The organism is Streptomyces sp. NPDC005706 (assembly GCF_040631045.1).
In the GTDB taxonomy this organism is placed as follows: Bacteria; Actinomycetota; Actinomycetes; order Streptomycetales; family Streptomycetaceae; genus Streptomyces.
Genome location: NZ_JBEXYS010000013.1, coordinates 1 through 56,567 on the forward strand (window position 1 = coordinate 1; position 56,567 = coordinate 56,567).

53 protein-coding genes and 1 tRNA gene (1 of these 54 running past the window's edge) are annotated in these 56,567 nt (G+C 71.8%); 39 read left to right on the plus strand and 15 right to left on the minus strand.

The genetic code is table 11. The annotated features are described in order from the left end of the window. Window positions 1-90 precede the first annotated feature (90 nt). Window positions 91-711 (minus strand): 5-formyltetrahydrofolate cyclo-ligase, encoded by a 621-nt coding sequence (locus ABZ478_RS21275; protein WP_359551695.1) that lies wholly within the window; start codon window positions 709-711, stop codon window positions 91-93. Between the two features lie 96 nt (window positions 712-807). Between ABZ478_RS21275 and galU the strand changes: the two genes are divergently transcribed. The 7 genes from galU to ABZ478_RS21310 all read left to right on the plus strand — a co-directional run bounded on the left by galU (window position 808) and on the right by ABZ478_RS21310 (window position 6,444). After that, complete coding sequence (gene galU, locus ABZ478_RS21280) at window positions 808-1,719, plus strand: UTP--glucose-1-phosphate uridylyltransferase GalU (protein ID WP_359551698.1); 912 nt, start codon at window positions 808-810, stop codon at window positions 1,717-1,719. Further along, window positions 1,716-3,038, plus strand: coding sequence for a gephyrin-like molybdotransferase Glp (glp, locus tag ABZ478_RS21285; protein ID WP_359551701.1), 1,323 nt, complete (start codon window positions 1,716-1,718; stop codon window positions 3,036-3,038). The genes galU and glp overlap by 4 nt, the downstream gene beginning before the upstream one ends. Before the next feature lie 113 nt (window positions 3,039-3,151). Next, the gene (gene moaC, locus ABZ478_RS21290) at window positions 3,152-3,664 is read left to right on the plus strand and encodes a cyclic pyranopterin monophosphate synthase MoaC (RefSeq protein WP_250399457.1); all 513 of its coding nucleotides are present in this window, start codon (window positions 3,152-3,154) and stop codon (window positions 3,662-3,664) included. Further along, complete coding sequence (locus ABZ478_RS21295; RefSeq protein WP_359551703.1) at window positions 3,661-4,176, plus strand: MogA/MoaB family molybdenum cofactor biosynthesis protein; 516 nt, start codon at window positions 3,661-3,663, stop codon at window positions 4,174-4,176. The genes moaC and ABZ478_RS21295 overlap by 4 nt, the downstream gene beginning before the upstream one ends. A 20-nt stretch (window positions 4,177-4,196) precedes the next feature. Continuing rightward, complete coding sequence (locus tag ABZ478_RS21300; RefSeq protein ID WP_359551706.1) at window positions 4,197-4,823, plus strand: GNAT family protein; 627 nt, start codon at window positions 4,197-4,199, stop codon at window positions 4,821-4,823. Between the two features lie 185 nt (window positions 4,824-5,008). Further along, window positions 5,009-6,277 carry a gephyrin-like molybdotransferase receptor GlpR gene (gene glpR, locus ABZ478_RS21305; protein ID WP_359551708.1) on the plus strand — a complete coding sequence of 423 codons (1,269 nt, stop codon included), beginning with the start codon at window positions 5,009-5,011 and terminating at the stop codon, window positions 6,275-6,277. Window positions 6,278-6,370: 93 nt separating this feature from the next. Then, a tRNA-Ala gene (locus ABZ478_RS21310) sits at window positions 6,371-6,444 on the plus strand. Between the two features lie 49 nt (window positions 6,445-6,493). Here ABZ478_RS21310 and ABZ478_RS21315 read toward each other — a convergent pair. Further along, window positions 6,494-6,970 carry a GNAT family N-acetyltransferase gene (locus ABZ478_RS21315; protein ID WP_359551710.1) on the minus strand — a complete coding sequence of 159 codons (477 nt, stop codon included), beginning with the start codon at window positions 6,968-6,970 and terminating at the stop codon, window positions 6,494-6,496. Between the two features lie 132 nt (window positions 6,971-7,102). Here ABZ478_RS21315 and ABZ478_RS21320 point away from each other — a divergent pair, with 132 nt between their 5' ends. Beyond that, entirely contained in the window at window positions 7,103-7,906 is an 804-nt protein-coding gene (locus tag ABZ478_RS21320) for an exodeoxyribonuclease III (protein ID WP_359551712.1), read from the plus strand. 18 nt (window positions 7,907-7,924) lie between these two features. Here ABZ478_RS21320 and ABZ478_RS21325 read toward each other — a convergent pair whose 3' ends face one another. Beyond that, window positions 7,925-8,545 (minus strand): MerR family transcriptional regulator, encoded by a 621-nt coding sequence (locus ABZ478_RS21325; protein WP_358929012.1) that lies wholly within the window; start codon window positions 8,543-8,545, stop codon window positions 7,925-7,927. Between the two features lie 189 nt (window positions 8,546-8,734). Between ABZ478_RS21325 and ABZ478_RS21330 the strand changes: the two genes are divergently transcribed. From ABZ478_RS21330 to ABZ478_RS21345, 4 genes are all read left to right on the plus strand, one after another. Beyond that, window positions 8,735-10,264: an NAD(P)/FAD-dependent oxidoreductase gene (locus ABZ478_RS21330; protein ID WP_359551715.1), complete on the plus strand. Its 1,530-nt coding sequence runs from the start codon at window positions 8,735-8,737 to the stop codon at window positions 10,262-10,264. Next, window positions 10,261-11,217 carry an alpha/beta hydrolase gene (locus ABZ478_RS21335; protein ID WP_359551717.1) on the plus strand — a complete coding sequence of 319 codons (957 nt, stop codon included), beginning with the start codon at window positions 10,261-10,263 and terminating at the stop codon, window positions 11,215-11,217. Before ABZ478_RS21330 ends, ABZ478_RS21335 begins: the two co-directional genes overlap by 4 nt. After that, window positions 11,214-12,098, plus strand: coding sequence for an SDR family oxidoreductase (locus ABZ478_RS21340; protein ID WP_359551719.1), 885 nt, complete (start codon window positions 11,214-11,216; stop codon window positions 12,096-12,098). Before ABZ478_RS21335 ends, ABZ478_RS21340 begins: the two co-directional genes overlap by 4 nt. 87 nt (window positions 12,099-12,185) lie before the next feature. Beyond that, window positions 12,186-12,440, plus strand: a complete 255-nt coding sequence (locus ABZ478_RS21345) for a hypothetical protein (protein WP_359551722.1) — start codon at window positions 12,186-12,188, stop codon at window positions 12,438-12,440. 246 nt (window positions 12,441-12,686) lie between these two features. Here ABZ478_RS21345 and ABZ478_RS21350 read toward each other — a convergent pair whose 3' ends face one another. Next, window positions 12,687-16,064, minus strand: coding sequence for a S41 family peptidase (locus tag ABZ478_RS21350; protein ID WP_359551724.1), 3,378 nt, complete (start codon window positions 16,062-16,064; stop codon window positions 12,687-12,689). Between the two features lie 231 nt (window positions 16,065-16,295). On the opposite strand from ABZ478_RS21350, the gene ABZ478_RS21355 reads away from it, so the two are divergent. From ABZ478_RS21355 to ABZ478_RS21385, 7 genes are all read left to right on the plus strand, one after another. Further along, a complete protein-coding gene (locus ABZ478_RS21355) occupies window positions 16,296-16,895 on the plus strand; it encodes a TetR/AcrR family transcriptional regulator (RefSeq protein WP_359551727.1) in 600 nt (199 codons plus the stop codon). Between the two features lie 123 nt (window positions 16,896-17,018). Next, window positions 17,019-19,232: an MMPL family transporter gene (locus ABZ478_RS21360; protein WP_359551729.1), complete on the plus strand. Its 2,214-nt coding sequence runs from the start codon at window positions 17,019-17,021 to the stop codon at window positions 19,230-19,232. A gap of 149 nt (window positions 19,233-19,381) precedes the next feature. Next, window positions 19,382-19,894, plus strand: coding sequence for a YbaK/EbsC family protein (locus ABZ478_RS21365; RefSeq protein ID WP_359551731.1), 513 nt, complete (start codon window positions 19,382-19,384; stop codon window positions 19,892-19,894). Then, window positions 19,891-20,736 carry a DMT family transporter gene (locus ABZ478_RS21370; protein ID WP_359551734.1) on the plus strand — a complete coding sequence of 282 codons (846 nt, stop codon included), beginning with the start codon at window positions 19,891-19,893 and terminating at the stop codon, window positions 20,734-20,736. The genes ABZ478_RS21365 and ABZ478_RS21370 overlap by 4 nt, the downstream gene beginning before the upstream one ends. Before the next feature lie 109 nt (window positions 20,737-20,845). Then, entirely contained in the window at window positions 20,846-21,748 is a 903-nt protein-coding gene (locus tag ABZ478_RS21375; RefSeq protein WP_359551736.1) for an NAD(P)-dependent oxidoreductase, read from the plus strand. 55 nt (window positions 21,749-21,803) lie between these two features. Continuing rightward, on the plus strand, window positions 21,804-22,229 hold the full coding sequence (locus ABZ478_RS21380; protein ID WP_359551739.1) for a PPOX class F420-dependent oxidoreductase: 426 nt from the start codon (window positions 21,804-21,806) through the stop codon (window positions 22,227-22,229). Window positions 22,230-22,292: 63 nt separating this feature from the next. After that, window positions 22,293-22,568 carry a DUF1876 domain-containing protein gene (locus ABZ478_RS21385; RefSeq protein ID WP_359551741.1) on the plus strand — a complete coding sequence of 92 codons (276 nt, stop codon included), beginning with the start codon at window positions 22,293-22,295 and terminating at the stop codon, window positions 22,566-22,568. Window positions 22,569-22,581: 13 nt separating this feature from the next. Here ABZ478_RS21385 and ABZ478_RS21390 read toward each other — a convergent pair whose 3' ends face one another. The 4 genes from ABZ478_RS21390 to ABZ478_RS21405 all read right to left on the minus strand — a co-directional run bounded on the left by ABZ478_RS21390 (window position 22,582) and on the right by ABZ478_RS21405 (window position 26,447). Beyond that, window positions 22,582-23,751 (minus strand): serine hydrolase domain-containing protein, encoded by a 1,170-nt coding sequence (locus tag ABZ478_RS21390; protein ID WP_359551744.1) that lies wholly within the window; start codon window positions 23,749-23,751, stop codon window positions 22,582-22,584. Between the two features lie 128 nt (window positions 23,752-23,879). Then, window positions 23,880-24,644, minus strand: a complete 765-nt coding sequence (locus ABZ478_RS21395; RefSeq protein ID WP_359551746.1) for an ABC transporter ATP-binding protein — start codon at window positions 24,642-24,644, stop codon at window positions 23,880-23,882. After that, entirely contained in the window at window positions 24,632-25,393 is a 762-nt protein-coding gene (gene cbiQ, locus ABZ478_RS21400; RefSeq protein ID WP_359551748.1) for a cobalt ECF transporter T component CbiQ, read from the minus strand. Before cbiQ ends, ABZ478_RS21395 begins: the two co-directional genes overlap by 13 nt. Window position 25,394: 1 nt before the next feature. Beyond that, a complete protein-coding gene (locus ABZ478_RS21405; RefSeq protein WP_359551751.1) occupies window positions 25,395-26,447 on the minus strand; it encodes an energy-coupling factor ABC transporter permease in 1,053 nt (350 codons plus the stop codon). A gap of 148 nt (window positions 26,448-26,595) precedes the next feature. Here ABZ478_RS21405 and ABZ478_RS21410 point away from each other — a divergent pair, with 148 nt between their 5' ends. Further along, on the plus strand, window positions 26,596-26,934 hold the full coding sequence (locus ABZ478_RS21410; RefSeq protein ID WP_359551753.1) for an SsgA family sporulation/cell division regulator: 339 nt from the start codon (window positions 26,596-26,598) through the stop codon (window positions 26,932-26,934). A 22-nt stretch (window positions 26,935-26,956) separates the two neighbouring features. On the opposite strand, the gene ABZ478_RS21415 is transcribed toward ABZ478_RS21410, so the two are convergent. The 4 genes from ABZ478_RS21415 to ABZ478_RS21430 all read right to left on the minus strand — a co-directional run bounded on the left by ABZ478_RS21415 (window position 26,957) and on the right by ABZ478_RS21430 (window position 31,336). After that, window positions 26,957-28,612, minus strand: a complete 1,656-nt coding sequence (locus ABZ478_RS21415; protein ID WP_359551755.1) for a penicillin-binding transpeptidase domain-containing protein — start codon at window positions 28,610-28,612, stop codon at window positions 26,957-26,959. A gap of 93 nt (window positions 28,613-28,705) precedes the next feature. Beyond that, complete coding sequence (locus ABZ478_RS21420) at window positions 28,706-30,337, minus strand: penicillin-binding transpeptidase domain-containing protein (protein WP_359551757.1); 1,632 nt, start codon at window positions 30,335-30,337, stop codon at window positions 28,706-28,708. Between the two features lie 162 nt (window positions 30,338-30,499). Continuing rightward, a complete protein-coding gene (gene cpt, locus ABZ478_RS21425) occupies window positions 30,500-31,033 on the minus strand; it encodes a chloramphenicol phosphotransferase CPT (RefSeq protein WP_359551759.1) in 534 nt (177 codons plus the stop codon). A gap of 60 nt (window positions 31,034-31,093) precedes the next feature. Further along, window positions 31,094-31,336 (minus strand): winged helix-turn-helix domain-containing protein, encoded by a 243-nt coding sequence (locus ABZ478_RS21430; RefSeq protein ID WP_359551760.1) that lies wholly within the window; start codon window positions 31,334-31,336, stop codon window positions 31,094-31,096. Between the two features lie 183 nt (window positions 31,337-31,519). Between ABZ478_RS21430 and ABZ478_RS21435 the strand changes: the two genes are divergently transcribed. The 3 genes from ABZ478_RS21435 to ABZ478_RS21445 all read left to right on the plus strand — a co-directional run bounded on the left by ABZ478_RS21435 (window position 31,520) and on the right by ABZ478_RS21445 (window position 33,495). Further along, complete coding sequence (locus tag ABZ478_RS21435; protein WP_359551763.1) at window positions 31,520-31,846, plus strand: hypothetical protein; 327 nt, start codon at window positions 31,520-31,522, stop codon at window positions 31,844-31,846. After that, entirely contained in the window at window positions 31,846-32,169 is a 324-nt protein-coding gene (locus tag ABZ478_RS21440; protein ID WP_359551765.1) for a hypothetical protein, read from the plus strand. The genes ABZ478_RS21435 and ABZ478_RS21440 overlap by 1 nt, the downstream gene beginning before the upstream one ends. Before the next feature lie 228 nt (window positions 32,170-32,397). After that, a complete protein-coding gene (locus ABZ478_RS21445; protein WP_359552043.1) occupies window positions 32,398-33,495 on the plus strand; it encodes a PP2C family protein-serine/threonine phosphatase in 1,098 nt (365 codons plus the stop codon). A 54-nt stretch (window positions 33,496-33,549) separates the two neighbouring features. Here the strand turns inward: ABZ478_RS21445 and ABZ478_RS21450 are convergent, their stop codons facing one another. Continuing rightward, window positions 33,550-35,298 (minus strand): phospholipid carrier-dependent glycosyltransferase, encoded by a 1,749-nt coding sequence (locus tag ABZ478_RS21450; RefSeq protein ID WP_359551768.1) that lies wholly within the window; start codon window positions 35,296-35,298, stop codon window positions 33,550-33,552. A 105-nt stretch (window positions 35,299-35,403) separates the two neighbouring features. On the opposite strand from ABZ478_RS21450, the gene rsmI reads away from it, so the two are divergent. From rsmI to ABZ478_RS21500, 10 genes are all read left to right on the plus strand, one after another. Continuing rightward, complete coding sequence (gene rsmI / locus ABZ478_RS21455) at window positions 35,404-36,255, plus strand: 16S rRNA (cytidine(1402)-2'-O)-methyltransferase (RefSeq protein WP_359551771.1); 852 nt, start codon at window positions 35,404-35,406, stop codon at window positions 36,253-36,255. 375 nt (window positions 36,256-36,630) lie between these two features. Continuing rightward, on the plus strand, window positions 36,631-37,029 hold the full coding sequence (locus ABZ478_RS21460; protein ID WP_359551773.1) for a hypothetical protein: 399 nt from the start codon (window positions 36,631-36,633) through the stop codon (window positions 37,027-37,029). Between the two features lie 48 nt (window positions 37,030-37,077). Then, window positions 37,078-37,959, plus strand: coding sequence for a TatD family hydrolase (locus ABZ478_RS21465; RefSeq protein ID WP_359551776.1), 882 nt, complete (start codon window positions 37,078-37,080; stop codon window positions 37,957-37,959). Between the two features lie 132 nt (window positions 37,960-38,091). Further along, window positions 38,092-39,462 (plus strand): ubiquitin-like domain-containing protein, encoded by a 1,371-nt coding sequence (locus ABZ478_RS21470; RefSeq protein ID WP_359551778.1) that lies wholly within the window; start codon window positions 38,092-38,094, stop codon window positions 39,460-39,462. Between the two features lie 49 nt (window positions 39,463-39,511). Next, window positions 39,512-40,417 carry a 16S rRNA (adenine(1518)-N(6)/adenine(1519)-N(6))-dimethyltransferase RsmA gene (rsmA, locus tag ABZ478_RS21475; protein ID WP_359551781.1) on the plus strand — a complete coding sequence of 302 codons (906 nt, stop codon included), beginning with the start codon at window positions 39,512-39,514 and terminating at the stop codon, window positions 40,415-40,417. Further along, window positions 40,414-41,307, plus strand: coding sequence for a 4-(cytidine 5'-diphospho)-2-C-methyl-D-erythritol kinase (locus ABZ478_RS21480; RefSeq protein WP_359551784.1), 894 nt, complete (start codon window positions 40,414-40,416; stop codon window positions 41,305-41,307). Before rsmA ends, ABZ478_RS21480 begins: the two co-directional genes overlap by 4 nt. Window positions 41,308-41,401: 94 nt before the next feature. Then, window positions 41,402-43,210 (plus strand): ABC-F family ATP-binding cassette domain-containing protein, encoded by a 1,809-nt coding sequence (locus ABZ478_RS21485; RefSeq protein WP_359551787.1) that lies wholly within the window; start codon window positions 41,402-41,404, stop codon window positions 43,208-43,210. Window positions 43,211-43,479: 269 nt separating this feature from the next. Then, on the plus strand, window positions 43,480-45,258 hold the full coding sequence (locus ABZ478_RS21490; protein ID WP_359551790.1) for a PQQ-binding-like beta-propeller repeat protein: 1,779 nt from the start codon (window positions 43,480-43,482) through the stop codon (window positions 45,256-45,258). 67 nt (window positions 45,259-45,325) lie between these two features. Then, window positions 45,326-47,233 carry a PQQ-binding-like beta-propeller repeat protein gene (locus ABZ478_RS21495; RefSeq protein ID WP_359551792.1) on the plus strand — a complete coding sequence of 636 codons (1,908 nt, stop codon included), beginning with the start codon at window positions 45,326-45,328 and terminating at the stop codon, window positions 47,231-47,233. 231 nt (window positions 47,234-47,464) lie between these two features. Further along, window positions 47,465-48,151, plus strand: a complete 687-nt coding sequence (locus ABZ478_RS21500) for a response regulator transcription factor (RefSeq protein ID WP_359551795.1) — start codon at window positions 47,465-47,467, stop codon at window positions 48,149-48,151. A gap of 88 nt (window positions 48,152-48,239) precedes the next feature. On the opposite strand, the gene ABZ478_RS21505 is transcribed toward ABZ478_RS21500, so the two are convergent. Next, window positions 48,240-48,593 carry a hypothetical protein gene (locus tag ABZ478_RS21505; protein WP_359551798.1) on the minus strand — a complete coding sequence of 118 codons (354 nt, stop codon included), beginning with the start codon at window positions 48,591-48,593 and terminating at the stop codon, window positions 48,240-48,242. 21 nt (window positions 48,594-48,614) lie between these two features. Then, a complete protein-coding gene (locus tag ABZ478_RS21510; protein WP_359551801.1) occupies window positions 48,615-50,306 on the minus strand; it encodes a sodium:solute symporter family protein in 1,692 nt (563 codons plus the stop codon). A 179-nt stretch (window positions 50,307-50,485) separates the two neighbouring features. Between ABZ478_RS21510 and galT the strand changes: the two genes are divergently transcribed. The 6 genes from galT to ABZ478_RS21540 all read left to right on the plus strand — a co-directional run. Beyond that, window positions 50,486-51,547, plus strand: coding sequence for a galactose-1-phosphate uridylyltransferase (galT, locus tag ABZ478_RS21515; protein ID WP_359552044.1), 1,062 nt, complete (start codon window positions 50,486-50,488; stop codon window positions 51,545-51,547). Beyond that, on the plus strand, window positions 51,544-52,506 hold the full coding sequence (gene galE / locus ABZ478_RS21520; protein ID WP_359551802.1) for a UDP-glucose 4-epimerase GalE: 963 nt from the start codon (window positions 51,544-51,546) through the stop codon (window positions 52,504-52,506). The genes galT and galE overlap by 4 nt, the downstream gene beginning before the upstream one ends. Continuing rightward, window positions 52,506-53,660 carry a galactokinase gene (galK, locus tag ABZ478_RS21525; RefSeq protein WP_359551805.1) on the plus strand — a complete coding sequence of 385 codons (1,155 nt, stop codon included), beginning with the start codon at window positions 52,506-52,508 and terminating at the stop codon, window positions 53,658-53,660. The genes galE and galK overlap by 1 nt, the downstream gene beginning before the upstream one ends. Before the next feature lie 70 nt (window positions 53,661-53,730). After that, a complete protein-coding gene (locus ABZ478_RS21530; RefSeq protein ID WP_359551807.1) occupies window positions 53,731-54,411 on the plus strand; it encodes an adenosylcobinamide amidohydrolase in 681 nt (226 codons plus the stop codon). A 192-nt stretch (window positions 54,412-54,603) separates the two neighbouring features. Beyond that, the gene (locus tag ABZ478_RS21535; protein ID WP_359551810.1) at window positions 54,604-55,053 is read left to right on the plus strand and encodes a hypothetical protein; all 450 of its coding nucleotides are present in this window, start codon (window positions 54,604-54,606) and stop codon (window positions 55,051-55,053) included. A 5-nt stretch (window positions 55,054-55,058) separates the two neighbouring features. Continuing rightward, a protein-coding gene (locus tag ABZ478_RS21540; protein WP_359551813.1) for a hypothetical protein crosses the window boundary here: on the plus strand, window positions 55,059-56,567 show its 5' portion. 663 nt of this gene lie beyond the right edge of the window; only the first 1,509 of its 2,172 coding nucleotides appear in the window; the start codon lies at window positions 55,059-55,061; its stop codon lies beyond the right edge, outside the window.

Genomic DNA, 56,567 nt, shown 5'->3' on the forward strand with positions numbered 1-56,567 from the left:
CCGCTCTCCCGATGTGTGCGCCGCTCCCCCACACCCGCCGGACGGCCCCCCCCGCGCGGGGGGAGGGCCGTCCGGCGTATGCGGGCCCGCTCAGGCGCCCGTGAAGCGGCGCACGCCCGACGGCGTCACCACCGCGTGCACCGGCCGGTCGTGGGCCTGCGCCGGGACCCGGTCGACGACCTCCGTGTCGTACAGCAGCACCACCAGCGCGGGCCCCGCACCCGCGCGCTCCAGACGCGCGAGCACCCGGTCGTACGACCCGCCGCCGCGCCCCAGGCGCATCCCGCGCGCGTCCACCGCGAGCCCGGGCAGCAGCACGGCGTCCGCGCCGGTCACGGCGGCCGGGCCGAGACGCTCGCCGGAGGGCTCGAACAGGGCCATTTTTCCGCCATGTTGAATTCGCGCGAGGGAGTCCGGACCGGTGTACTCCCCCCAGTCCAGATCGTTGTCGGGCAGGAGGGCGGGGAGCAGGACGCGCACGCCTCGCGCGCGCAGGGCGTCCAGCAGGGCGAGCGTGCCGGGCTCCGTGCCGACGGAGACATAGGCCGCCACCGTGCGCGCACCCGCCAGTTCGGGCAGCTCCAGCGCGCGCCCGGCCAGCGCTTCGCCCGCCGCCCGGACGACATCCTCCGTCAACCTGTTCCTCACCGCGAGGAACTCCCGCCGCAATGTCCGCTTGTCAGGCTCGGCCGTGCGTCCGTCGTGTACCACTGGTCGTTCCGCACCCCTTTCTCAATGTGCTCATATGAGTGCCAATTGAACCGGAGCCACGGATTCCTTACAAAGGCACCGGATAAGGTTGCGGACATGACTCAGTCGCACCCCAGGATCAGCAAGGCTGTCATTCCCGCAGCAGGCCTCGGCACCCGGTTCCTGCCGGCCACCAAGGCCACTCCCAAGGAGATGCTGCCGGTCGTGGACAAGCCGGCGATCCAGTACGTGGTCGAGGAGGCCGTGTCGGCGGGGCTCGACGACGTCCTCATGATCACCGGACGCAACAAGCGTCCCCTCGAGGACCACTTCGACCGCAACTACGAGCTCGAATCGGCGCTCGGGAAGAAAGGCGACGCCGAGCGGCTCGCGAAGGTGCAGGAGTCCAGCGACCTGGCCACCATGCACTACGTGCGCCAGGGCGACCCCAGGGGCCTCGGCCACGCCGTTCTGTGCGCGGCCCCGCACGTCGGCCAGGAGCCCTTCGCCGTGCTCCTCGGCGACGACCTGATCGACCCCCGCGACCCGCTGCTCCAGCGCATGATCGAGATCCAGGAGCAGCACGGCGGCAGCGTGATCGCGCTCATGGAGGTCGCGCCCGAGCAGATCCACCTCTACGGCTGCGCGGCCGTGGAGGGCACCCCCGACAGTGACGTGGTCAAGGTGACCGGGCTGGTCGAGAAGCCGGACCCGGCCGACGCCCCCTCCCACTACGCGGTCATCGGCCGTTACGTCCTCGACCCGCACGTCTTCGACATACTCCGCAAGACCGAGCCCGGCCGCGGCGGCGAGATCCAGCTCACCGACGCCCTCCAGCAGCTCACCGAGGACGAGAAGGTCGGCGGCCCGGTGCACGGCGTCGTCTTCAAGGGCCGCCGCTACGACACCGGCGACCGTGGCGACTACCTGCGTGCCATTGTCAGACTGGCGTGCGAACGTGAGGATCTGGGCCCGGACTTCCGGACCTGGCTCCGCAGTTACGTAGCCGAGGAGATGCAGCAACGTTGAGCAGCGCCGCGACCCGCCCCGCCGGCCCGGACGACCTGTGGTCGGTGGACGACCACCTGGAGGACGTCCTCGGCAGCGTCCGCCCCCTCGAACCCATCGAGCTGCAACTGCTCGACGCCCAGGGCTGCGTCCTGGTCGAGGACATCACGGTGCCGGTCTCCCTGCCGCCGTTCGACAACAGCTCCATGGACGGGTACGCGGTACGGGTCGCGGATGTCGCGGGCGCCACCGAGGAGTTCCCGGCCGTCCTCGAGGTCGTCGGGGACGTCGCCGCGGGTCCGGGCCAGCCGGTGCGGGTCGGGCCCGGCCAGGCCGTCCGCATCATGACCGGGGCGCCGCTGCCGCCCGGCGCCGAGGCCGTCGTGCCCGTCGAGTGGACCGACGGCGGGCTCGGTGAGGGGCCCGTCACCGGGATGCGGGCGCGGAGTCTGGCACCGGAGGGCGGCGAGGGGCAGGTGCGCGTGCACCGCCCCGCCGAGGCACGCGCGCACGTGCGGGCCAAGGGAAGCGACGTGAAGGCCGGCGACCTGGCCCTGGAGGCAGGGACGGTCCTCGGCCCGCCGCAGCTCGCGCTGCTCGCCGCGGTCGGCCGGGGCACGGTACGGGTGCGCCCGCGCCCGCGCGTGGTCGTGCTGTCCACGGGCAGCGAACTCGTCCAGCCCGGCGAGGCGCTGGCGAACGGCCAGATCTACGACTCCAACAGCTTCGCCCTCACCGCGGCCGCCCGGGACGCGGGCGCCATCGCCTACCGGGTGGGCGCCGTCGCCGACGACGCCGACACCCTCCGGTCCACCATCGAGGACCAGCTCGTCCGCGCCGACCTGGTGGTCACCACGGGCGGGGTGAGCGTCGGCGCGTACGACGTCGTCAAGGAGGCGCTGTCCTACGCCGGGGACGCGGACGAGCCGGGCAGCGGGGTGGAGTTCCGCAAGCTCGCCATGCAGCCCGGCAAGCCCCAGGGCTTCGGCTCCATCGGCCCCGACCACATCCCCCTGCTGGCCCTGCCCGGCAACCCGGTGTCCTCGTACGTCTCCTTCGAGCTGTTCGTCCGGCCCGCCATCCGCACCCTGATGGGTCTCGAGGACGTCCACCGGCCCCGCGTCAGGGCCACCCTGACCGCGGACGGGCCGCTGCGCTCGCCCAAGGGGCGACGGCAGTTCCTGCGCGGCAGCTACGCCGACGGCACGGTGCGCCCGGTGGGCGGCGCCGGCTCCCATCTGGTCGCGGCGCTGGCGCATGCCGACGCGCTGATCGTCGTCCCCGAGGACGTGGAGTCCGTCGAGCCGGGCACCGAGCTGGAGGTCGTGCTGCTCGGCTGAGCGCCCCCCCAGGGGCCTGGCCCGGTGCCCGGCCCGGCTTGGCGGTACCGTGTCGCGCACAGCAGGCCCGTGCACCGCACCGCGACGGGCCCGGACCGGGAGCGCCACACAGCATGACTGAGCCTTCCCGGGGGGACACCCCCGGAGCCGCCGCACAGGACCGACTGACGCACATCGACGCGGCGGGCGCGGCCCGCATGGTCGATGTGTCCGGCAAGGACGTGACCGCCCGCACCGCGCGCGCGAGCGGCCGGGTCCTGGTGTCACCCCGGGTGGTCGAGCTGCTGCGCGGAGAGGGCGTCCCCAAGGGCGACGCCCTGGCCACCGCGCGCATCGCGGGCATCATGGGCGCCAAGCGCACCCCGGACCTGATCCCGCTGTGCCACCCGTTGTCGGTGTCCGGTGTGAAACTGGACCTGTCGGTCGCGGACGACGCCGTGCGGATCGAGGCCACCGTCAGGACGACGGACCGCACGGGCGTCGAGATGGAGGCCCTCACCGCGGTGACGGTCGCCGCGCTCACCGTGATCGACATGGTCAAGGCGGTCGACAAGGGAGCGGTCATCACGGACGTACGGGTCGAGGAGAAGACGGGCGGCAAGTCGGGCGACTGGAGCCGGGCATGAGCGCCGGGCCGTACCGCGCGCTGGTCGTCACCGCCTCCAACCGCGCCGCCGCCGGGGTCTACGAGGACAAGGGCGGCCCGCTGATCGCCGAGGGCCTCGCGGGCTTCGGCTTCGCCGTGGACGGCCCGCGGGTCGTGCCCGACGGGGACCCGGTGGCGGCGGCGCTGCGGGAGGCCGTGGCGGCCGGTTACGACGTGGTCGTCACCACCGGCGGCACCGGCATCTCGCCCACCGACCGCACACCCGAGGCGACCCGTCAGGTGATCGACCGCGAGGTGCCGGGCATCGCCGAGGCCATCCGGGCGTTCGGACGGGAGAAGGTGTCCACCGCCGCGCTCTCCCGCGGACTGGCCGGAGTGGCGCAGGGGACGCTGATCGTCAATCTGCCGGGTTCCAGCGGCGGGGTGCGGGACGGGCTCGCCGTCCTGGAGCCGCTGCTGGTCCACGCCGTCGACCAGATCCGCGGCGGTGACCACCCCAGACCCGGTGCCGGCAGTGGGGGTGCGAGCTGAATAGCCCGTCCTGGCCCGTCGTGCTGGCGGACGGCGATGTCGTCCTCCGGCCGATAAAGCTGCGCGACCAGCGGGTCTGGCGCGAGGTCAACCGGCGCAACCGCGACTGGCTGCGCCCCTGGGAGGCGACCATCCCGCCGCCCACCCCCAGCGGTCCGATCACCCACCGGCCGACCTACCGGCAGATGGTCCGGCACCTCAGGTCCGAGGCCAACGCGGGCCGGATGCTGCCGTTCGTCATCGAGTACCAGGGACAGCTCGTCGGGCAGCTGACGGTCGCCGGGATCACCTGGGGGTCGATGTGCTCGGGTCACGTCGGCTACTGGGTGGACGAGGGGGTGGCCGGACGCGGGGTGATGCCCACGGCGGTCGCGCTCGCGGTCGACCACTGTTTCCGCACCGTCGGTCTGCACCGCGTCGAGGTCTGCATTCGCCCCGAGAACCGGCCCAGCCGCCGGGTCGTGGAGAAACTCGGATTCCGCGAGGAGGGGCTGCGGCCGCGTTATCTGCACATCGACGGGGCCTGGCGCGACCACCTCGTCTACGCGCTCACGGCGGAGGAGGTGCCCGACGGCCTGCTCGCGCGCTGGCAGCGGGCACGATCCGAGCGGGGACGGCGGGAGAACACCCCGAGGAATCCCGCCTGACCCTGAAATTGAATACATGTTCGAAATTGATCGCCCGGGGGTCGCCTCGAGGCATTCAATTCGCGACTTCTCACGGTCCACTGATCACACCGGTCGCAAAAAAAGCTCGAAATATCAGCCAGATCGTGCGACACACCGGCCCAATTGGCGGATGGCCCCACGCAAACCCCTCTACCGTGTGAGACGTGAGCAGCAGCGGCCTCATCTACGCAGTCATCGTCGGGGCCTGGGCCGCCTACTTGGTGCCGATGTGGCTCCGTAGGCAGGACGAGCTGAACGAGGCCCGTCCGACGGAACGCTTCAGCACCGCCATCCGGCTGCTGTCCGGACGGGCGGGTATGGAGCGCCGGTACGCCAAGGACCTGCGGGCGCGCTCCGCCGAGGAGGGGGAGCCGGACGCCGGTGACCCGGACGCCGCCACCGACTCGGTGGACGTCCGGTCCTTCGCCATGCCTCCGACCCGCCGTCAGGTACGCGCCGACGTCGAACCGGAGCCGGCGGACCGGGCGGAACCCGAGCGCGACCGGCCCGGCACCCCGGCGCCCAAGTCGCCCCCCGCCACGCCCAAATCGTCGCCCGCGCCGAAGTCCGCGTCCGCGACCGGCTCCGTCCCCGTGCCCGCACAGGCACGGGTGCCCGCCCCGCGGAACACGGCCGCGGCACAGGCGGCCGCGGCGCGTGCCCGGCGCTCGAAGGTGCTCGCGCGCCGTCGGCGCACCACCGTGATGCTCTTCATCGCCTTCACCGCCGGTGCCATCGTCGCCGCCGTCGGCGGCCTCGCCTTCCTCTGGGCGCCCGGCGTGCCCGCCCTCATGCTCAGCGGCTACATCGCGTACCTGCGTACGCAGGAGCACCGCCGCTTCACGTACCAGATGGACCGCCGCCGCGCCGAGGACGCCGCCCGCAGCCTGCGCGAGCGCCAGCCGCGCCGGCACGCGCCCCTGGACGCGGACCCGGCCGCCGGCGAACCGGACGAGGAGCCGGCGACCGGAACCGACACCGGCATGTCCGTGCTCGCCGCCGACCGCCGCGCCCTCGTCGAGCAGACCGACCACGCCGAATGGGTCGACCAGCAGCGCGAGCGGCAGCGCCGGCCCGGCCACGGGGACAGCTGGGACCCGGTACCGGTGCCACTGCCCACCTACGTGACCGCACCGGTGGCGCCCAGGGCCACCGCCGACGTCGACCTCGGCGCGCCCGACACCTGGAGCTCGGCGCGCTCGGGCCCCCTGGTGCCGGAGCAGGACGGCCACGCGCCGGACGCCGAGGCGGACCGGGCGGCCGCCGAGCGCGAGCCGGCCGACGGCCGCGGTGACTCCGTCCCGCCCGCCCGGTCCCGCTCGCGCGGGGCGGCCTCCGGCACGGCTTCCGCACGCCGGACGCGCGAGCGCGGACGCACCCCGCTCTTCGACCAGTACGAGGACGGCGACCGTCCGCGCGCGGCCAACGAGTGACAGCGGCCACGCCCCCGGAAGTCCGCCTCTGACCAGTCAGGGAACGGATTTCCAAGCACCCCGACGGGGATGCTAGAGTTTCACTCGTTGCAAGGGCCTGTGGCGCAGTCCGGTAGCGCACCTCGTTCGCATCGAGGGGGCCAGGGGTTCAAATCCCCTCAGGTCCACGCATCATGAAGCCCCAGTCGGCGAAAGCCGACTGGGGCTTCATCGCGTTCACAGCCGCTTCGCGTAGCAGAGGCTCTCCTCGTGGTGGCGGTAGTAGCCGAACTTGGCGCAGGGCTCGTAACCGCTCGACGCGTACAGGGCGATGGCCTCCGGCTGCTTGGTGCCGGTCTCCAGGACCATGCGGACGCGTCCGGCCATGCGGGCGTCCTCCTCCAGGGCCGCGAGAATGCGGCGGGCGAGGCCGACACCGCGCATCTCCTCGACGACGAACATGCGCTTGAGCTCGGCGTCGCCGTCCTCGTTGCCCTCGCCGTTGCTGTCCTGACTGCGCCAGCCGCCGGTGGCGACCGGCCGGTCGCGCTCGTCGTACGCGATCAGGTACGCGCCGCGGGGCGGGTCGAAGTCGGTGGCGTCGAGCACCGTGGCGTCGCCGCCGTCGCCATAGCGCAGGTGGTACTCCTCCTGGACGACGTCGTTGAGCTTGACGGCGTCGGGGTGGTCGAAACGAACGCGGCGTATATTCATGCTGGGCATCGTACTTCTATGCATAGGGGAAAACTGACCTCGACCAGTGTGCCGGTATCGTGCCCTGGTGCTGACTGTGACCTCGGTGAACGTGTCCAGACCGAGGTCGGCCAAGAGGTCGAGGAGAGTGTTTTGCTGACGGTGACCTCGGTGAACGTGAACGGACTGCGGGCCGCCGCCAAGAAGGGCTTCGTGGAGTGGCTCGCCCAGACCTCCGCGGACGTCGTCTGTCTGCAGGAGGTGCGCGCCGAGCCGCACCAGCTTCCCGAGGAGGTCCGGCAGCCCGACGGCTGGCACGTCGTGCACGCCCCGGCCGCCGCGAAGGGGCGCGCGGGCGTCTCGCTGTACACCCGCCGCGAACCCGACCGCGTCCGCATCGGCTTCGGCTCGGCCGAGTTCGACGGCGGCGGGCGGTACGTGGAGGCCGACCTGCCCGGTGTCACCGTCGCCTCCCTCTACCTCCCCTCCGGCGAGGTCGGCACCGAGCGCCAGGACGAGAAGTTCCGCTTCATGGACGAGTTCCTGGTCCACCTCAAGGGGCTGCGGGAGCGGGCCGCCGCCGACGGGCGCCACGTGGTGGTCTGCGGCGACTGGAACATCGCCCACCAGCGGGCCGACCTGAAGAACTGGCGCGGCAACACCAAGAACTCCGGCTTCCTCCCCGAGGAGCGGGACTGGCTCACCCGGGTCCTCACCGCCGAGGACGGCGGCTACGTGGACGTCGTACGCGCCCTGCACCCGGACGTGGAGGGCCCGTACTCGTGGTGGTCGTACCGGGGGCGGGCCTTCGACAACGACACGGGATGGCGGATCGACTACCACCTGGCCACGCGGGGGCTCGCGGACCGGGCGGTCAAGGGGTTCGTCGAGCGCGCGGCCACGCACGCCGAGCGGTGGAGCGACCACGCGCCGGTGACCGCCGTCTACGACCTCTAGGGGCCTGTGGCGGCCCGCTCAGCCCCGTTTGCTGATCCGCCGGTCCAGGGCCAGGGAGAGTTCCGCCTCCACGACGCTGCGGGCCAGGGGGCGCAGGCGGTGGAGGTCCTCCTCGGGGGCGTGGCGGAGGATCATGTCGGTGAACAGGGTGGCGAGGGCGTCGGCGTGCTCGCGGACGCGTTTGCCGGCCGCCAGGACCTCCGCCAGGGGTATGCCCTCGCGGACCAGGGCGGAGGAGACGTCCAGCAGGCGGCGGCTGATGTGGACGATCTCGTCGCCGTCGGTGCCCAGATAGCCGAGGTCCATGGCGGCGGCCAGGTTCTCCGGGGTGACCTCGCCCTCGAAGCGGGCGGCGAGTTCCTCGGGGGTGAGGCGGACCGGCTCCTCCTCGGTGGGGGTGCCCACGCCGAGGACGTCGGCGACGTCGCGGCCCTGGTCGAGGGCCTCCGCGAGTTCCGCGATGCCGGTGAGGGTGTGGCCGCGCTCCAGGAGCGCCGCGATGGTGCGCAGGCGGGCCAGGTGGTGGTCGTCGTACCAGGCGATGCGGCCCTCGCGGCGGGGTGGCGGGATCAGCTTGCGTTCACGGTAGAAGCGCAGGGTGCGCACGGTGATGCCGGCCAGACGGGCCAGTTCCTCCATGCGGTACTCGCGTGCCCCGCCGCCCTGCTCGACCTCGTGTCCGCCGTCGTCCGTCACGGTCGCAGCCTATGTTGTACCGCCGGTAACTTTCCCTTTCTCACCCCCTACCGCTCGGTACGCCGCTGCTCTACAGTCCCATTGCGCCAGTGTTCACTGGCAGAGTCCAAGGCGATGCGTGGAGGCTTCGGGATGGCCGAGCACGAGCATGTACGGGTGGCGGTGATCGGGTCCGGGTTCGGCGGACTGGGGGCCGCGGTGCGGCTGCGCCGCGAGGGGATCACCGACTTCGTCGTCCTGGAGCGGGCCGACAGTGTCGGCGGCACCTGGCGGGACAACAGCTACCCCGGGTGCGCCTGTGACGTGCCCTCCCATCTGTACTCCTTCTCCTTCGCGCCCAACCCCGACTGGCCGCGCACCTTCTCCGGGCAGGAGCACATCCGCGCCTATCTGGAGCACGTCGCCGACGTCTTCGGGCTGCGCCCGCACATCCGCTTCGGCGCCGAGGTGAAGCTGATGCGCTGGGACGGCGAGCGGCTGCGGTGGGAGATCGAGACCGCGCGGGGCACGCTCACCGCAGACGTGGTCGTCTCCGCCACCGGGCCGCTGTCCGACCCGAAGATGCCCGAGATCCCGGGGCTCGAGTCCTTCCCCGGCAAGGTGTTCCACTCGGCCCGCTGGGACCACGACTACGATCTGCGCGGCAAACGGGTCGCCATGGTCGGCACCGGCGCCTCCGCCATCCAGATCGTGCCCGCCATCCAGCGCCAGGTCGGCCGGCTCACCCTCTTCCAGCGCACCCCGCCGTGGGTGATGCCGCGCATGGACCGCGCCATCAGCGCGGCCGAACGCCGGCTGCACCAGGCGCTTCCGTTCACCACCCGGCTCAGGCGCGGGATGCTGTGGGGCATCCGGGAGCTCCAGGTGCAGGCGTTCACCAAGCACCCCGACGAACTCGGCCTGGTCGAGCGGCTCGCCAAGCGCAACATGGCCCGCGCGGTGAAGGACCCGGCGCTGCGCGCCAAGCTCACCCCCGGCTACCGCATCGGCTGCAAGCGGATCCTGCTGTCCAGCGAGTACTACCCGGCCCTGGCCCGGCCCAATGTGGACGTCGTCGCGAGCGGGCTCAGCGAGATCCGCGGCTCCACCGTCGTCGCGGCCGACGGCAGCGAGGCGGAGGTCGACGCGATCATCTTCGGCACGGGCTTCCACGTCACGGACATGCCCATCGCCGAGCGGGTGGTCGGGGCGGAGGGCGTCACGCTCGCCGAGACCTGGAAGGGCGGCATGCGGGCGCTGCGCGGCGCCTCGGCCGCCGGGTTCCCGAACTGGATGACGATCATCGGGCCCAACACCGGCCTCGGCAACTCCTCGATGATCCTCATGATCGAGTCCCAGCTCAACTACATGGCGGACTACCTGCGCCAGCTCGACGTGCTCGGCGGCCGCGCCGCCCTGGACGCGCGGCCCGCCGCCGTCGACGCCTGGAACCACAAGGTCCAGGAGCGCATGAAGCGGACCGTGTGGAACACCGGCGGCTGCACGAGCTGGTACCTCGACCCGAGCGGCCGCAACACCACCATCTGGCCCGGTACGACGGCGGAGTTCCGGCGCGCGACCCGGCGGGTGGACCTGGCGGAGTACGAGGTCGTCCGGCAGCCCGGCGCCCGGGCCGCCGAGGCCGGTCCGGTGGCGGGACGGCAGAGCGAGGCCGCCGTATGAGCCGGATCACCGCGGTGGCCTCCGGCCCCTACGCCCCGCCGGTGCCGGACCGCGTCCTCACCGTGGTCTCCGCCGACGGTGCCCGGCTGCACGCCGAGGTGCACGGCCCCGAGGACGCGCCCCCCGTCGTCCTCTCCCACGGCTGGACCTGTTCGACCGCGTTCTGGGCGGCGCAGATCCGGGAGCTGGCGGCCGACCACCGGGTGATCGCCTACGACCAGCGGGGGCACGGGCGCAGTCCGGCTAGCCGCGCCTGCACCACCGAGGCGCTCGCCGACGACCTCGAGGCGGTGCTCGCCGAGACCCTCGCGCCCGGGGAGAAGGCGCTGGTCGTCGGCCACTCCATGGGCGGGATGACGGTCATGGCCGCCTCCGCGCGTCCCCGCTTCCGTGAACACGCCGCGGCCGTCCTGCTGTGCAGCACCGGCAGCTCCCGGCTGGTCGCCGAGGCGCGTGTGGTACCGCTGCGCGCCGGGCGGGCACGCACCTGGCTCACCGGGCGCGTGCTCAGCTCCCGCGCCCCGCTCGGGCCGGTCACGCCGCTGGCGATGCGGGTCCTCAAGTACGGCACCATGGGCGCCGGTTCGGCCCCGCACATGGTGGAGGCGTGCGCGCGGATCGTGCACGCCTGCCCGCGCACCGTGCGTCACGCCTGGGCGGGCATGCTGGCGGCGCTCGACCTCGACCACGGGGTACGGGAGTTGCGCGTGCCCACCGCGGTGGTACACGGCGCCGCCGACCGGCTGACGCCCGTGGCGCACGCCCACGCGCTGGTCGCCGCGCTGCCCCGGTGTCTCGGTCTCACCGAGCTGCCCGGCGTCGGCCACATGTCTCCCGTCGAGGCCCCGGAGCGGGTGACCGGGAGAATCCGGGAGCTCGTCACCACCTACGTCACGGGGGACGCCCCCGTCTCCCGTTCCACCGTCGTGCAGCAGATCAAGGAGGGCGCATGAGCAGGGTCAGCCTCGAAGGACAGGTCGCCGTCGTCACCGGAGCGGCGCGCGGCGTCGGCGAGTTGCTCGCCCGCAAGCTCTCCGCACGCGGTGCCAGGGTCGCGCTGGTCGGCCTGGAGGAGGACGCGCTCAAGGAGGTCTCCGGGCGGCTGCACAGCGAGAGCGCGCACTGGTACGCCGACGTCACCGACCACGAGGCGATGAGCCGGGTGGCGCAGGAGGTGAAGGCGCGCTTCGGCAAGGTCGACATCGTCGTCGCCAACGCCGGTGTGGCGACCGGGGGGCCCTTCATCGACTCCGATCCGGAGGCCTGGCGGCGGGTGATCGAGGTGAACCTGATCGGTTCGGCGGTCACGGCCCGCGCGTTCCTGCCGGTGCTGGTCGAGAGCCGGGGCTATCTGCTGCAGATCGCCTCGCTCGCCGCGATCACCCCGGCGCCGATGATGTCGGCGTACTGCGCCTCCAAGTCGGGTGTGGAGGCGTACGCGCACAGTCTGCGGGCCGAGGTCGGCTACCAGGGCGTCCGGGTGGGCGTCGGGTACCTGTCCTGGACCGACACCGACATGGTGCGCGGCGCCGACCAGGACGACGTGATGCGGGAACTGCGGCAGCGGCTGCCGTGGCCGTCGAACAAGACGTACCCGCTGGGCCCGGCGGTGGACCGGATCGTCGCCGGCATCGAGCGGCGTTCGGCGCATGTGTACGGGCAGTGGTGGCTGCGCGGCATGCAGGGTGTGCGCGGCTATCTGCCCGCGCTCATCGGCACGGTGGGCCAGCGGGAGATGCGGCGGTTCGCGCCACGGCTCCAGGGGATGCGCTCCGGGCTCGTCGGCGCAGGTGGGGAGGCCGATGAGGCGGCCCGGGCTACGCAGCGTAACTGATCGACATGCGCAGCGTGTTGGGTCGTGTGAATCTGGTCGAGGCCCCAGCGGGGGCCGAAACCCCACCCACTTCGGGAGTGAACCCACATGGGTATGAAGGACCAGTTCAGCGAGAAGACCAACGTCCGGCAGGACCAGGCCCGCGAGAAGGTCGGCCAGGCCCGGGAGAAGGCCGGTCAGGGTCAGCGCGGCCCGCAGCAGGGCCAGCACGGGCAGCAGCACGGGCAGCAGCAGGGTCAGCGTGGCCACCAGCAGCCTGAGCGGGGCCGTCAGAACATGCGCGACACCGAGGAGTCGGAGCGGGAGATGGACGACCGCTTCGACGCCGACTACGACGCGTAACGCTGCGCGGGCTTCGGCCGGTTCGGCAGCTTGGGGTGCCCTCCGATCTTTCGGGGGGCACCTTGCTGTGTTCGGGGGCGGGGTGTCGGGGGTGCGTCGTCCGGTGCGGGTGGGTGGGGGCTTGTCGCGCAGTTCCCCGCGCCCCTTAAGAGATTGCGGTGGGGGCTTGTCGCGCAGTTCCCCGCGCCCCTGAAGGCTTGCGCAGTTCCCCGCGCCCCTGAAAGCTCGCGCAAGTTCCCCGCGCCCCTAGGTGGTGGGTCTTGGGGGGAGGGTGGGGCGGGGGGTGTTGGGGACGTCGGAGTAGTCGGGGGGTTCCGCTGCGGGGTTGGTCTGGAGGAGTTCCAGGGCCAGTTGGATCGCGTCGTCGAGTTGGGCGTGGCGGCCCTCGGCCCAGTCGAGCGGGGTGCGCAGGATCTCCAGGTCCGGGGTCACGCCGTGGTTCTCCACGGACCAGCCGTAGGCGTCGAACCAGGCCGCGTTCATCGGGACCGTGATCACCGTGCCGTCGCCGAGCCGGTGCCGGCCGGTCATGCCGACCACTCCGCCCCAGGTGCGCTGGCCGACGACCGGACCCAGCTTGAGCAGCTTGAAGGCGGCGGTGATCATGTCGCCGTCGGAGGAGGTCGCCTCGTCGGCGAGGGCCACGATCGGGCCCCGGGGCGCGTTCGAGGGGTACGACACCGGCTGCGCGTTGCGGGTCAGGTCCCAGCCGAGGATCGTACGGCTCAGGGTCTCGATGACGAGTTCGCTGATGTGCCCGCCCGCGTTGCCGCGCACGTCCACGATCAGCGCGGGCCGGGACACCTCCATGCGCAGGTCCCGGTTGAACTGGGCCCAGCCGGAGCCGCCCATGTCGGGGATGTGCAGGTAGCCGCACCGGCCGCCGCTCAACTCGCGGACGACCTCGCGGCGTTTGGCCACCCAGTCCTGGTAGCGCAGCGGCCGCTCGTCGATGAGCGGCACGATGGCGACCCGCCGGGCCCGCCCCGGCTCGCCCGGCGGCGGGGTGAACGTCAGCTCGGTCGTCGTCCCGCCCGAGCCCGCGAGCAGCGGGTACGGCCCGGTCACCGGATCGACGGGGCGGCCGTCCACGTGGGTCAGTACGGCGCCCTCCCGGATGCCCGTGCCGGCCAGCGGCGAGCGGGCCTTGGAGTCGGAGGAGTCGCCGGGCAGGATGCGCTTGACCGCCCAACCGCCGTCCCGTTCGACCAGGTTGGCGCCGAGCAGGCCCTGCCAGCGCTGGTAGTGGGGCGGGCCCTCGTTGCGGCGGGCGGCGGTGACGTAGGCGTGCGAGGTGCCCAGCTCGCCGAGGACCTCGCGCAGCAGGTCGGCGAAGTCGTCGGGGGAGGCGACCTGTTCGACCAGCGGCCGGTACTGGTCGAGCACCCCGTCCCAGTCGATGCCGCACATTCCGGGGTCCCAGAAGTAGGCGCGGATGAGACGGCCGGCCTCGTCGTAGGCCTGGCGCCATTCGGCGGGCGGATCGGCGTGGTGCACGATGCGGCGCAGGTCGATCCAGACGGTCGTGTCGGCGTCGCCGGGCTCGGTCGACGGCACCGCGCGCAGGTCTCCCTCGTCGACCACCATCAGCCGGGTCGCGTCCCCGCTCACCGCGAACCAGTCCAGGTGGTCGACCAGTTCGGACTTCTTGGCCTTGGCGATGTTGAAGTACTCGAGCGTCGGCCGGCCGCTGATGTCCGCCGGGTTGGCGAAGGTCTCGCCGAGCGCCCCGGAGATGGGCCAGCGCAGCCAGACCAGGCCCCCGCCGGCCACCGGGTACAGCGCGGAGTACTTGGAGGCGACGACCGGGAACGGGGTCACCCGGTTCTCCAGGCCCTCCACCTCCACGGTCACCGCGCCGCCCTCGCCGCCGCCCTCGTCCTCGAGCGGGTCGAGCCCCCCGGCGGCCGGTCGGCCCTCGGGGTTCAGGGCGAACGGGGAGGGGGTCGCCGAGGAGAGCGGGACCAGGTACGGGCGGCAGCCCAGCGGGAAGGACAGGTCGCCGGTGTGGACGTCGTACACCGGGTCGAAGCCGCGCCAGGACAGGAAGGCGAGGTAGCGGCCGTCGCGGGTGAAGACGGGGTTCTCGTCCTCGAAGCGGCCGTTGGTGACGTCCACGACGTGCCGGTCCTTGATGCGGGCCAGCTTGATCTGCCGCAGCGAGCGGCCGATCCCCGGGTGGGACCAGGTGATCCAGGAGCCGTCGGGGGAGAAGGCGAGGTCGCGTACGGGACCGTTGGCGGACCGGATCAGCTCGGTGACCCGGCCGTCCGGGACCGCGGCGGCCCCGCCGCCGGAGTTCCCGGAGTTCCCGGAGTTCCCGGAGTTCCCGGAGTCCGCGGAGTCCGCGGAGTCGTTCCCGGCCCACGCCGGGCCCTCGTCGGCGGTCCCTGCCGCTCCCTCGGCCGCCTCGTCGTCCGTGACGTCGATCAGCAGCAGCCGTCCGTCGTGGGAGGCGACGGCCAGCCGTTCGCCCAGCGGGTCGGACACCATCTCCAGGACCCGCCCCAGCTCGCCCCGGCCCAGCCGGTGTGTGGCGCGGTCGCCGGAGGCACGGGGGAGCCGGGCGATCTCGACGGCGTCCTCGCCCTCGGCGTCCGTCACGTACGCCACCTGCCCGGTGGAGCCGAGCATCTCCGGCAGCCGCACCCGGACCCCGGGCGTGTCCGTGATCGTGCGGGACGGGCCGTCCCGGTGGGTGAGCCAGTACAGGCTGCCCCGGACGACGACCGCGCTGGCCCGCCCGGTCTCGTCCACGGAGATGCCGTCCACGTGCTGGGCGGCCGGCACCTGGTGCCGGCGGCGCCCCGCGCGCGGGCCGCCGAGCCGGACGTCCAGCCTGCGCGGTACGGCGTCCGGGGCGAAGTCCTCCACGAGCCACAGCTCGCCCGCGCACTGGTAGACCACCCGGGTGCCGTCGCTCGAGGCGTGCCGGGCGTAGAAGGCGTCGTGGTCGGAGTGGCGGCGCAGGTCGGAACCGTCGTACGCGCAGGAGTAGAGGTTGCCGACGCCCTCGTGGTCGGAGAGGAATGCGATCCGGCCGCCGACGAACATGGGCGAGTGCAGATGCCCGCCGATGTCCGGCAGCAGCCGCTGTCCGTGCAGCCAGAGCCGGCCCATGGCGCCGCCCCGGTACCGCTTCCAGGAGGCGGGTTCGTGCGGCGGGGTGCCGGTGAGCAGCAGGCTTCTGCGCTCGCCGTCGATGTCGGCGGCCTGGATGTCGGAGACCGGTCCCCAGGGCAGTTTGCGGCCGGGCGCGCCGTCCGTGGTCAGCTTGTAGGCCCAGGTGAAGTAGGAGAAGGGCTCGCCGTGGGAGGTGACGGCGAGGATGTCGCCGTCGGGGGTCCAGCCGCACACCCGGGTGTCGGCGCTGCCCCAGTACGTCAGCTGCCGCGCCGGTCCGCCGTCGACGCCGACGAGGTGGATCTCGGGCGCGAGGCTGCGCCAGGTGGCGTAGGCGATGTGGCGGCCGTCGGGCGAGAAGCGGGGGTGCCCGGTCTTGGCTCGGTCCACGGTCAGCCGCCAGGCCCGGCCCGGGGAGTCCAGGGGGGTCAGCCAGAGGTCGTCCTCGGCCACGAAGCACAGCAGGTCGTCGTTGAGGTGGGGCAGGCGCAGATAGCTCACCTCCCCATGCTTTTCCGGGGGAGGGGGCCCAGCAACCGGAGCGGGCCGGAGCGGACCGGGGGCGGCGGGAGCGGAGCCGGAGCCGTTTGGGGGCGCCGCCTTATGGAAATCCGACAGTCGTGACCCAGGACACGAACGAAACCGTTTCGTTTCGCTTGTGGACGGGGTACATTCGTCGTGTACGAAACCGTGTCGTTCCAAGCGGGCAGCCGCATCGGGAAGGTGAGAGACATGACTGAGACCGCCGCCGTGCGTCGCAGTCGGATCACGCCCGAACGCGAGGCCGAGTTGTACGAGGCCGTGCTCGACCTGCTCCGCGAAGTCGGTTACGACGCCCTCACCATGGACGCCGTCGCCGCCCGCACCCGGTCCAGCAAGGCCACGCTCTACCGCCAGTGGGGCGGCAAGGCCGAACTGGTCGTCAAGGCCATCCGGCACGGCAAGCCCGACCGGAGCGGTGAGATCGACACGGGCACGCTCCGGGGCGACCTGCACGCGCTGGCGCTGCTCGAGGACGACTGCACCATCGAGCAGAACTCGGCGCTCATGCGGGGCGTCGCCATGGCGATGCACAACAACCCGGATCTGCGCGAGGCCTTCCGGGCCCAGCTCGTGGAGCCGGAGATCTCCGGCTTCCACCAGGTGATCCAGCGTGCGATCGACCGGGGCGAGATCCGCCCCGACTGTCCCGCGCTCGACTTCCTGCTGCACATGATGGTCGGCGGTTTCGCCACCCGGGCGCTGCTCGACGACCAGCCGCCCACCCAGGCCTTCCTCATCTCGTACATCGACGCCGTGGTCCTCCCCGCCCTCGGCGTCACCACCTCCTGATCACGCTGATCATCCCCTGATCGCTCTCCCCAGCAAGCCCATCTTCTGACGTCACCGCTCACGTCGTCGGGCTGATCGCCCCTGCCCAGCTGAACCCAACGACCTGACCGGGAGTACGCCCTCGTGGCCACGTTCCTCTACAAACTCGGCCGGCTCGCCTTCCGGCGACGGCACTTCGTCGCCCTCATATGGGTCGCGCTGCTCACCCTCGCCGGGGTGGGCGCAGCCTCCGCGCCGCCCGCCGGCAGCACCTCCTTCTCCATCCCCGGTACGGAGGCCCAGAAGGCCTTCGACCTGCTGGAACAGCGCTACCCCGGGATGAGCGCCGACGGCGCCACCGCGCGGGTCGTCTTCAAGGCGCCGGACGGCGAGAAGATGACGGACAAGGCGAACAAGGCCACCGTCCGCAAGACGGTGAAGGAGCTGCAGAGCGGCTCCGAGGTGGTCTCCGTCGCCGACCCGTACGCCGGGCACGCCGTCAGCAAGGACGGCACCATCGCCTACGCCTCGGTGAAGTACAAGGTCTCCGGCATGGAGCTGGAGGACTCCGCCAAGGACGCCCTCAAGGACGCAGGGCAGGACGCGCGGGACGCCGGGCTGACGGTCGAGATCGGCGGTGACGCGCTGACCGCGACGCCCGAGACCGGCTCCAGCGAGGTCATCGGCATCGCGATCGCCGCGGTCGTCCTCGTCATCACCTTCGGCTCGCTGCTCGCGGCCGGATTCCCGCTGCTGACCGCGATCATCGGCGTCGCCATCGGCGTCTCCACGATCACCGCGCTGGCCAGTGCCCTGGACCTGGGCTCGACCACCTCCACCCTGGCCTCGATGATCGGCCTCGCCGTCGGCATCGACTACGCCCTGTTCATCGTCTCCCGCTACCGCGCCGAACTGGCCGAGGGCCGCGGGCGCGAGGACGCGGCCGGCCGGGCCGTCGGCACGGCGGGCTCGGCGGTGGTCTTCGCCGGACTGACCGTCGTCATCGCCCTCGTCGGCCTCTCCGTGGTCAACATCCCGATGCTGACCAAGATGGGCGTCGCCGCCGCCGGCACGGTCGCCATCGCGGTCCTGATCGCGCTCACCCTGATCCCGGCACTGCTCGGCTACGCGGGCCGCAGGATCAAGCCGACCGGCGAGAAGAGCAAGCTGCTCGGCGGGGGCCGCACGCCGAAGAAGCCGGGCCGCCCGAACATGGGCACCCGCTGGGCGAGCTTCGTCGTACGGCGCCCGGTCGCCGTGCTGCTGCTCGGTGTGATCGGCCTCGGCGCGGCGGCCATCCCGGCCGCCTCCCTGGAACTGGGCCTGCCCGACGACGGCTCCCAGCCGGTCTCCACCACCCAGCGCCGCGCCTACGACCTCCTCTCCGAGGGCTTCGGCCCCGGCTTCAACGGCCCCCTGATGGTCGTGGTCGACGCCAAGGACAGCGACCACCCCAAGGCGGCCTTCACCAAGGTCGGCGACGAGATCAAGGGCCTGAAGGACGTCGTCACGGTCACCCCGGCCACGCCCAACAAGGCGGGCGACACCGCGACGATCACCGTCGTCCCGGACTCCAAGCCGTCGTCGGCCACCACCGAGGACCTGGTGCACGCCATCCGTGACAAGGGCGCGGACATCACCTCCGCGACCGACGCGAAGGTGCTGGTCACCGGCTCCACGGCGATGAACATCGACGTCTCGCAGAAGCTGAACGACGCCCTGCTGCCGTACCTCGCCCTCGTGGTCGGCCTCGCGTTCCTGCTGCTGATCGTGGTCTTCCGCTCGATCCTGGTCCCGCTGAAGGCGGCCCTCGGCTTCCTGCTCAGCGTGATGGCCGCCCTCGGTGCCGTGGTCGCGGTCTTCCAGTGGGGCTGGCTGTCGGGCCTGATGAACGTGGAGGAGACCGGCCCGGTCATGTCGATGATGCCGATCTTCATGGTCGGCGTGGTCTTCGGACTGGCCATGGACTACGAGGTGTTCCTCGTGACCCGGATGCGCGAGGCGTACGTCCACGGGGAGAAGCCCCAGCAGGCCGTCGTCACCGGGTTCAAGCACGGGGCGCGCGTGGTCACGGCCGCCGCCGTCATCATGATCGCCGTCTTCTCCGGCTTCATCGGCTCCAGCGAGTCGATGGTGAAGATGATCGGCTTCGGTCTCGCCGTCGCCGTCTTCTTCGACGCCTTCATCGTCCGCATGGCCATCGTCCCGGCGGTGCTCGCGCTGCTCGGCAAGCGGGCCTGGTGGCTGCCGAGGTGGCTGGACCGGGCGCTGCCCAACGTGGACGTCGAGGGTGACGGACTGCGCACCGACGCGGACCGCCGGGACCCCGACGCGGAGAAGGAGCTGGTACGCGCCTGACGTACCGCTTGTGAGAAGACCGGCCGGTGAGGGATCCGTGGGGACGGGGCTGCCCTCACCGGCCTCTTCCTGTCCGCCGCCGGGCCGGGCGACCGGCCCGGCGGTAACCCGTTCGCGTGCCCCGTACAGGCACCGCTAGCGTGCCGGTCATGACGACAGCCGCCACTGACGCCGGAGAATCCGGGGCTCACCCCCGTTTCGCCGAGGCCCTGCGCGCCCTCGGCCTCGACGAGGTGCTCGCCCGTGCCCGCCGCTTCCCCGAGGGCACCCGTACCGCCGCGGAGGCCGCCGCTGCGGTCGGGTGCGAGCTGAGCCAGATCTGCAAGTCACTGATCTTCGCCGCGGACGGGGTGCCGGTCCTGGTGCTGATGGACGGGGCCTCGCGCGTGGACCTGGAACGGGTGCGCGAGGAACTGGGGGCCCGGCAGGTCACCCGGGCAGGCGTCGGCCTGGTCCGTGAGACCACCGGGTACGCCATCGGCGGCGTGCCGCCCTTCGGGCACCGCACCCGGACCCGGGTCCTCGCCGACCGCTCGCTGCTCACGCACGACGTGGTGTGGGCGGCGGCCGGGAATCCGCACACCGTCTTCCCGATCGAGCCGAAGGCGCTCGTCGCCCACGCGGGCGCCGACCTGGTGGACGTGCGCGAGCGGACCGCGTGACGCCCCTGGTCACCGCGGCGGTGCTGTGCGCCGCGGTCACGCACGCGAGCTGGAACGCCATCGCCCACCGGATCACCGACAAGCTGGTCGGGTTCACCCTGATCTCCGGCGGCGGCCTGCTGATCGGGATCGTCATGGCGCTGTTCGCGCCGTTCCCGGCCGGGCCCGCCTGGCCGTACCTGCTCTTCTCGGCGGCCGTGCACATCGCCTACTACGCCCTGCTGATGACCTCCTTCCGGCTCGGCGACTTCGGCCAGGCCTACCCGATCGCCCGTGGCACCGCACCGCTCGTGGTGACCGTGCTGGCGGCGGTGTTCGCGCACGAGGTCCCCGGACCGTGGGCGGCGGCCGGGATCGCCGTGTCCTGCGTCGGGCTCACCGGCGTCAGCCTGTGGGGGCTGCGCGGGCACCGGCCCAACTGGGCCGCGATCGGCGCCGCCCTCGCGACCGGTCTGACGATCGCCGCGTACACGGTGATCGACGGCCTGGGCGTCCGCGCCTCGGGGACGCCCCTCGGCTACATCGCCTGGCTGATGGCGGTCCAGGGGCTCGCCATCCCGGCGTACATGTACGCGCGCGTGCGGGGCGACATCGTCCGGCAGCTCCGCCCGTACGCGGCCCTCGGCCTGTTCGGCGCCGCGCTGTCCGTGTCCGCGTACGCCCTCGTGCTGTGGGCGCAGACCCGGGCGGAGCTGGCGCCCATCGCGGCGCTGCGCGAGTCCTCGATCATCGTCGGCGCCGCCATCGGCGCGGTGTTCTTCAAGGAACGGTTCGGCGCGCCCCGGATCGCGGCGGCGGGCCTGCTGGTCGTCGGCATCGGACTGATGCTGCACGCCGGGTAGGGCGGACCGGGCGGAAAGGAACGGCACGAAGTGGTGACCCGTGGAAGATGACGTGGGACCACGAGGACAAGAACCCCGGGGACACGAACCGCACGACAGGGAGCCGTCCATGACCGACAAGCCGACCGTCGCCGTTCTGGGCACCGGCATCATGGGTGCCGCGATGGCCCGCAACATCGCCCGCGCCGGACTCGGCGTCCGGGCCTGGAACCGCACCAGGGAGAAGGCCGAGCCGCTGGCCTCCGACGGGATCCGGGTCACCGGCACGCCCGCCGAGGCCGTCGAGGGCGCCGACGTCGTCCTGACCATGCTCTACGACGGCAACACCGCCCTGGACGTCATGCGCGAGGCGGCGCCGGCGCTGCGCTCAGGCGCCGTATGGGCGCAGTGCACCACCGCCGGCACCGGACTCGTCGCCGACCTGGCCGGATTCGCCGCGGAGCACGGGCTGGTGTTCTACGACGCCCCCGTCCTCGGCACCCGCCAGCCCGCCGAGGCCGGTCAGCTCACCGTGCTGGCCGCCGGGCCGGAGGAGGGCCGGGAGACGCTCGCGCCCGTCTTCGGCGCGGTCGGCGTCCGGACCGTGTGGACCGGCGACGACGGGGCCGCGGGCAGCGCCAGCCGACTGAAGCTGGTCGCCAACAGCTGGGTCCTCGCGGTCACCGCGGCGGCCGGCGAGGCGCTGGCCCTCGCCAAGGCGCTCGACGTGGACCCGCAGGACTTCTTCGCCCTGATCGAGGGCGGGCCGCTCGACATGGGGTACCTGCGTGCCAAGTCCGGCCTGGTGCTGGACGGGAAGCTGACGCCCGCCTCCTTCGCCGTGGGCACCGCGGAGAAGGACGCCCGGCTCATCGTCGAGGCCGGCGAGCAGGGCGGGGTACGGCTCGACGTCGCCGCCGCGACCGCCGAGCGGTTCGCCCGCGCCGCCGCCCAGGGCCACGCCGACGAGGACATGGCCGCCGCCTACTTCGCCAGCTTCGACGAGAGCTCCGGCGACAGGCCCGCGGGCTGAGAACCGGATCCAGCACCGGGACCGAGCGAGACCGAGCGAGACCGAGGAGAGCACCGTGTCGAAACCCCCGCTGCCGCCCAAGGCCCAGGAACTGCTGCGCCGCCCCAACCCCTGTGTCATGGCCACCGTGCGCTCCGACGGGGCGCCCGTCACCACGGCCACCTGGTACCTGTGGCAGGAGGACGGCCGGGTGCTGCTCAACCTGGACGAGGGCCGGGTCCGGCTGCGCCACCTGCGCCGCGATCCGCACATCAGCCTCACCGTCCTCGCCGACGGCGACTGGTACAGCCACGTCACGCTGATCGGGCGGGTCGCCGAACTGCGGGACGACGAGGGCCTGGCCGACATCGACCGGCTGTCCGAGCACTACACCGGCAAGCCCTACCCGGAGCGTTCCCGGCCCCGGGTCAGCGCGTACGTCGAGGTCGAGCGCTGGCACGGCTGGGGCGAGTTCAAGGACAGCGACCAGGCCTCCACGTGACGTTCCGCCCGTGTGAGAGCACCCTGGAACCAGCGGGAATCACTGGTTCCGGAGGTGGCCGACATGATGAACACCACAGTGGGATGGCACATCGAGCTGGAGTTCAAGGAGGACGACACCCACACCCGGGCGGCCGCTCTGGTACGCCTGCCCGACGGCAGCGAGGTACGGGCGCACGGCCACGCCAGCCGGCACAACGTCGACTCCAACCAGCCCCGGGTGGGCGAGGAGATCGCGGGCGCCCGCGCTTTGAACGAACTGGCGATGCAGTTGCTGACCAAGGCGCACGGCGAGATCGACGCGGAGTCCGGGCGGACCTCGCACCCGATCCACGTGTGACGCGGGCGGCCGCTTACCCGAGCGCCGCCAGCCCCGCGCGCACCGCCCGGACCAGCGCCTGCGCCCTCGGGTCCGCCGTCACGCTCTTGTGGAAGCCGTTGGTGACGTAGCCGAAGGCGACGCCGGTCTCCGGGTCGGCGAAGGCGAGGGCACCGCCGCGGCCCGGGTGGCCGAAGGAGCCGGGCGACAGCAGCGGCGAGGCGCTGCCGTGCAGCATGTGACCGAGGCCGAACCGGGTGCCCACCACGAGGACCCGGTCCGGTCCGGCCGACCGCTCGGCGCGGGCGAGTTCCACGGTCGCCGGGGTGAACAGCCGGGTGCCGCCGTCCACCTCTCCGATGAGCGCGGCGTAGAAGCGGGCCAGGCCGTCGGCGGTGGCGATGCCGTTGGAGGCGGGCAGGGCCGCCGCGCGGTAGGCGGGCGCGTTCTCGTCCGGCAGCGGGGTGATCGCGGCGAAGGCGCGGCGGGTGAGGGACTCGGGGTCGGCGTAGGCCTCGGACACGGCCCGCTTGGGACGGGTCCGCAGGGTGCCGGACGCCCGCGGCGCGTCCACGGGACCGACCCGGCCCACGCGTGCCTGCTCCGCCTCCGGCAGTCCGAGCCACAGTTCCGCGCCGGTGGGCGCGGCGATCTCCTCCGCGATCCAGGTGCCGACCGGCCGCCCGGTGATCCGCCGGACCAGCTCGCCGGTGAGCCAGCTGTAGGTCTGTGCGTGGTAGCCGTGGTCGGTGCCCGGCTCCCAGACCGGGGCCTGGGCGGCGACGGCCGCCGCGCCGAGGTCGGGGTCGGCCGCCTCCGCGGGGGTCAGCGGGCGGTCCAGCACCGGCACCCCGGCCCGGTGCGCGAGCAGGTGCCGGACGAGGGTGCGCTCCTTGCCGGCCTCCTTGTACTCCGGCCAGTACGTGCCGACCGGGGCGTCCAGGTCCAGCTCGCCGCGCTGGTGCAGCAGCAGGAGCGCGGCGGCGGCGACGCCCTTGGTCGCCGAGCGCACGATCTGCGCGGTGCCGGGCACCCAGGGGGCGGTGCCGTCCACGTCCCTGGTGCCGCCCCAGAGGTCGACGACCTTCTTGCCGTCCCGGTACACGGCGACGGCCGCGCCCCGCTCCCCGAGCAGCTCGAAGTTGGCGGCGAACGCCTGCCTGACCGGCTCGAAGCCCTCGGCCACAATGCCGTGCACGTCCACGTCCGCCGTCCCTTCCGATCGCCTGCGACAGTGGGTGCAACGGGGTCCGCGGGCCTGCGATTCCTCGGCGGGACCGGCCCTGCGGAATCGTTACATCGACGTTGCCGCCGACCGACCGTACCGAGAGGTCACGCGCCCATTGTCACGGACCTCGGGTCGAAGCCGAACGGCAGCTCCAGCCGGTGCGCCCGCATCAGGGCGTCGTCGCAGAGCAGTTCGCCGGTCGGGCCGTCCGCCGCGATGACGCCCTCGCTGAGGACCAGCGAGCGCGGGCACAGCTCCAGGGCGTAGGGCAGGTCGTGCGTGACCATCAGGACGGTGACGTCCAACGAGCGCAGGATGTCGGCGAGTTCCCGGCGGGAGGCCGGATCCAGGTTGGACGACGGCTCGTCCAGGACCAGGATCTCCGGCTCCATCGCGAGCACGGTCGCGACCGCGACCCGGCGGCGCTGCCCGAACGACAGGTGGTGCGGCGGCCGGTCGGCGAAGTCCCCCATCCCGACCAGGTCCAGGGACGTGCGCACCCGCTCCTCCAGCGCGGCGCCCCTGATCCCGGCGGCCGCCGGGCCGAACGCCACGTCCTCCCGCACCGTCGGCATGAAGAGCTGGTCGTCCGGGTCCTGGAAGACGATGCCGACCTTCTGCCGGATCTCGGCCATGTGCCGCTTGCCGACCGGCATCCCGGCCACGGTCACGGTGCCGGTGCCGCCGCCCAGGATGCCGTTCAGATGCAGCACGAGGGTGGTCTTGCCGGCGCCGTTCGGGCCGAGCAGCGCGACCCGTTCGCCGCGCGCGATGGAGAAGTCCACGCCGAACAGGGCCTGGTGGCCGTCGGGGTAGGCGAAGGCGAGGCCGGAGACCTCCAGAGAGGCAGGTGCAGTCACAGGACCCATCCCAGCAGACAGACGACGAGGGCGGCGCAGGGGAGGGTGAGGGCGTGACGCCACTCGGCCCGGGACGCGGTCACCTCGTCGATGACCGGCATCGAGCCGGCGTACCCCCGGCTGACCATGGCCAGGTGCACCCGCTCCCCGCGCTCGTAGGAGCGGATGAACAGCGCGCCCGCCGACTTGGCGAGCACTCCCCAGTGCCGTACGCCCCGCGCCTCGAAGCCGCGCGACTCACGGGCGATCCGCATCCGGCGCATCTCGTCGGTGATGACGTCGCCGTAGCGGATCATGAAGGAGGCGATCTGCACGAGCAGCGGCGGCAGCTTCAGCCGCTGCAGTCCGAGGAGCAGTTCGCGCAGCTCGGTGGTGGCGGCGAGCAGCACGGAGGCGGCGACGCCGAGGGTGCCCTTGGCGAGCACGTTCCAGGCGCCCCACAGCCCGTTGACGCTCAGCGACAGGCCGAGCACCTGCACCCGCTCGCCCTCCGCCACGAACGGCATGAGCACCGCGAAGGCCACGAACGGCACCTCGATCAGCAGCCGCTTCAGCAGGAAACCGGACGGCACGCGCGCCAGGCGTGCGACGAGGGCGAGCAGCACGGCGTAGACCGCGAACGCCCACATCGCCTCCCGCGGGGTCGACACCACGACGATCACGAACGCGAAGGCGGCCGCCAGTTTGGTGTGCGGCGGCAGGGCGTGCACGGGCGAGTGCCCGTGCCGGTAGAGCCGGTGCGCGTGTCCCGCTCCCACGTCAGGCGCCCGTGCTCGCGGTGGAGGCGGGGGAGACGTCGGAGTCGCGGCGCCTGCGCACCGCCCAGAACACCGTGCTGCCGGCGACGACGGTGACGCCGACGCCGATCACGCCCGCGAGACCGCCGGACAGCCGGGCGTCGGAGACGTCCTCGACGCCGTAGTCGGCGAGCGGGGAGTCGGACGAGGCGTGCTTGCCGGTCTTCTTGTCGATGCCCTGGTCGTGCGCGACCTTCTCCAGGCCGTCGGGGTTCGCGGAGGCGTAGAAGCTCACGAACCCGGCGAGGACCAGGGAGGTGACCAGACCGGTCAGCCACAGGGTGCGCCGGGAGGTGCGTGCCGCCACGGGGGCGGCCGGCGCGGGGGCGTCCACCAGCTCGCCGTTCACCCGCAGCCGCAGACGCTGCCGCAGCCCGCGCGCGCCGTGCACCAGGTCCGGGCGTACGGCGACCACGGCGCCCACGGTGAGGGCGGTGATCACGGCCTCACCGATGCCGATCAGCACGTGGACACCGATCATCGCGGTCGCCACCTTGCCGATGGAGACGTCGGTGGTGCCGCCGACCGCGTACATGAGCGTGAAGGCGACGGCGGCGGCAGGCACCGAGACCAGCGCGGCGACGAAGGAGGCGACGGTCACCGAGCGCCGCTTGCGGGGCAGCACGGCGAGCAGCCCGCGGAAGACGGCGTAGGACACGACCGTGGTGACGATCGCCATGTCGGTGATGTTCACCCCGAGCGCGGTGAGCCCGCCGTCGGCGAACAGCACACCCTGCATGAGCAGCACCACCGACACGCAGAGCACCCCCGTGAAGGGGCCGACGAGTATCGCGGCGAGCGCACCGCCCAGCAGATGGCCGCTTGTTCCGGCCGCCACGGGGAAGTTGAGCATCTGTACGGCGAAGATGAACGCGGCCACCAGACCGGCCAGCGGAGCGGTGCGCTCGTCGAGTTCACGGCGGGCGCCCCGCAGGCTCACCGCGATGGCGCCGGCGGCGACCACCCCGGTGACGGCGGAGACAGGGGCGTTGATGAATCCGTCAGGTACGTGCACCGTACGAGTCTAGGGCCTTGTTGCGAAGGGTTTGCAAGAGAGACGTCGTTTCCGTCTCGCGGAGGTGCAAAACGGAAAATATGGGACATTAGAGAAGAAGCGGATGCGCAGCTTTCGCTGAGGTGACTGAGCGTGAAAGGGCGGCCCGATGTCTGTAGTCGAACAGTACGCACGCGCCCATATCGTCACGGACGAGGAGGATCCCGGGGCCGTACCCGTCGTATTGCGCTACGACCCCGACAGCGATCCGCGATCGGTGCACATCGACCTGCCCGGCGCGCATGAGTGGACCTGCTCCCGCGCCCTGCTCGAACGGGGACTGACCGCCCCGGCCACCAGCGGCGACGTCCGGGTGTGGCCCTGCGGACGCGTCCAGGCCGTCGTGGAGTTCCACTCCGACGGCGGTGTCTCGGTGGTGCAGTTCGAGTCGAAGGCGCTGGTCAGCTTCCTGCGCCGCACCTACAAGGCAGAACCGGTGGTGAGCTGAGCCGAGCCGGTGACGGCGGCGGTCAGCTCCCCTGCTTCAGCAGCGTCGCGACGATCGGCCCGGCCGTGTCACCGCCGTGACCGCCCGCCTGGACCACGCCCGCGGCCGCGAGGTCGCCCCGGTAGGCGGTGAACCAGCCGTTGGGCTTCTTCTGCCCGTCGACCTCCGCCGAACCGGTCTTCGCGCCGTAGTCCGGACCGAGGCCGGACATGGCCTCGGCGGCGGTGCCGTAGGCGGCCGTGTACCGCATCAGCTCCCGCAGCTGCGACAGCGTGCCGCCCGACAGGGTGCGGGACGCGGTGGCCAGCTTGCGGTGGTCGACGTCGGGGGAGACCAGATAGGGCTGGTGGAAGGTGCCCGACCTCACCGTCGCGGCGACCGAGGCCATGTTCAGCGGGTTCATGCGCACCCCGCCCTGCCCGATCAGCGACGCCGCCATCTGCGCCGCCGACTGCACCGGGACCGCGCCGTCGAAGGTCGGCACGCCGATCGCCCAGTTGTTCATGGACAGGCCGAAGACCTGCTGGGCCTGCTTGGTCAGGTCGTCGTTCTCCAGCTTCTTCGCCTGGCTGATGAAGGCGGTGTTGCAGGAGCGGGCGAAGCTCGCCTTGAACGTGCCGTCCTTGATCGTGAAGTCGTCGTCGTTGTGGAACTTCCAGCCGCCGTAGGTGAACGTCTTCGGGCACGGGTGCTTCTTGTCCACCGACGCCAGGCCCTTGTCGATCAGCAGCGACGAGGTGATGACCTTCATCGTGGAGCCGGGCGCCAGCGAGCCCTGGAAGGCGGTGTTGAAGCCGTGCCCGCTGTTGGCGACCGCGAGGATCTCCCCGGTCGAGGGCCGTACGACCACCACCGAGGCGCGGTCCCGCTTGCCGACCTGCTGCTCGGCCGTCGCCTGCAGGGCCGGGCTGAGCGTCGTGCGCACGGTCCCCGGCGTGCCCTGGCTCAGCTCCAGCAGCGTCTTGTCGGACAGCTTGGCCGCCTTGGACGCCTTGCCGCGCACCACGCGCAGCTCCACGCCCGCCTTGCCGCCCGCCGTCTTGCCGTACTTCTCGCGCAGGCCGTCCAGCACGGTGCCCAGCGACGGGTACTTCGCGGCCGTCAGCTTCTCGCCGTCGCGGTCCAGCGCCGTCACCGGCGGGGTGCCGGACTCGCCGGTGACGAGCGAGTCGCCGTCCTTCAGGTCCGGGTGGACGACCGAGGAGTGCCAGCCGACCAGCGGGGCGCCGTCGCTCCTGCGCCGCACGACCGTGAGCGAACTGTCGTAGCCGAGCGGCTTGCCGGTGCTCTTGTACGACACCGTCGCCTTGACGGAGAACGGCACCCTGGCGCCGGCGGCCCGGCCGGCGGTGAGCGTGACGTCCTTCAGGTGCGCGTCCTTGGTGGCACCGGTGAGCAGTTCCGCCGCGGCGGACGGGTCGTCGGTGGCGGCCGCCGCCTCGGTCACCCTGCCGTGCTGCCAGGCGGTGAGGAAGCGGGTGGAGGCCGTGCGCACCTCGGCGGCGCTGAGCGGGCCCGTCTTGACGGTCGGGCCGGACGGCCGGTCGTCGGCCGCCGCCCCGCCGCCGTACAGCGTGTAGGCACCGAGGCCGGCACCGCCGACGACCACGGCGATCATCCCGCCGAGCATCACCGGTCTGTTCTTCCGCCGCTCGGCGACGCGCCTTCTCTTGCCCACAGCCTCAGTTCCTCCGCGCCTTACCAGCGTTCTCACGGCCCGCACACCCCAACGACGCCGACCAGCCTAAAGTCCCCGGCTGCGTGGGTGACGTCAGCCCGCGGTCCGTAGCACGCCTGCGACAATCGGCCCGGCCGCGTCGACGCCGTGCCCGCCGTCCTGGACCATCGCGGCGGCGGCCATGTCGTTGCGGTACCCGGCGAACCAACTGTCCGACTTCGCCTGCCCGTCGGACTCGGCCGAACCCGTCTTCGCGCCGATGCTCCCGCCGAGCCCGGACATGACGGTGGCGGCGGTGCCGCTGGTGGCGGTGCGGTTCATCATCGCGCGCAACTGCTGGACGGTGCCCTGCGACAGCCCGCGCGCGCGGGCCGGCTCGCGGTGGTCCAGGGCCAGCGGCACGATCACCGGCTGCCGGAAGGCGCCGGTCATCGCGGTCGCCGTGACGGAGGCCATGTTCAGCGGGCTCATCTGCACCTGGCCCTGGCCGATCAGATTGGCCGCCGTGTCCGGTCCACCGGAGGCGGGCACCCGGCCGTCGAAGGACGGCACGCCGATCTTCCAGTCGTTGCGCCCGATCCCGAACCGGTCCTGCGCCTCCTTGGTGAGGGCGTCGACCCCGAGGTCGTCGGCGAACTTCACGAACGCCGTGTTGCAGGAGCGGGCGAAGCTCTCCGAGAGGGTGGCGTTCTCGTTCGGGGGCATGTTCTTGAGGTTGTGGAAGGTCTGGCTCTGCCAGACGGCGGTCGGCGGGCAGGGAGCCTTGCCGTTCGCGCTGGTCAGCCCGGTGTCGATGAGGGTCGCCGCGCTGACGATCTTCATGGTGGAGCCGGGCGGGCGCTCGCCGAGCAGGGCCGCGTCGAAGCCGTCCTCCCGGTGGTTGGCGACGGCCAGGACCTCGCCGGTGCTGGGCTTCACGGCCACGACGGACGCGTCCGCGTACTTCCGCACGGCCGTCTCCGCGGCCGCCTGAGCGCTCGCGCTGAGCGTGGTGCGCAGCTTGCCCGGCCTGCCCTTGGCGAGGGTGAGCAGGGTGGTGTCGGCCGGGCTCTCCTCGCCGGCGCCCTGGTGGCGAATGACCAGCTCCACGCCGGGCTTGCCGTCCGTCGTGTCGCCGTACCGCTTGCGCAGCTCGTCCAGGACCGGGCCGAGCGAGGGGTACTTCTCCTTCGACAGCACCTGCCCGTCGCGGTCCACGGCCTCGATCTCGGGCGCCGCGGACTCGCCGGTCGCAAGGGTGTCGCCCTTGCGCAGCCGCGGGTGCACGACGGAGGGCTGCCAGTCGACCAGGGCGCGGTGCGAGGTCTCGCCGCGCACCACGGTCAGCGTGGACTCATAGCTGAGCTGCCGGGACTTCCCTCCGTACGACACCGTTGTCCTGACCGTGAAGGGTACGGTCGTGCCGGTGGCCGCGCCCGGCGTGATGTGCACCTTGGTGAGGTGCGCGTCGCTCCGGTACGCCGTCAGCAAGTCCCTCGCCGACTCGGGAAAGTTGGTGTACGAAGCGGCCGCGGCGGCGTCCCCCTTCTGCCACGCGGCGAAGAACCTCCCCGTGGTGTCCTTCACTTCGTCCCGGCTGGGCGGCCCCGTCCGGACGGCGGCCGCGCCCCCCGTCCCCCCGTCGCCGTTCAGCGCGGACAGGATGTTGTAGGCGCCGTAGCCGGCGCCGCCCAGCATCACCGCGCACACGCCGCCTATGACCCCGGCCTTCACTCCGCTGCGCATCAGGCGCTCCCTCTCCCCGTACTCCCCGTGGGGACCTGCTGCGCCCGGGACATTCCTGAACGCGTTCAAAAGCAGGTCGCAGCGGAACTGTAAGCGGTTGCGGGACAGTTGTGGCCGGTGTTGCCGATTGTTGTCCGAAGAGAGACGTCTCTGTCCGGTCGATCAGCCGACATGTGCGGCAATGATCCGTGCACACCCCATCGACTCGGCGTGCGTGGTGTCCACTTCGAGGTCGTAGTCGACCCCCTGATGCACAAGCTCCGCCTGGGAAGCGGCCATTCCGGTGACCCGGTCACCCCGCGCGACCTCACGCCCCGCGGCGACGGCGGCATCACACCGCACCCCCACCCACAACACCCCGAGCCCGTCCAGCGCCTTCCGCCACCGGCCCTGGGACCGCGCCCCGCCGAGGAACACCTCGTCCACGACGACCCGGGCCCCCGCCCGCACCATCGCGGCGACGCCGTCGATCCACGCGGCCTCCAGTTCCCGGAACTCCGCGCCGACGACCACCTCACCGTCCGCCCCGAACTCGATCCCCCCGTCCCCGGCCCGCATGGCCGCCGGCAACGCGTCGACGAACGTGTCCGTCCCGAACGCCAGCCACGCCCCGGGCAACACCGCCTGAAGACACCGGACGATCCCGGACTTCCCCGAACTGGATCCACCGTTGAGCACGATCACTTGAGTCGTCACGGGGTCACGGTAGGGGGATGGGGCTGGGCCCGAAACGGAATATCGGGGGCGATGGCGCTCTCAGTCGGTGGTCGGCTCAGGGGTCCCGATGACGTACGTCCCCTTCGCGGGCAGGGTCGCGACCAGGCCGCGCTTGCGCAGCTCGACGACGGCCCGCCGCACGGTGCCGATGCTCACGCTGTACAGCTCGGTCATCGCACGCTCACCGGGCAGCGCCGCGCCCTGCGGCAGTTTGCCGGAGGCGATCTCGGCGGCGATGGCATCCGCAAGCTTCACGTACTCGTAGCGCGGCAGCTCAGTCATGGCTCAACGGGGGAGCACTGCGACGCGCCGCGCAGTAGTAGGACGCTGCGCACCGCGTCGGAACGCGGTAGGACGTTGTGGGGTGCGGGGGGACGCAGTTCCGCTATCGTCAGCAATGACAGAACCCCGGCGAGGTGGCTAGACCTCCCGGGGCGTGGCCAACGCTTACTCAGGAGCGCCGACATGCACGACCTTATCCGCCGCCTCGCCCATTGGCCGGCCCTTCTCCTCGGCCCGGGCACCGGAGCCCACCGAGCCGGCGGCCTCCGCCCTCACCGTTCCCCGGCCAGGCACCCTACCGAGTCCCTCGGCCTCCCCATCCACCGTTCCCCGTACTGCCTCCACCTCCCCCTGGACGGCTCCGAGTCCCGGCTCGTCCGCCCCTATCTCACGGCCCCCGAGCAGGAGAGGGCACGCCGGCGGCACCGCCGCCGCACCCTCGTCCTCGCCGCAGACTTCGGCATCGACCTCGACCAGCATGTGATCGGCGCGGAGAGGACGGCGGCCTGATGGACCCCCGCACCAAGCTCAGGCTGCTCCCCTGGTCGTCACCGGAGGGCAAGCCCTGTTTCCTCGCCACCGCCGGTGAAGGCGGTTACCTCTCGCGGCTTGCCGACGAGACGGAGGATCTGCAGCTGGCCGATGGCCTGGACGTGCTCGTAGCGGCCCGGAAGGTCCTGGACGACCCCCTGTCCCCGAACGTCGAGGTCCGCTACACCGCGATCCGGCTCTCGGAATGCCTGGCCGACGCGCTACGCGTAGCCGAGTCCCGCGGCCGCCGCCTCCCCGCGACGGACGACGCCGGCACCGAGGAGACGCGAGGGCCGCGGTGACGGTCCGGGGGGCACGGCATGCTGCCGCGGCCCCCGGAGGTGCCCGCAGGTCGAACGCCACCTACTGCGCGGTCTGTGAATGGGCCCGGCCGGCTTCCGGGCCGTCCAGGGGCCGTCGGCCGGGTGGAGCCCTGGTTTCCAGCGAGGCAGGCTTGGTGCATGAAGTCGCTCTTGCGCTCACTCGCGTGGCCGGGAGCAGGCGGTCATCACCGGGCCCTCTTCACGCTGATGCAGTGTGTGCCCTTCTTGATCGCGCTGGCCGTGCTGGTCATCGAGCTCACGCCTGCGCACTTCATCTACACAGGCCCCTTTCTCACCGCGGTCCCCGCCCTGGCAGCAGTGACGTTGGGGCCCAAGGGCACCACCGCGGCGGCGGCCCTCGCGCTGGCGATCAGTGTCACCACCGCGACCTTCAACGGGGCGTGGGGCACCCTGCAGGTCTACAGCAACTTCCTGGCTCTGGCCTTGGTCTCCGTGGCCGGGTTCATCACCAGCCGCGCCATGCAGGAGCGCAGGCAGAGAGAGCTCGACCAGGTCCGCCGTATCGCGGTGGCGGCCCAGGAGGTCGTACTGCGGGCCGTGCCCGCGCGCCTGGGCCCGCTGCGGGCCGGCAGCCTGTGTCTCGCGGCCGGGACCGGGGCACGGGTGGGCGGTGATCTGTACGAGGCCGTGCAGACGCGCTACGGAGTTCGGATGATCGTCGGGGACGTGCGGGGCAAGGGACTGTCCGCGGTGCGAGCCGTCGCGGTGGCGCTGGGCGCGTTCCGGGAAGCCGTGCACTATGAGGAGGACCTGGTGGAGGTCATGAACCGCTGCGCCGCTGCCCTGCGACGGGAGATCTCCGTGCCCGGTGCGTATGGGCCGGAGGTTCTGCTGGAAGGGTTCACCACGGCGCTCATCGCCCAGGTGCCGGACCAGCCCATGGTGCAGCTGGTCAACCGTGGGCATCCACCACCGCTGCTGCTGCACCAGGGCAGGGCCGCACCCCTGGCGCCGAGCTTGGAGACGCCGCCGCTCGGTCTCGAAGACCTCATCACCGGCCTCCCCGAGAAGCCTGAGAGCTATGCGTTCCTCCCGGGGGACCGTCTGTTGTTGTACACCGACGGTGTGATCGAGGCGCGCGATCGCGACGGCGAATTCTTCGCCCTGCCAGAGGCCATGGAGGGGATAGGCGCCGGCCCCACCCCACCGGAGTTCCTGGAGCGACTGCACCAGGCGTTGACCCGCCACACCGGCGGAGACCTGGCGGACGACGTGGCGATGATCGTCGCCGACCGGTTCAACGGCCTGCCGCGTACACCCTCCCAAGGGGCAGACGCGGGGTGACGGCGACCAGGACGGCCCGGCAGAATGCCGGGCCGTCCTGGCGCGTACGCCCAGCTAGACCCAGGTGTCCAGCCACATCCGCGATCTCCAGTCGTCGATCGGAATCGCCGTCCCCGTGTACAGCGGCCAGAAGTAGATGAAGTTCCAGGCGATCAGCAGCACCAGTACGCCCGCCGACGAGGCGCCGATCAGGCGGCGGGTGTCCGTCGAGCCCGGGGGGCCGATGACGGCGCCGATGAGCATGGCCAGGGCCAGGCAGAGGAAGGGGAGGAAGACGACCGCGTAGAAGAGGAAGATCGTCCGCTCCTGGTACATGAACCAGGGCAGGTAACCGGCCGCGATGCCGCAGGCGATCGCGCCGGCCCGCCAGTCGCGGCGGAACGCCCAGCGCCAGAGGACGTACAGGAGGGCGACGATGCCCGCCCACCACAGGACGGGCGTGCCGATGGCGAGTACCTCGCGGGCGCACTTCTCGCCCGCGTCGGCCGGGCAGCCGTCGGCGCCGGGGGAGGGCGACTCGTAGAAGTACGAGACCGGGCGGCCCAGGACCAGCCAGCTCCACGGGTTGGACTGGTAGGTGTGCGGCGTCGACAGGCCGACGTGGAACTTGTAGACCTCGTGCTCGTAGTGCCACAGGCTGCGTAGCCAGTCCGGCAGGAAGGTCCAGTGGCCGCCCCTGCCGTCGGTCGCCGCCCAGTTGCGGAAGTAGCCGCCGGTGCCGTCGGTCGGGGAGAGGATCCAGCCGAGCCAGGAGAGCAGGTAGACGCCGATCGCCACCGGCACCGTCGCGAGGAACGTGATGCCCGTGTCGTGCCTCAGCGCCGCCAGATACGGGTGGTGGGCGCCGGCCACCTTGCGGGCGCCGACGTCCCACAGCACCGCCAGCACGCAGAACGCGGCCAGGATGTACAGGCCGTTCCACTTCGTGCCGATGGCCAGGCCCAGCATCAGCCCCGCGCCCCAGCGCCAGGGCCGCCAGCCGAGACGGAGGGTGTCGGCCACGTCCGCGTCCGGGCGGACCCGGCCGTCCGCGTCGGCCGGGAGGGCGGCGGCCAGCCTCGCGCGGGATCTGTCCCGGTCGACGACCAGACAGCCGAACGCGGCCACCACGAAGAACATCAGCACGCCGTCCAGCAGTGACGTACGGCTCATCACGAAGTGCAGGCCGTCCACCGCCATCAGCGCGCCCGCCAGGCAGCCGAGGAACGTCGAACGGAACATCCGGCGCCCGATCCGGCACAGCAGCAGCACGGAGAGCGTCCCCAGCAGGGCCGTCATGAACCGCCAGCCGAACGGGTCGAACCCGAACACCAGCTCGCCCAGGCCGATGACGTACTTGCCGACCGGCGGGTGCACGACGTACGCCGCGTCCGTGGGGATCGCGAGGTGCCCGTGCGTCTGCAGCACCGCGTCGTTGGCGTTCTTGTCCCAGTTGACCTCGAACCCGCGGTGGACGAGCGCCCAGGCGTCCTTGGCGTAGTACGTCTCGTCGAATATCACCGCACGCGGGCTGCCCAGGTGCCAGAACCGCATCACGCCCGCCATCAGCGTCACCAGCAGCGGACCGCCCCAGCCCGACCAGCGGGTGAGCCGCTCGGCCAGGACCGGCGGCACGCCCAGCACCTGCCACAGGCGCGGGCTCGGCTCGTTGTACGGCGGAACCAGCCGGTCACGCACGTCGCCCGCGGGCGCGTCCCCCGCCGGCGCGTACCCGAATCGGCGCAGCCGCTGCTGCCACGTCGGCCGCTGGTCGTGCGGTGCCTGGCCCGGCCGGAGGTCCATGGAGGACGCGGTACTGGTCACCGCGCCATCGTAGGGAAACGTTCTGTGTGAGTCCCGTGCATGCCGGTACCGGTCGGGACACGGTCGCCTTCCCGGCCGCCCCGCGGTCCCTGCGAGGATGGGTGCGTGACTGGAACCCTTGTCCTCGCAGGTACCCCCATCGGCGACATCGCGGACGCGCCGCCCCGGCTGGCCGAGGAGCTGGCCGGCGCCGACCTCGTGGCCGCCGAGGACACCCGGCGGCTGCGCCGGCTCACCCAGGCGCTGGGTGTCACGCCCAAGGGCCGCGTCGTGTCGTACTTCGAGGGCAACGAGTCCGCCCGCACGCCCGAGCTGGTCCAGGAACTGCTCGGCGGCGCGCGCGTGCTGCTGGTGACGGACGCGGGCATGCCGTCGGTCTCCGACCCGGGATACCGGCTGGTCGCCGCCGCGGTGGAGGAGGACATCAAGGTCACCGCCGTGCCCGGGCCGTCCGCCGTGCTCACCGCCCTCGCCCTGTCCGGGCTGCCCGTCGACCGGTTCTGCTTCGAGGGCTTCCTGCCGCGCAAGGCGGGCGAGCGGCTGTCCCGGCTGCGCGAGGTGGCCGGGGAGCGGCGCACGCTCGTCTACTTCGAGGCCCCGCACCGGCTCGACGACACCCTCGCCGCGATGGCCGAGGTGTTCGGCGCGGACCGGCGGGCCGCCGTCTGCCGCGAGCTGACCAAGACCTACGAGGAGGTGCGGCGCGGCCCGCTCGCCGAGCTGGCCGAGTGGGCCGCCGAAGGCGTCCGCGGGGAGATCACCGTCGTCGTGGAGGGCGCCGCCGAGACCGGCCCCGAGGAACTCGACGCCGGGGAGCTGGTCCGGCGGGTGCGCATCCGTGAGGAGGCCGGGGAACGGCGCAAGGAGGCGATCGCGGCGGTGGCGGTGGAGGCCGGGCTGCCCAAGAGGGTGGTGTTCGACGCGGTGGTCGCCGCGAAGAAGGGCGGGGCCGTCTAGGGGAGGACGGGGCCGTCCAGGTGAGGACGGGGCCGTCCAGGTGAAGAGGGGCGGGCCCGGCTCGCGGGGGGCGGCGGGAAGAGCCGTCCGTCCACCGGTCGGACCGGGGCGCACTCGCGCTCTGAGCAGGTCTCTTCTCCGCTGAGCGCGCGCCCCAACGCGGGGCAAAGGGGTGGCACGCAAGGCAAAGCCCGAAGTGCCCGTCCGGGCCCGTTTCGGCAAGGAGAGTCCAAAACGCCTCCAACACTCGACAGGCCTGATGCGCTCGCGCCGGTGAGGGCGTCCACTGGTCGCAGGGACGCACCCGTCCCGCACCCCGGGATCGCAGGGGGAACCCTCGCCGGGGTGCTTGTCCAGCGGACAACCGGAGCTGGCATGAGTGACATCGCAGGACGGACAGGCCTTCGCGGCACCGCCACCGCCGTCGTTCACGAGTCGTACGCCTTCGCCTGTATGAGGTGCGGGTTCGGCTGGGAGCAGTCGTACGAGATAGAGCACCACCTGGACGGTGACGGCCAGGAGTACGTGATGTACGTGGCCGAGGGCCGGGTCGTGCCGTCCCCGCTGAGCCGCCCCGCCTGCCACAACTGCGACGGCCATGTCGTGCGGATCATGCGCGCCGGACAGGTCTCCTCGGTGCGCGGCGTGACCGGGACCCGCCGGGTGCCCCCGGCGGGTCCCGTCGAGGCGCCCCAGGTGCCGGGGCAGACCGCCGAGCCGCACCACTGGCATCTGTCCGACCTCCTCCACCCCTTCCAGCGCAGGGCGAGCTGAGCCGACGGCGCCGGCCGCCCGGGCATGCCCCTTTCGTAGGATCGGGGCATGCCTTCGAACGCCGACAAGAACGCGGCTCCGCCGCTCCCGCCGCCGCTGCGGGTGCCCGTGGCCGACTCCCACACCCACCTCGACATGCAGTCGGGCACGGTCGAGGAGGGCCTCGCCAAGGCCGCGTCGGTGGGTGTGACGACGGTCGTCCAGGTCGGCTGCGACATCAAGGGCTCCCAGTGGGCCGCGGAGACCGCCGCGGCGCACGACGGCGTCCACGCCACCGTCGCGCTGCACCCCAACGAGGCCCCGCGCATCGTCCACGGCGATCCTGGGGGAGACTGGTCCCGGCAGGGCGCCCGCGAACCGGGCGGTGACGCCGCGCTGGACGAGGCGCTCGTAGAGATCGACCGGCTCGCGGCGCTGCCCCAGGTCAAGGGCGTCGGCGAGACGGGGCTCGACCACTTCCGCACCGGGCCGGAGGGCAAGGAGGCGCAGGAGCGGTCCTTCCGCGCCCACATCGAGATCGCCAAGCGGCACGGCAAGGCCCTCGTCATCCACGACCGGGACGCCCACGCCGACGTCCTGCGCGTGCTGCGGGAGGAGGGCGCCCCCGAGCGCACCGTCTTCCACTGCTACTCCGGCGACGCCGAGATGGCGGAGATCTGCGCCCGCGAGGGCTACTTCATGTCGTTCGCCGGCAACGTCACCTTCAAGAACGCCCAGAACCTGCGCGACGCCCTCGCCGTCGCCCCGCTGGAACTGGTCCTCGTGGAGACCGACGCCCCCTTCCTGACCCCGGCGCCGTACCGGGGCCGGCCCAACGCCCCGTATCTCGTCCCCGTCACCGTGCGCGCGATGGCCGCCGTGCGCGGGATCGACGAGGCCGCGATGGCCACGGCCCTGGGTGCGAACACCGCTCGCGCGTTCGGATACTGATCACCCGGACAACCGCGTGTACGTTCGGAAGTGCAACTTTACGTAGTCGCGTCGCTTTGGAGAGTGACGAACGCTCCGCTAGGTTCTGTGGGCCCGAACCGGACCCCTCTGGCCCCTCTGGAGCGTGTCGGCGTGAGCAGATCGCAGCACGAGACGTACGGCCCCTACGGCCCTGACGTCTCCGTCCACACGGCGGAGACGCTGCCCTCCGGCGTGAACAAGGACACCTACCGGCCCGCCTACGAGGCCGAGGCGTACTTCGTCAGCGAGCCGCCGCCGTCCCGGACGCCGACCCTGTCCGTGACGGTGAGTGACGAGGCCGAAGCGGCGCACCGGGAGCCCGAGGCGCCCGCGACGGGCGGCCGGCGGGCCGCCCGCCGGCGCCGGAGGCGTTTCGGTGAGCGTTCGGACTCCGCGGTGCGCCGGCTGCTGCCGCAGGCACTGGTCGTCGCGTTCCTCGCCGGCGGCACCACCGCCTTCGTCGCCGAGGACAAGGCGGTCGAGCTGAGCGTCGACGGCCGGCAGCGCACCCTGCACACCTTCGCCGACGACGTCTCCGGGCTGCTCGCCGAGGAGGGCCTGCGGGTGGGCGGGCACGACATGATCGCGCCCGCCCCCGGCACCTCACTCGCCAGCGGCGACGAGGTCGCGGTGCGCTACGGGCGCCCGGTACGGCTCAGGCTGGACGGCCAGGAGCGCCAGGTGTGGACGACGTCCCCCACCGTGGACGGGGCGCTGCGCGAACTGGGGGTGCGGGCCGAGGGCGCGTACCTGTCGTCCTCGCGCTCCCGGAGCATCGGACGCGCCGGACTCGACCTGGACGTGCGCACCGAGCGCGCCGTCACGGTCATGGCGGACGGCCGCTCCCGCACCATCCGCACCAACGCGGCCACCGTCCGCGAGGCCGTCGAGGAGGCCGGCATCGTCCTGCGCGGCCAGGACACCACCTCGGTCCCGCCCGACAGCTTCCCGCGCGACGGTCAGACGGTGACCGTGCTGCGGGTGCACGGCTTCCGCGAGGTGCGCGAGGAGCGGATCCCGTTCCACGTGAAGCGGGTGAAGGACCGTTCCCTCTTCAAGGGCACCGAGGTCGTCGAACGGCCCGGGCGGCCGGGCCTGCGGCAGGTCACCTACTACCTGCGCACCGTCAACGGCGTGCGGGAGAAGGCGCGCCGGGAGTCCTCGGAGGTGCTGCGCCGGCCCCGCACCCAGGTGGTGAAGGTGGGCACCAAGGCCCGCCCGGCCGCCGGCCGGGGCGGCGACGGCCTGAACTGGCGCGCCCTCGCCGCCTGCGAGTCCGGCGGCCGGCCCAACGCGGTCGACCCCTCGGGCACGTACGGCGGGCTCTACCAGTTCGACACGAGCACCTGGCGCAGCCTCGGCGGCAGCGGGCGCCCGCAGGACGCGCCGGCGGCGGAGCAGACGAACCGCGCGAAGAAGCTGTACGTGCGCCGCGGCGCCAGCCCCTGGCCGCACTGCGGCCCACGGCTGCACCGCCGGTGAGAACGGGGAGCCGGGCGAGGGGGCCCCGGCGGCCCCGTACCCTTGTCGCGTGACCAGCCCCACCTCCGACTCCCTCCTCGGCCCCGCCGACATCCGCGAGCTCGCGGCCGCGCTCGGTGTCCGTCCCACCAAGCAGCGCGGCCAGAACTTCGTGATCGACGCCAACACGGTCCGCCGTATCGTCCGCACCGCCGGGGTCCGCCCCGACGACGTGGTCGTCGAGGTCGGCCCGGGGCTCGGCTCCCTCACCCTCGCGCTGCTGGAGGCCGCCGACCGGGTCACCGCCGTCGAGATCGACGACGTGCTCGCCGCGGCCCTCCCCGCGACCATCGCCGCCCGCATGCCGGAGCGCGCCGACCGGTTCGCCCTCGTCCACTCCGACGCCATGCACGTCACCGAGCTGCCCGGCCCCGCCCCGACGGCCCTGGTGGCGAACCTGCCGTACAACGTCGCCGTCCCCGTGCTGCTGCACATGCTCGACACCTTCCCCGGCATCGAGCGGACCCTGGTGATGGTGCAGGCCGAGGTCGCCGACCGGCTGGCCGCCGCGCCCGGCTCCAAGGTGTACGGCGTGCCCTCCGTGAAGGCCAACTGGTACGCCGAGGTCAAGCGGGCCGGTGCCATCGGGCGGAACGTCTTCTGGCCCGCGCCGAACGTCGACAGCGGACTGGTGTCGCTGGTCCGGCGGACCGATCCGATCAGGACGACGGCGTCCAAGAAGGAGGTCTTCGCGGTCGTCGACGCGGCTTTCGCGCAGCGCCGCAAGACCCTGCGGGCCGCACTCGCCGGCTGGGCGGGCTCCGCGGCGGCCGCCGAGGCCGCCCTGGTCGCGGCCGGGGTCTCGCCGCAGGCGCGGGGCGAGTCGCTGACGGTGGAGGAGTTCGCGCGGATCGCCGAGGCCGCGCCGGCGCGGGGGACGGCCCCCACGGCCCCGAACGAGGAGTCCGGCACGTGAACGTCACCGTCCGCGTCCCCGCGAAGGTGAACGTCCAGCTCGGGGTGGGCGCCGCCCGCCCCGACGGATTCCACGACCTCGCCAACGTCTTCCTCGCGGTCGGCCTGTACGACGAGGTCACCGTCACCCCGGCCGACGAGCTCCGCGTCACCTGCGAGGGGCCGGACGCCGGCCAGGTCCCGCTGGACCGCACCAACCTCGCCGCGCGCGCGGCGGTGGCGCTCGCCGGGCGCCGGGGCATCGAGCCGGCAGTGCACATCCACATCGCCAAGGACATCCCGGTCGCCGGCGGCATGGCGGGCGGCAGCGCGGACGGCGCGGGCGCGCTGCTCGCCTGCGACACGCTGTGGGGCACCGGCGCCTCGCGCGCCGAGCTGCTCGCGATCTGCGCCGAGCTGGGCAGCGACGTGCCGTTCAGCCTGGTCGGGGGCGCCGCCCTCGGCACCGGGCGCGGCGAACGGCTGACGGTCCTGGAGACCGGCGGCACCTTCCACTGGGTGTTCGCGATGGCCGGGCGGGGGCTGTCGACGCCGGCGGTGTTCCGCGAGTTCGACCGGCTCGCGGAAGGACGCGAGGTCCCGGAGCCGGTGGCCAGGCCGGAGCTGCTGGAGGCACTGGCCAAGGGCGACACCGAGGCCCTGGCCGCCTCGCTCACCAACGACCTCCAGCCGGCCGCCCTGTCGCTCTTCCCGGAGCTGGCCGACACCCTGCGGGCAGGCAGCGGCGCCGGCGCACTGGCCACGCTGGTCTCCGGCTCGGGCCCGACGACGGCGTTCCTCACCCGCGACGCCGACTCCGCGCAGCAGGCCGCCGAGGCCCTGCGCGCGTCCGGCACGTGCCGGACGGTACGGACGGCGGCGGGACCGGTGCCCGGGGCGACGGTGCTCTGAGACGCGCCGCCGCCACCATCCCGACAGGCCCTAGGCTAGAAGGCTGACGGGCGGCGCAGCCGCGTGTCGTCACCGTCCCGCGCACAGGAGTGAAATGGCCGTCAACCTGGTCAATGTCGAGAACGTCAGCAAGGTGTACGGCACCCGTGCCCTGCTGGACGGCGTCTCGCTCGGTGTGTCCGAAGGGGACCGGATCGGGGTCGTCGGGCGCAACGGCGACGGCAAGACCACCCTCATCCGGATGCTGGCCAAGGTGGAGGATGCCGACACCGGACGCGTGACCCACTCCGGCGGGCTGCGGCTCGGGGTGCTCACCCAGCACGACTCCCTCGATCCGGCCGCCACCGTCCGCCACGAGGTCATCGGCGACATGGCCGACCACGAGTGGGCCGGCAACGCCAAGGTGCGGGACGTGCTGACCGGGCTGTTCGGCGGGCTCGACCTGGCGGGCTTCCCCAAGGGGCTGGACACCGTCATCGGACCGCTCTCCGGTGGCGAGCGGCGCCGCATCGCGCTCGCCAAGCTGCTCATCGAGGAACAGGACCTCCTCGTCCTCGACGAGCCCACCAACCACCTCGACGTCGAGGGCATCTCCTGGCTCGCCCGGCACCTGCGCGACCGGCGCTCGGCGCTGGTCTGCGTCACCCACGACCGCTGGTTCCTGGACCAGGTCTGCACCCGCATGTGGGACGTGCAGCGCGGCGACGTGTACGAGTACCAGGGCGGCTACTCCGATTACGTCTTCGCGCGCGCGGAGCGCGAGCGGATCGCCGCCACCGAGGAGGTCAAGCGGCAGAACCTGATCCGCAAGGAGCTGGCCTGGCTCCGTCGCGGAGCGCCCGCCCGCACCTCCAAGCCGCGCTTCCGCGTGGAGGCCGCCAACGAGCTGATCGCGGACGTGCCGCCGCCCCGGGACAGCAGCGAACTGATGAAGTTCGCCTCCTCGCGGCTGGGCAGGACCGTCTTCGACCTCGAGGACATCACCGTGCAGGCCGGCCCCAAGGTGCTGCTCAAGCACGTCACCTGGCAGCTCGGCCCCGGTGACCGCATCGGCCTGGTCGGCGTCAACGGCGCCGGGAAGACCTCGCTGCTGCGGGCCATGGCGGAGGCCGCGCGCACCGAGGGCGAGACCCAGCCAGCCGGCGGGCGCATCGCCGTCGGCCGGACCGTCAAGCTCGCCTACCTCTCCCAGGAGGTCGACGAACTCGACCCCACCTGGCGGGTCCTGGAGGCCGTGCAGCAGGTCCGTGAGCGCGTCGACCTCGGCAAGGGGCGCGAGATGACCGCGGGTCAGCTCTGCGAGACCTTCGGCTTCGGCAAGGAGAAGCAGTGGACGCCGGTCGGGGACCTGTCGGGCGGTGAGCGGCGGCGTCTTCAGCTGCTGCGCCTGCTCATGGACGAGCCGAACGTCCTCTTCCTCGACGAGCCCACCAACGACCTCGACATCGAGACCCTCACCCAGCTCGAGGACGTCCTCGACGGCTGGCCCGGCTCGATGGTCGTCATCTCCCACGACCGGTTCTTCGTCGAGCGCACCACGGACCGGGTGTTCGCGCTCCTCGGCGACGGCGCCCTGCGGATGCTGCCGCGCGGTATCGACGAGTACCTGGAACGGCGCCTGCGCATGGAGGAGGCGGTCGCCGCCCAGGCCGCCGCAGCGGCGCCCAAGCCGGCCGCCCAGGAGAAGAGCGCCGCCGACCAGCGCGCGGCCAAGAAGGAACTCCAGAAGATCGAGCGGCAGTTGGACAAGGTCTCCGAGAAGGAGTCCAAGCTGCACGCGCGGATCGCCGAGCACGCCACCGACTTCGCCAAGGTCGCCGAACTGGACGCCCAGTTGCGCGACCTGGCGGGCGAGCGCGAGGAACTGGAGCTGCGCTGGCTGGAACTGGCCGACGACGCGTAACCGGCGGGCAGGCGCACCTCTTCGGCGCGCGCGGCGTGAAAGCGCCGCGCGCGCCGCTGTCGCGTGCGCCGCGTGAAGAGGGCGTGAAGGCGCGTAACGGCGCCATCACAGCCCGGTTCTCCCTTGGGAACAGGCGTGGATCCAGGCCCCTGCGCTGTCGGTGCCGGGTGATAGAAAGAGCCGTCTGAGAACCGTATGAGTACGACCTGGGTCCGTGAGCGAACCTCGGGGCGTGGCTAAAAATCAGTGAACGAGGGGGAAGAGCGCTGATGACTCAGCCGCCCAACCAACCGCCGCAGGGCGGCTTCGGAGCACCGCAGGACCAGCCGCCGCAAGGCGGTGGATTCGGCGCACCGCAGTCGCCGCCCCCGCCGGCCCAGCCGCCGCAGGCACCGGCCCAGCCTCCTCAGCCCCAGCCCGGCTACGGCTACCCCCAACAGCCCGGCCCCTACGCCCAGCCGGGCCCCTACGGCGCGCCGCCGCCCGGCACCCCCGGCCCCTACGGGCAGCCCCAGCAGCCCGGCCCGTACGCCCCGCAGCCCGGCTACGGCTACCCGCAGCAGCCGCCCCAGTACCCCGGTGCCCCCGGCGGTGCACCCTACGGCGGTCCGCAGCCGCCCGCCGGCAAGAAGAAGACCGCGCTGATCGTCGGCGCCGCCGCGGCCGCGCTGCTGGTCATCGGCGGCACCGTCTACGCCGTCACCAGCGGCGGTGACGACGGCGGGAGGAAGCCGGTCGCCCAGCAGAGCGACGACGGCAAGAAGGGCGCCTCCGACGCCCCGGTCAACCCCGGCGACGGCAGCGGTGACGGCGGCGCGGACCCGGAGAACCTCAACGAGGGCCGCAAGCCCGGCGAGGCGAAGGTGCTCTGGTACAAGACGGCACCCGACGCCCCCGGCTCCGGCGCCGACGCGCCCGGCATGTGGATCACGGACAAGACCGCGGTGAAGGCGGCGTACAAGCAGCTCTTCGCCTACAACGTCGGTGACGGCAACCCCACCTGGGACCCGGTCACCTTCCCGCAGAAGATCTGCTCGGTCACCCCGCAGAAGTCGGCCGACGACAAGATCGTCGTGGCATACATGAGCGGCGTCAGCGACCGCGCCAAGTGCAACCAGCTCCAGCAGGTCGACCTGGCCACCGGCAAGAAGGGCTGGAGCACCGAGGTCGCCGACGGCGCGCTGTTCGACAGCGCGATCAGCGTCGAGCTGAGCGTCAGCGACAAGACGCTGATGGTGGGCCGCTCGCAGTCGGGCACGGCGTACGACCTCGACAGCGGCAAGAAGCTGTACGACAAGAAGAAGTACGGCGACGCCTGCTTCCCGACCGCGTTCGCGGGCGGCACGGACCGGCTGGTCCAGGTGGCCTCCTGCAACGCCGGCGGCAGCAACGCGCACGAGGAGATCCAGGAACTCGACCCGGCCACCGGCAAGGTCAGGTGGACGCAGCCGGTCAAGAAGGGCTGGCGGGTCGGGCGGACCTATTCGCTGGACCCGCTCGTGGTCTATCTGACCAACGAGAGCAAGAAGGCCTGGAACATCTCCACCTTCACCAAGGACGGCAAGTTCCGTTCCGAGGTCAAGGTGAACGAGAAGTTCGTCCCGCAGTGCGGCTGGGCGATCCTCGAACGCGATCTGCAGGGCTGCCAGGGCGTCGCCGTCGACTCCGACACGCTCTACCTGCCCACCAGCGCCACCAGCGGCGCCAACGAGATCGTCGCCATCGGCCTGGCCGACGGCAAGGAGAAGTGGCGCGTGAAGTCGCCGGCGGACGAGTCGATGTCCCCGCTGACGGTGGAGAACGGCAAGCTCATCGCCTACGTGGACCCGTCCTACGACGCGGGCGGCCAGATCGTGTCCGTGCCCACCACCGGCGGTTCGCACCCGACGGCCAAGCTGCTGCAGAACCCGGCGGGCACGGCCCAGATCGAGAACGGCTTCTACAACGGTGCCGTGAGCTGGACCGACGGGCGCTTCTACATCTCCACCACCCGGCTGTCCGGCAACGACGACTCGAAGGAGAAGCTGATGATGGCCTTCGGCAAGTGAGTCCCGGCCCTTCTCCCACCGTCCCCTCGCCGCCAGGCCCCGACAGCTTCACCGAGGTACCCCCGTCATGACCCAGCCGCCCCCGCCGCCGCCGAGCCAGCCCCCGCAGCAGGGTGGTTTCGGTCCGCCCCAGGACCAGCCGCCCGCCGCCCCGGAGACTCCGGCCACCCCGGAGACCCCCGCCACCCCACAGGGCCCCGCGACTCCGCCGGCGCCCCAGACGCCGCCCAGCCTGCAGAAGGGCCCGGAGCCCGGCTACGGCTACCCGCAGCAGCCCCCGGCACCCCAGGCCCCGCAGCCGCCCCAGCCCCAGCCCGGCTACGGCTACCCGCACGCCCCGCAGCCGGGTTACGGCTTCCCCCAGGCACCCCAGCCGCCCCAGCCGCAGCCCGGCTACGGCTACCCCGGCGCGCAGCCGAACCCGTACGCGCAGCCGGCCCAGCCCATGGGCCCGTACGCCCAGCAGCCGGGTTACGGCTACCCGGGCGGACCGACCGTGCCGATGCCGGCGCAGCCCGGGCAGCCCGGCGGCGGCCGGAACAACACCGCCCTCGTCATCATCGTCGCCGCGGTCGTCGCCATCGCGCTGATCGTCGGCGGCGGCATCCTGTACGCCAAGTCCTCCGGCGGCGACGGCAAGAAGGACGAGACCGCCAGCTCCAGCGGCGGCAAGGGCGGTACGAACGGCAAGGACGACACCACCGGCGGCACGTCCTCCGGCGGCGAGGAGAAGGTGCCGTCGGACCCCGCGTCCAAGGTGCTCTTCCAGGTCGACATGCCCCAGACGAAGGACACCGTCGTCACCTCGGGCTCCTGGCTGACCGACTCGGTGTACGCCAAGAGCGGCGTCGCCGAGATCGTCGGCTACAACCCCGCCGCGGGCACGAAGATGTGGACCATCAAGCTGCCCGGCCCGGTGTGCACGGCCAGCAAGTACGTCACCGAGGACAACAAGACCGCGGTCGTCTTCCAGCCGAAGATGCCCAAGAAGGGCTCCAGCGAGGGCTGCAGCCAGGTCGCCGCCATCGACCTCGACAAGGGCACCAAGCTCTGGACCAAGACGGTCAAGAACGGTGACTACACGGCCAACCTGCAGAACGTGACGGTCTCCCAGCACACCGTCGCGGTCGGCAGCAGCAACGGCGGCGCCGCGTTCGACATCGGCACCGGCAAGGTGCTCTGGCAGCCCAAGCCGGAGGACACCTGCGAGGACGCCGGGTACGGCGGTGGCCCCAAGCTGGTCGCGGTGCGCAAGTGCGGCAGCTACGGCGAGCGCCAGTTGCACATCCAGACCATCGACCCGACGTCCGGGAAGGTCATCTCCGACTACAGGATGACCGCGGGCATCGAGTACGCCGGCGTCGTCTCCACCGACCCGCTGGTGGTGGCCGCCGACGTCGGTGACAGCGCCGACGACGGCAGCGGCATCTCGGACTACTTCTCCATCGACAGCAAGACCGGCAAGCTGCTCACCCGGATCTCCGCGCCCTCCGACACCTACTCCGGCCGCTGCGACAGCATCACCCGCGTCGAGGACTGCCGGGAGGTCGTCGCCGGCAACGGCAGGCTGTACGTGCCGACCGAGGAGCACGACGGCGACGGCGACTACAGCAAGACCAACGAGATCGTCGTCTTCGACCTGGCCACCGGCAAGCAGACCGGCCAGCGCGCCGAGGCCGGCGACGGCTACACGCTCTCCCCGCTGCGCATGGACGGCGGCAACCTGATCGCCTACAAGCACCCGCCGTACAACAAGGGCGGCCAGGTCGTCACCCTCGGCGGCCCGTCGTTCAAGGCGACCACGCTGCTGGAGAACCCGTCCACCGAGAGCGTGCGGCGGGCCGAGACCACGATGCTGCCGGAGTACGCGGAGATCCGGTACGGGCATGGCCGGCTCTACATGTCGGCCGTGTACGCGCACAAGTCCACGTACGGCAAGGAGTACCTGCTGCTCGCGTTCGGCGCGGGCGGCTGACCGTCCGCCCCGGGACGCGGCAGGTGCGCCGGGGCGAATGCGAGGTATTACCAGGGAGTGCCCCGGATTTCACTATCCGGGGCACTTCTCCTGCGTAGGGGCAGCGCGACGTCGAACAAGCGTGTAGCTTCCGGGGGCATGAAGGGCGGGGTGCCGGGGGGCCCTCTGTCGTGGTGGACCGGTGGGCGTCCATAGTGGGGCATCCATGGGGGAGGGCTGGGGGGTTGCTCTATGGGAGTGCGGCTCATGGTCGTCGACGACCATCGCCTGCTCGCGGAGGCGCTGGCGTCGGCACTGAAGCTGCGCGGGCACCGGGTGCTCGCGGCGGCGGCGCCGGCCGCGGGCGCGGCGGATCTGGTGATCTCGCGGGCGCCCGAGGTGTGCCTGCTGGGCACGGCGGCGCCGGCCGAGCCGGGGGCCTTCGACCCGGTGGCGAAGATCAAGCGGGAGCGGCCGCAGGTGGCGGTCCTGGTGCTGGGCCCGGTGCCGTCACCGCGGGGCATCGCGGCCGCGTTCGCGGCGGGGGCCTCGGGTTACGTACGGCACGACGAGCGCATCGAGGGCGTCGAGCGGGCGATCATGAAGGCGCGGGCGGGCGAGGCGGCAGTGGCGCCGCAGCTCCTGCAAGGGGCCTTCGGTGAGCTGCTGAACCCGGCGGCCCAGCCGGACGACGAGGGGCAGCGCCTGCTGGAGATGCTGACGCCCCGCGAGGTGGAGGTGCTGGTCCGGGTCGCCGACGGGGAGGACACCCGGGTGATCGCGGCCGGCATGGGCATCGCGCCGAGCACCGCGCGCACGCATGTCCAGCGGGTACTGATGAAGCTGGGCGTGGGCTCCCGCCTGGAGGCGGCGGCCCTGGCCGCCCGCACCGGCCTGCTGGACCGGGCGGGCCCGTACATGAACGCGGGCCCCGCTTAGGCACCCGGTGCATGGGCGGGGTTCGTCTCCCAGGGGCACGTGGGGACTGCGCGACCAGTCCCCACGCGCCCGCGGCCGGGTACGGCGATTACGCCGTCTCCTTCTCCTCCGGCAGACCCTCCGGAGGAAGCGGCGGGGGAGTGGGCCGCAGCTTCAGCCAGGCCAGGAAGAAGATGCCCAGCAGCAGCATGCCGATCCCGGTCCACAGGTTGATGTTGACGCCCTGGGCCTTGTCGATGGCGGACTGCGAATCGGTGATGCCGACGATCGTGACGATGACGCCGTAGAGGACGAACAGGCCGCCGATGATGCGGCGCAGGTCGAAGATGCGGGCGGCGGTCGCCGACTTGGTCTCGAGGTCGGCGACGTCACGCGAGAGGTCGTCCTCGGTGTAGTGGTGGTGCCGGCCGGGGTGGTCGGGCTGTCCAGGCTGTTCGCTCATGATTTCCTCGGTCCTCCCGCGTCAGAACGAGAACGGGATGTAGCAGGCGGCGGCGATCACGACCGCGCCCCAGCCCAGCAGGGCCGGCTTGCGGTACCAGGCGTCGTCACCCGGGGCGGGCGGCTCGGCCATGCCGGGGGAGCGGGTGCCGTAGACCAGGCCCTGCAGCTCCTGCGCCGGCTTCGGCTTGGTGAACAGGGACACGGCGAACATGACGATCGCACCGGCGACGAAGCCCGCGATCGCGGAGACGAAGTTCGCGCCCTGGTCGGAGGGAAGGGAGATGATGCCCTTCTTGTAGAAGACGAAGTAGTTGACCATCGCGGTCACGGTGCCGGCGAGCAGCCCCCAGAAGCCGGACTTGGCGGACGCGCGCTTCCAGAACATGCCGACGATGAAGACGACGAACATCGGCACGTTGAAGAAGGAGAACAGCGTCTGCAGGTAGGACATGATGTTCGAGAACGAGGACGCCAGGAACGCCGTGCCGACGGAGGCGCAGACACCGACGACGGTGATCAGGCGGCCGAAGCGGACGTAGTACTGGTCCTCACGGCCCGGCACCACGTACTTCTCCCAGATGTCGGTGGTGAACACCGTGTTGAACGACGACACGTTCGCCGCCATGCCCGCCATGAAGGCGGCCAGCAGACCGGTGACCGCGATGCCGAGCACGCCGTTGGGCAGCAGTTCCTGCATCAGGTAGGGGATGGCGTCGTTGTACTGGTAGCCGGAGCCCGAGGTGCCGAAGTTCGGGACGATCGCGGCGGCGACGAGGCCGGGGATCATCACCAGGAAGACGATGAAGATCTTCGGGTAGGCGGCGATCAGCGGCGTGCGCTGTCCCGCCGAGAGGTTCTTCGCGGACAGGGCGCGCTGCACCTCGGCGAAGTTGGTGGTCCAGTAGCCGAAGGAGAGCACGAAGCCGAGGCCGAGCACGATGGTCAGCCAGTTGGCGCCCAGCGGGTTGGTGCTGCCGATGCCGGTGCCGCCCCAGGCGGTGGTGAAGTTCTGCCCGTGCGTGGCGGTGAGCTTGTCGGTCAGTCCGCCCCAGCCGCCGACCTTCTTCAGGCCGAGGACGGTGATCGGGATGAGGGCGGCCAGGATCACGAAGAACTGGAGCACCTCGTTGTAGATCGCCGAGGACAGACCGCCGAGCGTGATGTACGCGAGCACGAAGGCGCCGGCGACCACGATGGCGACCCACTGCGGCCAGCCGAGCAGGGCCTCCACCACGATCGCGAGGGCGTAGAGGTTGACACCCGCGATCAGGATGGCGGCGAAGGCGAACAGGATCGAACTGAGCAGGTGGGCGGCCCGGTCGAAGCGCAGCAGCAGGAACTCGGGGACCGAGCGGACCTTGCTGCCGTAGTAGAAGGGCATCATCACCAGGCCCAGGAAGACCATGGCGGGGATGGCGCCGATCCAGTACCAGTGCACGGTGTAGGCGCCGTACTGGGCGCTGTTGGCGGCCATGCCCAGGATCTCGGTGGCCGCCAGGTTCGCCGAGATGAAGGCGAGGCCGGTGATCCAGGCGGGCAGCGAGCGTCCGGAGAGGAAGAAGTCGAGGGTGGTCTTGACGGACCGGCGGGCCGCGAAGCCGATGCCGAGAACGACGATGAAGTAGATCGCCAGGATCGAGTAGTCCAGCCAGTTGGTGGGGAGCCGTAGCTCCGCCGCCAGATAGGTGGGGGCGTATGTGGGGGTTTGCATGAGAACTCGCTTCGTCGCGCGAACTGATCCAGAGCGGAACCTACGCCTCTGTGTTCAGCAATTGAACACTTCCGATGGTGTTCTTTGTTTGATTGTGATCGTACGAGGTGTTGTCGGGTTGTGATCTGTTATGTTTGATTGTGTTGAGTGATTGGGTCCGGGACGAGAAGGAGTCCGGCGTGAAGAAGACCTCGACCCGGCTGGCCGACGGTCGTGAACTGATCTATTACGACCTCCGGGACGACACCGTGCGGGACGCCGCCGACCGCCGCCCGCTGGACGCCACGGTCACCACCTCCGAGATCCGCCGCGACCCGCTGCTCGGCGACTCGGTCGCCGTCGCCTCGCACCGCCAGGGCCGCACCTACCACCCGCCGGCCGACCAGTGCCCCCTGTGTCCGACCCGGGGCGAGCGGCTCAGCGAGATCCCCGACTCCTCGTACGACGTGGTCGTCTTCGAGAACCGCTTCCCCTCGCTCGCCGGCGACTCCGGCCGCTGCGAGGTGGTCTGCTTCACCTCCGACCACGACGCCTCCTTCGCCGGCCTCACCGAGGACCAGGCGCGGCTGGTCCTGGACGCCTGGACGGACCGCACCTCCGAGCTGTCGCATCTGCCCTCCGTCGAGCAGGTGTTCTGTTTCGAGAACCGGGGTGCCGAGATCGGCGTGACCCTTCAGCACCCGCACGGACAGATCTACGCCTACCCCTTCACCACGCCCCGCACCGCGCTGATGCTCCGCTCGCTCGCCGCCCACAAGGAGGCCACCGGCGGACAGAACCTGTTCGACGACGTCCTGACCCGGGAACTCGCCGGCGAGCGGGTCGTCCTTGAGGGTGAACACTGGGCGGCCTTCGTGCCCTACGCGGCGCACTGGCCGTACGAGGTCCACCTGTACCCCAAGCGGCGCGTGCCCGATCTGCTCGCCCTCGACGAGGCGGCACGCACAGAATTCCCCCAGATCTATCTGGAACTCTTGCGGCGCTTCGACCGTATCTTCGGCGAGGGTGAGCCTCCGACGCCCTACATCGCGGCCTGGCACCAGGCCCCGTTCGGCACGCTGGAGGAGTTCGACGGCGTGACGCGGGACGACTTCGCGCTGCACCTCGAGCTTTTCACCGTCCGCCGCACTTCCGGCAAGCTGAAGTTTCTCGCGGGTTCCGAGTCCGGCATGAACGTGTTCATCAACGACGTGCCGCCGGAAGCCGCGGCCGAGCGACTGCGAGAGGTAGCGAGTTCATGAAGTACCTGGTGACGGGTGGGGCGGGGTACGTCGGCAGTGTCGTGGCCCAGCACCTGCTGGAGGCGGGCCACGAGGTCACCGTCCTCGACAACCTCTCCACCGGCTTCCGCGAGGGCGTGCCCGCCGGTGCCGCGTTCGTCGAGGGCGACATCCGGGACGCCGCGAAGTGGCTCGACCCCTCCTACGAAGGCGTGCTGCACTTCGCCGCCTCCTCGCAGGTCGGCGAGTCGGTGGTGAAGCCGGAGAAGTACTGGGACAACAACGTCGCCGGCAGCCTGGCCCTGCTCGGCGCGATGCGCGAGGCGGGCGTCCGCAAGCTGGTCTTCTCCTCCACGGCGGCCACCTACGGCGAGCCGGAGCAGGTCCCGATCGTGGAGACCGCCCCGACGAGGCCGACCAACCCCTACGGGGCCACCAAGCTGGCCGTCGACCACATGATCACCAGCGAGGCGAACGCCCACGGCCTGGCCGCGGTCTCCCTGCGGTACTTCAACGTGGCCGGCGCCTACGGCACCCACGGCGAACGCCACGACCCCGAGTCGCACCTGATCCCGCTGGTCCTCCAGGTCGCCCAGGGCCGCCGCGAGGCGATCTCCGTCTACGGCGACGACTACCCGACCCCGGACGGCACCTGCGTCCGCGACTACATCCACGTCGCGGACCTAGCCGAGGCCCATCTGCTGGCCCTCGGCGCCGCCCGGCCGGGCGAGCACCTGATCTGCAACCTCGGCAACGGCAGCGGCTTCTCCGTCCGCGAGGTCGTCGAGACCGTCCGCAAGGTCACCGGACAGCCGATCCCCGAGGTCGTCGCGCCGCGCCGCGGCGGCGACCCGGCGGTCCTGGTGGCCTCGGCGGACACGGCCCGCGAGAAGCTGGGCTGGAACCCGTCCCGCGCGGACCTCGCGGGGATCGTCGCGGACGCCTGGGAGTTCGCACAGCACATCTCGAGGGAGCGGTAGTGGGGGCACAGCAGGTCACCGGGCGTTTCACCGAGCTGTACGGCGCCGCCCCGGAAGGGGTGTGGGCGGCACCCGGCCGGGTCAACCTCATCGGCGAGCACACCGACTACAACGACGGCTTCGTGATGCCGTTCGCCCTGCCGCACCAGGCCACGGCCGCGGTCTCCCGCCGTACCGACGGCGTGCTGCGCCTGCACTCGGCGGACATCGGGGGCGAGGCCGTCGAGCTGACGCTGGACGCGCTCGCACCGCAGAGCGACCAGAACTGGACGGCGTACCCGGCGGGTGTCGTCTGGGCGCTGCGCGAGGCCGGCCACCCGGTCACCGGCGCCGACATCCACCTCGCCTCGACGGTCCCCACCGGCGCCGGCCTGTCCTCCTCCGCCGCCCTCGAGGTCGTCGTCGCCCTGGCCCTGAACGACCTGTACGACCTGGGCCTGCAGCGTTGGCAGCTGGCCCGCCTGTGCCAGCGCGCCGAGAACGTCTACGTCGGCGCGCCCACCGGGATCATGGACCAGACGGCCTCGGCCTGCTGCGAGCAGGGCCACGCCCTGTTCCTCGACACCCGCGACCTCTCCCAGCGGCAGATCCCCTTCGACCTGGCCGCCGAGGGCCTGCGCCTGCTGGTGGTCGACACCCAGGTCAAGCACGCCCACAGCGGCGGCGAGTACGGCAAGCGCCGGGCCGGCTGTGAGAAGGGCGCCGCCCTGCTCGGCGTCGACGCCCTGCGCGACATCCCCTACGCCGACCTGGACTCCGCCCTCGCCCGCCTCGGTGCCGACGAGGAGGTGATCCGCCTGGTCCGGCACGTGGTGACCGAGGACGAGCGGGTCGAGCGGACCGTCGGTCTGCTGCGCTCCGGCGAGACCCGCTCCATCGGCCCGGTCCTCACCGAGGGCCACACCTCCCTGCGCGACGACTTCCGCATCTCCTGCCCGGAGCTGGACCTGGTCGTCGACACGGCCCTGACCGTGGGCGCCCTGGGCGCCCGGATGACCGGCGGCGGCTTCGGCGGCTCCGCGATCGTCCTGGCGGAGGCGGCGGACGTGGACACGGTGACGAAGGCGGTGCAGGAGGCCTTCGCCGCGGCCGGCTTCACGGCCCCGCGGGTCTTCGAGGCGGTGCCTTCGCCGGGGGCGCGCCGGCTGGGCTGACGGCCGGGCGGGGTGACGGGACCGGCCCGGATACGATCGGCCGGTTCTCACCCCGAGGAGCGAAGAACCGGTGACCGCCGTCCTGCCCCCGTCCAGCACGACCACCGGACCGCACACCGTGCGGCTGCTGACCCGCTTCGAGGACGGTGAGAGGCTGCACGCGCTGCTCTGGCGGGCGGGCCCGGGGTGGCGGATGATCAGCAGCGCCGTGCTCGGCGGTGGCATCGGGGAGCGCGGCTGGGTCCTCAACGCCCAGGTGGCGCACGGCTACCGGCGTACCGACCCGGACCGGCACCTGGCCGAGCTGGCCGCCGCGGCGGGCGCGACCGGACCGGGCGTCGGGCTGATGACGGCGGCCGACGTCTCCCGCCACGGCCGTGCGGAGGACTGCGGGGCGGAAGCGGTCGTCACGGCCGGCATCAGCGTGCGCGGCTGGGCCGCGGCCCCGGCGGAGGGCACCGCGCTGCCCGCGCAGCCGGGCACCATCAACATCGTCGCCGTCCTCCCTGTGGCGCTGACCGACGCCGCCTTGGTCAACGCGGTCGCGACCGCCACCGAAGCCAAGGTCCAGGCCCTGCTCGACGCCGGCCACGACTGCTCCGGCACCCCCACGGACGCCGTCTGCGTGGCCTCCCGCACCCCCGCCCCCGGCGAGGACCTCCACCCCTTCGCCGGCCCTCGCTCCCTGTGGGGCGCCCGCCTGGCCCGGGCTGTGCACCGGGCGGTGGGCGAGGCCGTGACGCCGGGGTGACGCCGGCGGCAGGCGCGGGCCGACACCGGCGCCCGGACTGCAGGAGGCTGCCGCAGGAGCCGTAGCGGCTGACTTTCGGCCACGGACGCTCAGCATCGAAGTGCGCCACCGCTCCATGGACTTGGGCCCCAGTAATGTGCACGGCTGTCACACCATTCGGCGAGGCGCAGGGAAAAAACGGGGAGACCAGACATGGCGTGGGAGGAGTGGGAGCAGCTGAAGGCCCAGGCGGCCGATCGGCATTCCACACGGATGCAGCTCAATCAGTATCCGGCTGATCAGGGAGGCGGCGGCAGCACCGCGGGAGATCTTGTGGCGGAGCACCAGGATCTCGAGGCCGTGGGCAAGGCGGCGCATGACCTGTTCGACGACTTCACCACCTACAGCGGGCATGCCCGTGCCGCCTCCGAGGCGGCATCGGGTGGGCTCAAGGGCGACGGCTTCGTCCTGGGCGGCGCGCTGGAGCATGTGACGCGGCGGTGGAGCGAGCAGACCAGAACGCTTCTGGACGCATGCGCTCACATCTCCAACCACCTGCGTTACACCAGGAACCAGCACGCGGCCGACGAGTCCTACATCACCGGAGCGGTCAGTGGTATCGCCGCGCTGGACGAGGGCTTCGACGACAGGAAGGGCCACTGAAGTCGATGGACCTCGACACACTGCGTCACGGCAACTTCGCCAAGCTCGGTGAGGCGGTCACCGACTGGGAGCAGATGACGAAGAAACTCGCCGGCCTGCAGAAGGACGCAGAGAACAACCTCAAGACCAAGGCAGACAAGGCCAACTGGCAGGGGATGAACGCCACTGTCAGCCGCGAGTTCATCACCAGGACAGCCGCGGAGTTCGCCGACGCGCACACTCAGGCCGACTCCATCACCAAGATCCTCAGCGATACACGCGGTGAACTCATCGGTTACCGCACTCAGCTGAACGACGCCATCAGGCGAGCCGCTGAGCAGAACCTGACGGTCGTCGATACGGGTGACGGCACCTTCTCCGTAACGGGAAACACCCGGCCCGACTGGGCGTCCGACCCGAGCGGCAAGACCGGAGTGACGGACCAGAAGGTGGTGGACGCCTTCTGCAAGGAGATCGAGGGCATCCTGACCATGGCGACGCAGAGCGACACCAGTGCCGCGGAGGCGCTGAAGCTTCTGGTCGACCAGGCCAAGTACGGTTTCACCGACGCCTCCTACGCGGACCGTGACCAGGCTGCCAAAGCCGTCGAAGCCGCCAAGAAGCTGGCGAAGATGGCGAAGAAGCCGGCCGAGATGTCCCTCGATGACATCGAGTCCTTCAACCGCACGATGGCGAAGTACCACGATGACCCCTTGTTCGCGGAGAAGTTCGCGACAGGTCTGGGCGCCAAGGGAACTCTGCAGTTCTGGACCGAGATGAGCTTCGCCCACGCCGGCGCCAGGGGCTCGGAGCTCAACACGATGAAGGAACTGCAGTCCAACCTGGGCCTCACCCTGGCTACTGCGTCGTTCTCGGACTCGGACGCCATGCGGGACTGGAAGAAGGACCTCGTCGACGAGCGCAACACGAACTTCCGCGCCGCGAACTCGTTCAGTCCCGTTGGTGGTCTCGGCTCTCAGGTCATCAGCAGCCTCATGCGCAAGGGACAGTTCGACACCGAGTTCCTGGACGACTACCGCAAGGAGCTGTTCAAGGAGGACAAGGCGGCTGGGGACTCGAACACCGACGATCGGTGGGTCAAGGGCTACGACGCGCTGGACCTCGTCTTCGGTGACGGCAACGGCAGGGACCCGCTGGAGGGGCTCTTCGAAGGCCTCTCCCACAACCCCGAGGCAGCGGAGCACGCCTTCGAGTCCAAGGCCGACCTGGACCACATGCTCGGCACCACGGTGTACACGGACCGGGGCGAGTCCTTGGGGCGGGCTCTGGAGAGTGCTGTCACCGGGGTCGCGGCCGGCGACACCACTGCCTCGGCCCCGCCGCACAGCAAGGCCCAGGTCAAGATCATGGCGAACATCATGCAGGCGGTGGCTGACCCCAACGGGGGCGCGAACCTGGTGGGCAAGGGGCTGGGCGAAAGCTTCGGGGACATGGCCGCGGCCTACATGCCGGAGATCAGCTGCGCCTTCAAGGGGCCGGAGAGCGACACCGTCTTCCTCACGAACAGTGATTCC

Bases quoted from the DNA above. Each gene is read 5' to 3' on its own strand.
- galU (WP_359551698.1), top strand. From the start codon at position 808: ATGACTCAGTCGCACCCCAGGATCAGCAAGGCTGTCATTCCCGCAGCA.
- moaC (WP_250399457.1), top strand. From the start codon at position 3,152: ATGACTGAGCCTTCCCGGGGGGACACCCCCGGAGCCGCCGCACAGGAC.
- ABZ478_RS21295 (WP_359551703.1), top strand. From the start codon at position 3,661: ATGAGCGCCGGGCCGTACCGCGCGCTGGTCGTCACCGCCTCCAACCGC.
- ABZ478_RS21315 (WP_359551710.1), bottom strand. From the start codon at position 6,970: ATGAATATACGCCGCGTTCGTTTCGACCACCCCGACGCCGTCAAGCTC.
- ABZ478_RS21325 (WP_358929012.1), bottom strand. From the start codon at position 8,545: ATGGAGGAACTGGCCCGTCTGGCCGGCATCACCGTGCGCACCCTGCGC.
- ABZ478_RS21330 (WP_359551715.1), top strand. From the start codon at position 8,735: ATGGCCGAGCACGAGCATGTACGGGTGGCGGTGATCGGGTCCGGGTTC.
- ABZ478_RS21335 (WP_359551717.1), top strand. From the start codon at position 10,261: ATGAGCCGGATCACCGCGGTGGCCTCCGGCCCCTACGCCCCGCCGGTG.
- ABZ478_RS21340 (WP_359551719.1), top strand. From the start codon at position 11,214: ATGAGCAGGGTCAGCCTCGAAGGACAGGTCGCCGTCGTCACCGGAGCG.
- ABZ478_RS21345 (WP_359551722.1), top strand. From the start codon at position 12,186: ATGGGTATGAAGGACCAGTTCAGCGAGAAGACCAACGTCCGGCAGGAC.
- ABZ478_RS21355 (WP_359551727.1), top strand. From the start codon at position 16,296: ATGACTGAGACCGCCGCCGTGCGTCGCAGTCGGATCACGCCCGAACGC.
- ABZ478_RS21365 (WP_359551731.1), top strand. From the start codon at position 19,382: ATGACGACAGCCGCCACTGACGCCGGAGAATCCGGGGCTCACCCCCGT.
- ABZ478_RS21375 (WP_359551736.1), top strand. From the start codon at position 20,846: ATGACCGACAAGCCGACCGTCGCCGTTCTGGGCACCGGCATCATGGGT.
- ABZ478_RS21385 (WP_359551741.1), top strand. From the start codon at position 22,293: ATGATGAACACCACAGTGGGATGGCACATCGAGCTGGAGTTCAAGGAG.
- ABZ478_RS21395 (WP_359551746.1), bottom strand. From the start codon at position 24,644: ATGGGTCCTGTGACTGCACCTGCCTCTCTGGAGGTCTCCGGCCTCGCC.
- ABZ478_RS21410 (WP_359551753.1), top strand. From the start codon at position 26,596: ATGTCTGTAGTCGAACAGTACGCACGCGCCCATATCGTCACGGACGAG.
- ABZ478_RS21420 (WP_359551757.1), bottom strand. From the start codon at position 30,337: ATGCGCAGCGGAGTGAAGGCCGGGGTCATAGGCGGCGTGTGCGCGGTG.
- ABZ478_RS21430 (WP_359551760.1), bottom strand. From the start codon at position 31,336: ATGACTGAGCTGCCGCGCTACGAGTACGTGAAGCTTGCGGATGCCATC.
- ABZ478_RS21435 (WP_359551763.1), top strand. From the start codon at position 31,520: ATGCACGACCTTATCCGCCGCCTCGCCCATTGGCCGGCCCTTCTCCTC.
- ABZ478_RS21440 (WP_359551765.1), top strand. From the start codon at position 31,846: ATGGACCCCCGCACCAAGCTCAGGCTGCTCCCCTGGTCGTCACCGGAG.
- ABZ478_RS21445 (WP_359552043.1), top strand. From the start codon at position 32,398: ATGCAGTGTGTGCCCTTCTTGATCGCGCTGGCCGTGCTGGTCATCGAG.
- ABZ478_RS21460 (WP_359551773.1), top strand. From the start codon at position 36,631: ATGAGTGACATCGCAGGACGGACAGGCCTTCGCGGCACCGCCACCGCC.
- ABZ478_RS21465 (WP_359551776.1), top strand. From the start codon at position 37,078: ATGCCTTCGAACGCCGACAAGAACGCGGCTCCGCCGCTCCCGCCGCCG.
- ABZ478_RS21485 (WP_359551787.1), top strand. From the start codon at position 41,402: ATGGCCGTCAACCTGGTCAATGTCGAGAACGTCAGCAAGGTGTACGGC.
- ABZ478_RS21490 (WP_359551790.1), top strand. From the start codon at position 43,480: ATGACTCAGCCGCCCAACCAACCGCCGCAGGGCGGCTTCGGAGCACCG.
- ABZ478_RS21495 (WP_359551792.1), top strand. From the start codon at position 45,326: ATGACCCAGCCGCCCCCGCCGCCGCCGAGCCAGCCCCCGCAGCAGGGT.
- ABZ478_RS21500 (WP_359551795.1), top strand. From the start codon at position 47,465: ATGGGAGTGCGGCTCATGGTCGTCGACGACCATCGCCTGCTCGCGGAG.
- ABZ478_RS21505 (WP_359551798.1), bottom strand. From the start codon at position 48,593: ATGAGCGAACAGCCTGGACAGCCCGACCACCCCGGCCGGCACCACCAC.
- ABZ478_RS21510 (WP_359551801.1), bottom strand. From the start codon at position 50,306: ATGCAAACCCCCACATACGCCCCCACCTATCTGGCGGCGGAGCTACGG.
- galE (WP_359551802.1), top strand. From the start codon at position 51,544: ATGAAGTACCTGGTGACGGGTGGGGCGGGGTACGTCGGCAGTGTCGTG.
- ABZ478_RS21535 (WP_359551810.1), top strand. From the start codon at position 54,604: ATGGCGTGGGAGGAGTGGGAGCAGCTGAAGGCCCAGGCGGCCGATCGG.